Source organism: Companilactobacillus miaonis (assembly GCF_036913615.1).
In the GTDB taxonomy this organism is placed as follows: Bacteria; Bacillota; Bacilli; order Lactobacillales; family Lactobacillaceae; genus Companilactobacillus.
This window is the reverse complement of sequence record NZ_JAYKTX010000009.1, coordinates 57,672-115,342: the sequence shown is the minus strand read 5'-3', so window position 1 is coordinate 115,342 and position 57,671 is coordinate 57,672. Positions and strand designations below refer to the sequence as shown.

The following is a 57,671-nucleotide window of genomic DNA, read 5'->3' as shown; positions in this document are numbered from 1 at the left end:
AAGCATCTTCTTAATATTATATAGCCATAGTCAAGGAGGAATATAGTATGTTTTTAACCCTTAAAGAATTGCGTCATGAAAAAATAAAATTCAGTGCTTTAAGTTTAATCATCTTTTTAATTGTTTTCTTAGTACTTTTTATCACCGGTCTCGCTAATGGATTGGCCAACGATAGCGGTTCAGCCATCAAAGAAACCTCTGCCAAAACGTTTATTTTACAAAAAGGTTCACAATCTCGACTCAACCGTTCAAATTTAACTAACTCCGATTGGGACAAATTTAAATCCAGTAACGCTGCTAAGTTAAGTATCACGCAGGCAACGATTCAAAAAGCTGCTAATAAGGATAAGAAGACTGATATTGCCTACTTCATTACTGACAAAAATAGCTTTCTGGCTCCCAAAAATCAAAGTGGAAAAAAAGTTTACGCTAGTTCCAAATTACAAGCTAGCGGATACAAAATCGGTGATAAGTTCAAAGATTCTAACACCAACAAAACTTTCATCATCGCTGGTTTTACTGATAAAGAATCATACTCACATTCACCAGTTATCTACTTAACCTTCAAACAAGCCCAGAATATTACGATGCCAAACTCATTTAACGCGATTGCTTTGAAGAAAAATCTTACTAAAAAGTCAGGTTATCAAGTGATAACTAAGCAAAGCCTAATCGACAACATCCCCGGCTACTCTGCCGAACAGAGCTCTTTGTATTTAATGATCGGCTTCTTGTACGTCATTTCTCTGTTCGTACTCGCTGTTTTCTTCTATATTATTAATCTGCAAAAGATGAGAGACTTCGGAACTCTCAAAGCCCTAGGAACTAAAACTTCATATCTCGTCAAACATGTTTTAAGTGAAATGGGAATCTTATCTGGTGTTGCCATCATCCTTGCTTCAATAATCACGTATTTCATTCAACTAAAGATGCCCACCTCAATGCCGTTTAGTCTAAATTTTTCAACCTTTCTAGCAACAGGAGTATTGTTCTTGGTCATCGCTTTATTGAGTGCACTCTTATCGTTGATCAAAGTTATCAAGGTTGACCCTATCAATGCAATTGGAGGTAATAACTAATGCCAGTTTTAGAATTGAAAAATATTATCAAAAATTATCCCGACGGACAAAATATCAACGAAGTTTTAAAAGAAATCAATTTTCACGTCAACCAAGGTGAATTTGCGGCCATTGTCGGCCCAAGTGGAGCTGGTAAAAGTACCCTTTTAACCATTATGGATGCACTCCTCAGTCCAACTTCTGGTTCAGTCTTATTAAACAATCAAGACATCGGTCAACTTTCTAAAAAGCAGCAGACCGACATCCGGTTAAATAAAATCGGTTTTATCTTTCAAAATTCCGATTTGATTCCCTATTTAAAAATTTCTGACCAGTTGAAATTCATTCAAAAAATCTCTAACAAGAAACCAATCGACTCCGACAAGATTCTCAAAGAATTAGGCTTAGAACACCGATTGAACAGTTATCCTAATGCCCTATCTGGTGGTGAAAAGCAACGAGTCGCCATTGCTCGAGCTTTTATCAACCAGCCAGATCTGATTCTCGCCGACGAACCAACCGCCAGTCTGGACTCCAAACGTGGCCACGAAGTCGTTAAAATCATTCAAGAGACTGTTCACCAACAAAATAAAGCGGCTGTAATGGTAACTCACGACGAGAGAGTGCTCGATCTAGTCGATTCTATTTGGCAAATTGAAGATGGTAGGCTAAAACGTATAAAAACATAGTTCCGCAAATAAAAAAGTTGTCCCAATAGATTCGCATATAGATTGCGAAATCTAATTGGGACAACTTTTTTTGTTATATTGTTCGAAAAACGACACTATCACGAAAATAGTTCATATACTTTTCATCTAAAGGTTTATCAGTTATTAAAACATCAACTTGCTGACAATTAGTGACCACGTACGGCGAAGTCTTATTAGTCGTAAATTTATAATTTTGAGTAACGAGAATAATCTTTTTGCCACGTTGAACAGCCTTTTTAAGAATCGCCGCATCAGCTTTCCCCATAACGGTAATATCACCTTCATCTGTAATTCTGGAAGCGCCGATAAAGACTGCATCGAAGACAAAATCATTCAAGTGGATCAACGTATCTAATGACGACGTATAACGGTTGATCCGGTCAACAAATCCACCTAATAATTCAACATTTGGTAACTGATTAGCCATCAAATGTTGAGCATTATCAACTCCATGAGTGACAACTGTCGCATCGACATCCCCTAATAAATCACACATCTGAACTAAAGTCGTAGAAGCAGCGATGAAATATAATTTTCCGGAATGGACGTAGCTTGCAGCAATCTTTGCCATTGACGATTTCACCGGCGACAAAATTCGCTTACGATTCAAAAATTCTGGGACTTCATCACCTTGAGTAATCATCATCCCACCATGGACCCTGATTGCTTGACCAGTCGCAGTCAAATGTAAAACATCACGCCTAGCTGTATCAAAGGCAATACTAAATTTTTGGGCGATTTCTTTAGTTGAGATCCAACCCGTTTTTTTGAGATATTCCATAATTTGGGCTTCTCGTTTTTCTTTTGGAATCATTAGTTACCACCTACAAATTTTCTTTAAGTTGCTGATTTTCATTTCTTAATAATTCATTTTCACGTTGCAAATCAGTCAATTTCTCTTTATAAACAGCTAAATCTCTACCATACAATCCTAATAATCCTAAATCTTGCAATTGACGTTGCCAGTTAGCAATAGTTCCAGGATTACTAATGTCAAAGAAAGCAGCTGTCCGGGTATATGTGGCATGGTTTTCACTCTTCCAGTTTAGAACGTACATTTTGAAATCGCCACTATATTTGCGAGTGCTATAACGACTCTTCAAGCCAGCATTTCCAAAGCGACGATACTTATCGACCCAATTAAAAACACTAAAATGACTAATGCCGTACTTATGACTCAACGTAATTGAACCCGTTCCTTGTAAATATTCAGTCACAACTTTCAATTTTAAGTCATAATCTAATTTCGTCATTTAAACTTTCCTTACTTTTCAGATACTTGAGCAATTTTAGTAGTGTGATTGACTTGTTCATCAAACTTACTTGTTAAATGAAAATTTTTGACCACATCAGTTGAATTAGTAATCAAAACCATTGTGATTGGATCTTTTTTAGCAGCTTTGATTCGTTCAAAGTCAGCTGTCATCAAAACGGTCTCATTATCAATTTTTTCACCAACTTTAACCAACGTTTCAAAGGGTGCACCCTTTAAATCAACCGTATCAATACCAACATGAATCAAAATTTCCATTTTTCCACAATTGATACCAATTGCATGCTTAGTTGGAAATAACTGACTAACTTTGCCATTGACAGGACTATAAATCTTGTTATCACTAGGTTCGACAGCAAAACCCATTCCCATAGCGCCACTAGCAAAAACTTCGTCATTGACAGCTTTTAAATCAACTAATTTTCCAGCTACCGGTGCATAAAAATCTTTCTTCTTATTAAAGCTAAATAAACTCATAATTATTCCTCAATTCCTAAATAATCTTCAACTTCTGGTCCAATTGTTGAAACCTTTGTTCCATAAATAACTTGGACACCATTTCCATGAATAACAGTTCCGACAGCACCAGTAGATTTCAAGATATTCTTTTTAACAATTTCGGGATTTTTAACACTGACACGTAATCTAGTTGCACAAGCTTCAAGAGTACTAATATTTTTTTTGCCACCTAAACCATCTACGATCATAGCTGGGATTTCATCATTACTTTCAATGTGTTTCTTTTCATCAACATAATCTTGTTTAGTATGCAAGACAGCTTCTTCCTCGTCATCTTCTCGACCTGGTGTCTTCAAATCGAACTTTTGAATAGCAAATCTGAAAACAAAGTAGTACAAAGCAAAGTAGAACAAAATTAATGGCACTAAGGCTAACCAATTAGTCCGACCTTGTCCTGGCAAAACACCGTACAAAATCATATCCAATAATCCACCTGAGAAGGTAAAACCAACACCAACCTTCAATAAGGATACAAAAACGGCTGAAAAAGCAAAGAGTACACAGTGAATTCCCCAGAATAGTAATGGTGAAGCAAATAGAACTGTGAATTCAAGCGGTTCAGTAATACCTGTTAAAATTGAAGTCAATGAAGAAGACAACAATAGTCCCTTAACATCCTTACGCTTATTCTTTTTAGCACAATGATACATAGCTAAGGCTGCAGCTGGAAATCCACCAATCATAACTGGAAATTCAAATGCAAAATAGCGAGCTGCTTCCCAAGAAATCTTTGAACCAGCAGCTAGTTGGGCGAAGACAATGTTTTGAGCACCAACAACCGACTTCCCGGCAATTGTAGCCGTTCCACCAACAGCTGTTTGCCAAAATGGTAAGTAGAAAACATGATGTAATCCAAAAGGAATTAAAGCACGATATACATAAGCATAGAAGAAAGTTCCTACATAGCCTGCCCTACCAATCAAGTTTCCTAAACCGGCAATTCCCATAGCAATATACGGCCACAAGAAAGCCATGATAAATCCACCAACAATACCAGCTAAAGCACCGGCAATTGGACTAAAATGTGTTCCACCGAAAAATGAAATAGCATCCGGAAATTTAATTTTGTAATACTTATTATGTAACCAGACACAAATCAAACCGATAAAAATACCACCAAAAACTCCAGTATCCATCGTATTAGTGAAACCAAGCATATTAGTTAGTAGGCCACCAATTTTTCTTAATTTTGACAATTCACCAAAATTCTTAATAGCACTAGTCATCGTAGCATACATCATGAAATAACCTACTAACGCTGACAAAGCTGCAACACCCTTTTCACTCTTTGCAAGTCCTAAGGCAACTGAAACAGCAAACAATAGACCTAGATTATTAAAAATAACGCTTCCACAATCATTAAAGATTGTTAATAAACGATTCAAAAAAGTTCCTGGTCCTAAAATTGCTTCAAGATGATACATTTTTATAAATGATGCGCCTGTAAATGAAGCACCGACTCCTAAAAAGAGCCCAGCAACAGGCAACAAAGCAATTGGTAACATGAATGTTTTACCAACATTTTGTAAAGCAGCGAACGTTTTACTGCCACTTTTCTTTGACATAAGAAACCCCTCTTTCAGGGTTACCGGTAACCTAATGTTAATTAACGCTGTTTATACTAGCATGGAAACATTCCAAGTAGACTGATTTTTTAACCTTTATGAAAACTTCTTCAGTGTTTTTCAGCATTTAAGAATTAATACACTGAGAAATCCGATTAATCGTCCGATCATCAAAGTAATCGTATTGACCAAATCCCGAGTAAGAGAAGACAAACTTCAACTTCTGATAAGTGAATTCTATTTTTGTCCAACCACGATAAAATTTTTTTGAAAAATCACTAATTTTTGAAAGCTCAATCTGATATTCATCAATAACTTCACGAGTTCGTAAATCCAATAATTTTACTGAAAGTAGATTGTCTTTAATTGCATAATCGACATAGCCTACTTTGGTTTTGTTTCCACTAATTATTTGCAAGTATTCAAACATATTTCCACGTCCTTTCTTTGACAAAAGACACTATATTCTATGGAACGCGTTTGATAGCAAGTAAAAAGTCAAAAAAACAGACATACTTTTTTGCATGTCTGTTAGTTTAATTATCTATTGATCAATATCTTCAACACCTAAGGTAACATTTTCTTTTGCATTATCAACGGCATCGATTGCTGCTAAGACAACCATGCTAGCTGGTAAACTTCTGTGAGGTTCATCGCTATCAACCGCATCGTCGTCAGAAACCATGGTTGCTGGTCTCATAATAACGCTTCTGAAATTACGTTTCTTCAAATTCTCTTCGGCGTCACGCTTAGTTTGTATATAACGCTTGTTAGCATTTGGCATATCGTCAGCTGAGATGTAAACAAAGACAGGAACTTTATTTTCCTCAGCAGCATCAGCAATATTTAAAGCACTCTCATAATTAACTTTTTCAAAAGTTAAATTTTCATTTTGATCTTCACGATATTCACCGATCGTATCGACAACCACATCAGCGCCTTTTAAATATTGGGTCCAGAATCCTTTAGATAAAGCATTGCCGACCTTCCAGTCAACCTTGTTGAACCAACTCTTATTGCCCAGTGGTTCACCAGTTCTAGAGACACTCGTTACTTCATAATCGTCTTCCAAAAATTGTTGAGCGAACTCGCCGCCCACGAATCCATTTGCACCAAAAATTACTACTCTTTTTGTCATAAGTTTACCCTTCCTTTAAATTAATCAATGTCAGAAAACGCTTCATCAATAATATGATAATCCCGATCACGCAACGCAATTCCCAGTGAACGCACATTTTGATCAACTTGTGCAGCAATTCTCGCTCCAGGAATCACGATTGAAATATCCGGATTTCTCATATACCAAGCCAAAACAATTTGTGCAACTGTTGCCTCATAACGGTTAGCAATCTTGCGAACTATTTCAATCGAACTCATAATATCGCAGAACTGTCCGTGGCTGTATTGACTAAATTTCTTGGCATCAGCCATTTCGTACTTTCCCGTTAACAAACCTGATGCCAGCGGGAAGTAAGGTACGAAGGAAATTTGATTTTTCCGTAAATAAGGGAACAATTCTTTTTCCGCATCCCGATGCAACAAACTATAATTGTCCTCAACAATATCCACTAAACCGTCTTTATTCGCTTCTTTGATCTGATCAAGTGAAAAATTAGATACACCAATAGCCCGAATCTTACCAGCTTGCTTCAATTCATCTAAAGCCTTAACTGCCTCATTCTTAGGCGTCTTTTCATCCGGAAAATGAATATAAAAGATATCGATATAATCTGTCTTCAAGCGTTTCAAAGCATCATCAACTGCCTTTTTCAAAAACTCTGGACTATTGTCGATCACCTTTTCATTTCCAGGCACTTGAGCCGCTTTAGTTGCGATAACTAAGTTTTTGCGATCATAATTTTGAATTACATCACCGATGATTTCTTCTGAACGACCTAAACCATACATGTAAGCTGTATCTAGAGTCGTCATTCCGTTATCAATGGCCTCTTTAACCACAGCGTAGCCATCTTCATCTTTCAAGTTAGGAAAAATATTGTGTCCACCAACCTTATTAGTTCCTAGACCAATCTTCTGGCTGGTCACATTAGTTTTACCAATTTTAATTAAATCAGTCATATGATCACCTCACTATTATTCTGAAAACGTTACCTTTATAATAGCTCAATTAGACAAAAATTACCCCATTATAGTTCAAAATAGTGGGGTAAGATGCCGTTTTCACAGAGCTGTTACTCCAGATTAGATAACAGGTTATTTTGTGTATCCTGTTTAACTCCAAAGCAAAAAAACAGCATCTATTCTTAACATACGCAGACTGCCTAAGAGTCTATCACGTACTATTAAGAAATAGATGCTGCTATTTATTAATTTTTAAATCATCATAAGAAAACTTCGAATAGAATGATTATTCCTAAAACATTAGAAAGAACTAAAACATAGAACCACTATTTAGTCCGGAGCAACAAACTTGATTTGGCTCAGTACTGAAATTTCTCTTAACGCTTTAACGTTTAGTGAAAGGCCTAGTTTTGAGATTTTGCGCACTCTGCAAAAGCTCAAAATAGTGCCCAGTACGTTCCAGCCAAAATCGAGTTTGTTGCGGAGGACGGCATACTACTAATCCTCTGATGGTAGTTCTCTTTGACGTTTTTCTGCCAATTTTTGACGAACAACTTCTTCAGTTGCTCGTTCTCCATTTTCTAATTCTTCTTTAACTTTAGCTAATTCATCGACATCTTGGTGTGCTTCAGGATTGTTCTTTCTGAAGATTGCCATAACGCTGTAAGCAATTTTTTCGCCCATGAGTGTAACTAATGAACCTAGAAGAATAACGACAATTCCAATAATAGTATTAACTTGCATTGCTTCACCTAAAATCAAAAGTGATAAAACTGGAGCCAATGCTGGTTTAACTAAGAAAATCAATGAAGCTTGTAAGATTCCGACTTTTTCCATTGAAACGAAGTACAAACCAAATGCCACACCAGTAACTAAGACTGAAATATAAAGAATCAATGGTAAGGTTTGAAGGCTGATTCCTTGGAAATATGGAATATTAACAAATTGTGAAAAGTTACTTGGAATATTTTGGGCAATTGGCAAATGACTCAAGGCCATCAATACTCCTAATTCAGCTGAACCGAATAAGAAGGCTAAACAAGTCATTGACAGACCGTTCAAGCCAATTTTATTTCCATTTACTCGTGACATGACGCCGTAAATTCCAAAAATAATTGATGATAACAAACCTAGGATAATTCCCATTGCACCGGTTAGATGGAATGGATTAATAATAATTAACAAGCCTAGAAGCGTCAAAACCAATGCTAAAACGTTAGTTCTGGATAATTTTTCCCTTAAAAATACGAAACCAATGATCAAACCAAAAATTGGATTGGCACTCAACATGATAGCGATAACTGAAGCTTTAGCCATACCAATTGAGATTTGATACAATGTCATACTCAAGACGACGATGACGAATCCTGTTAGTGCGATTCGGCCGATGTCAGACTTGCTTAATTTGATTTCGTGCTTTCTCAAATACATTATTGTGAATGGCAACAAGGCCAAACCACCAATCAAGAATCTGATAAAGTTCAATTCAATCGGATTGAATTGATTACCAGCAATCTTCAAGGCAATCTCCATCGAACTGAATAAGAACGTTGGTATCAATATATAAAAGAAATTTTTTAAATTCAAAACTTATTTACATCCCCATTTTTTGTTAGTGAATATCCTAAGTGTACTCCTGATTTTGGGGTATCTCTGAATGAAAGTGTTTCCAAGACGAAAGTTTTTATTTTTCTTTGGTGGGGGGAAGTATGCCGTCCTCCATAGCAAAGCCGATTTTGGCTGGAACGTGGTGGGCCGACTTGAAGCCTTTTTCAAGACCGGAAAAAGTCTCCAAGCTCGACCTTTGGCTAGGCGCTAAAGCGCCAAGTCAAATTTCACCACTGAGCCAAATCGGCTTTGCTATTCCGGACTGAATAACGGATCTATGGTTTATTTGCTTTCCATTCATTTAGGGACTCTAATTCTATTCATATGTAATGCTTGATATTTTATAGTTGTATTGTTTTCCCCTATTTAGAATTGAGATGTGAATAACGCAAAAAAGAAGACATCACTAGTTTGCTGTAACTTTCTATACCTCTAGTAATGTCTTCTATTATTTTATGAAATTTCACTAATTAAAAAATAATTTTAGCGTATCCAGACTATAAATCAATTTTATGTTTATACCGAATAGAATCTTATCCACTTCAAAGTACACATAAACGACTGCAAAAACGTGAAATTCAGCTGTGAATTTTCCAGAGCTGTTGTGGAAGATGGCATCCGACAACCATCCCCCAAAAGAACTACCTCTATAATTTATCTTCTAGAATTAATCTTACTCTTAGAATAATTCTTTCCGGCTGTTAAATCGTACTGGATCAACTGATAATCGTGTAATAGCTGCTTTTGTTTGTCGGTTAGATCTTTTGATTTTACTTGTACTCCATGATCATCAACATACAAATTCTCGCTAGTTCCAACGCTATTTTTCGCCATTGCTGGTAAATCTTCTTGAACTTTCGTCAGTAAAGCATAGTAAGGAGTTACTTTTTGTTTCATTTGTTTCAGTGCCAAAGGGATAAAGCCGTTGGGATCGACTACTTGGGTCGAATCGGTCAATTTCTTTGTTCCGTAATTGTGTTGGCGAGCGTACTTATTGCTATAGATGAAGTAATCAGTCTCATGTTGAGCAACGTTGTACTTGGTCATGCTATTGCCGTCATAGATACCTGGCAAATGGTCACCGTACCAAACAACTGTGATCGGTTTCTTCATCTTATCAATTTTGTCTAAGAAGGCTTTCGTTGCAGTATCGGTGATATTAAGACCTTTGGAAAAATTAGCTACTTGTTGGAGGTTTTTTCCTGCTCCTTTGCCAGTGGCCTTAAATTGGTTGTCAGAATATTGCGTCGTATACGGCATGTGGTTTTGCATCGTGACTAGATTGATAAATTGTCCACCCTTTGTTTGGTCGATTTGCCACAGAGCATCGTTATATGAAGATTCATCACTAACATACTGACCACCGTCGGCAGTGGCTGTATACTTCAAGCCCTCTTTGCCGGTTGAATTGATATTGCGGAAACTTTGAATGCCAAACTTCTTATAAACTGAGTCGCGATCATAGAAATTTCCATAATACGGATGAATTGCACTAGTGGTTTTAAAGCTATTAGCAATATTGATTGGGTGATCTTGTTTAATTACTAATTGGGTATATGGTGAATTGAGCGACTTAGCAAATTGATTGTAGGCTAAACCGGTAAAAGTCATATATTCCATATTAGCAGTTCCCCCACCGTAACCTGAACTCAACATCAATCCTGAAGTATTAGTCTTCTTTATTTGTTTGATATTTGGAGCTACTTCTTGATTCAGCTTAATATTTGGAACTCGACTGGGATCGGAGAAACTTTCACTTAAAACAAAAACTAAGGTCTGCTTGGATAAATTATTGTTGGGACGATTTTGATTAATTCTTTGGGCAACTTTTTGGTATTTCTTAACTAGGCGATCCATGGTTTGTCGATTATAATCAACTGGTTTTTCCATTACATCAATGTGCATATTCGCTAAAAAAGTTACTAGTGGACCATTACTGTTGGCTGACCAATTGATATTAGCATCAAAATGTGAGTAGCCCGCTTTAGTTAACACTTGATTAGTCAATGAACCTTGACGATTGGCAGTGTAAAAACTTCCCAATGACAAAGCCGCTAGGCAGACCAAAATAATTCGGGTGATGGGATTGAAACGCAACAAATGTTTGCCCAATAGTTTTTCTAAAACTATACATAACGATACCACAACGATTATCGTTATAACGGAGATGATCAATAACTTCTTTTGAACCATCGTCAAAAGTTCTTTGGCATTGCTAAGAAACATTAAATCACTGGGTAAAATTGGTTCGGATCGATACATTACTTTAAGTCGATCAGCAATTCCATAAATAGCAAAGAAAATGTAAAAGATGGCTGTAGAATAAAAGAATCGATTAAGCAGTCCGTACAAGCCTAGGTAGAGGACCAATAGTATTAAGCTTGTTATAAAGTAGATAGGAAAATTAGTTTCAAACACTGTTTTAGCACTGTAAGCAAACGACCCATTTTGGGCATAATTTAATAAGTAACCGACAAGAAACGCCGATATAACGATGAAAATTAATTGAAATAAATAACTGAATTTAAATTTTTTCCGCATAATCATTACCCTTTGTAAAGAAAGTTACAATAATTATTTTTATTATAGCAAAAAAGCCGACCAATAAATTTGATCGACTTTTTTTACTTATTAATAGTAGCTTTACTATAACCCTTACCAGCAGTCAAGTCATATTGAACTAATTTGTAGTCGTCAACAATTTTCTGTTGCTGCTTAGTTAATTTATCAACTGATTTACTATTTTCATTAACGTATAAATTGTTAGTACCTTCATCAATATTTTTAGCCATAGCCGGAACTTTTTCTTGAACCTTAGTCAATAAGGCATAGTAAGGAGTGACTTTTTGATCCATCTGCTTCAATGCCAAGGGGATAAAGCCATTGGGATCTGTAACCTTAGTATTAGCATTTAACTTAGTCGTACCATCACCATGTTCACGGGCGTACTTATTACTATAAATAAAGTAATCTGTCTGATGTTCTTGGACGTTGTATTTATAAATATCATTACCGTCATAAATACCTGGTAAATGGTCACCATACCAAACGACCGTGACAGGCTTATTAAGTTTATCCAACTCTTCCAAAAATTCCTTAGTGGAACTGTCTGTATAATTCAAACTTTGCGAGAAGTTTTCCACTTGTGAACGAGAACTATCGCTGACACCACTGCCACTAACTTTATATGGATTATTCGTATAATTGTTAGTGTATGGCATGTGGTTTTGCATCGTGACTAGATTGATAAATTGGCCACCATTAACGGAATTAATTTGTTCCAAAGTATCTTTATACGCTGACTGGTCACTAACATACTCCATCTGTGGCAAGACATCTGTATATTTCAATTTTAAAGAACCTGTCGTATCAATGTTTTTAAACGTTTTAATTCCAAATTTTTCATAAACAGAATTACGATTATAGAAATTACCATGGAACGGATGAATAGCGGAACTTGTCTTGAAGCTGTTAGCAATATTAATTGGATCTTCCTGCTTATTCACAACTTGTGTGTAAGGCGACTGCAATGAGTCGGAAAATTGATTTAACGCTAGACCGGTTAAAGTCATATATTCCATATTGGCTGTCCCGCCACCGTATCCAGAACTCATCATCAAACCGGAAGTGGTGTTCTGCTTGATGTTACGGATATTAGGAATTGGATCTTGATTCAATTTAATATTAGGTACTCGACTAGGATCAGAAAAACTTTCACTTAAAACAAAAATTAAGGTCTGTTTACTTAAATCATTATTGGAACGCTTACGGTTAATTTGTTTGGCCGTTTTTTTATATTTCTTAACGATACTGGCCATCTTTTCTTTACTGTAGCCATCTGGCTTGTCCATCACGTCAACGTACATATTACCCAAAAAGGTCAACATTGGACCGTTGCTATTGGCTGATTGATTGATATTTGAAGCATAATTCGTATAGCCTGCTTTGGCGAGCACTTTATAGGTCATTGAGTTGTCATCACTTGCAGTGTAGAAACTACCAATGCTTAGAGCTGCTAAAGCAATGAAAATCAATCGAGTTATGTGATTGAAGTGCAGCATTTTTTTCCCAACAAATTTTTCCAAAAGACCAAAAATAACTATCAAAATTATCAAAAATATTACAACAATTGTGATGATTTTTGGTGTCACCATTGACAGTAAGCCTTTGATATTCTTTAACATGCTCAAATCACTGGGTAAAATTGGTTCGGAGCGGTACTTGACTTTTAAATAATCCGCTATTGCATAGATGGCAAAGAAAACGAAGTAGATTGCTGAAGAAACAAAGAAGCGATTAAACAATCCATACAAACCTAAATAAATTAAGAATAAAATTATAACAGTTAATATGTAAGTGTTTACATTTGTTTGAAAAACAATTTGCTTAGTAAAAATCAAGTCATTAGTTTGAGCAAAATTCAAAATAAACCCGACTACAAAAGCCGCGGCTATCATAAAAATAAATTGTAACAATCCTAAAAAATTAAATTTCTTTTGCATTTATAAATCGTCCTCATTTATATCCCTCAATATAATTACATTATATCTTAAACTTATTTCAATGAATATCTACATATTTTTTTATTTAGACTTAACTTTTGGCTAAAAAAAGCAAATCCCAATTAGGAATTTGCTTTTTTATATAATTTCACAACATTATCTAAAAATTCATTACGTTTTTCATCAGTCGTCGTATTAACCTGTCCAAAATGAATCCAATTACTATGTTTAGCATCTAAACCCATATCAGCTAAAGTACGGTTGATAAAGACTCCCTGAATTGGATCGCCACATTCTTTTACTAAGTAGTCCTTGGTAATAGTTGATGTCGTTATAACGGTCACTTTCTTGATATTGGTCAATAGTCCTTGCCAACCTGAACTCTCATCATAGGCAAAGCCACTCAACATTACTTTGTCGAGAAATCCTTTCAACATAGCAGGTAAATTATGCCACCAAATTGGGAAAATAAAGATTAATTCGTTAGAATTCTTGATTCTTCGTTGGTACATTTTAACCATAGAATCGGTAGATTTTCCTTGTGAATAAATCTCTAAATCATCTTCTGACAATACCGGATTAAACTTTTCAGCGTACAGATCAATTACTTGGAATTCTTCATCATTACGTGAAAAGTAATTCGATAAGCGATTTAAGATTTCATGGTTAAAACTTCCCGCATTCGGATGAGTATAAATAATCGTCTTCATTGTTTAATCTCCTCATTAATCACTAGTTTTATTATAGTATTTTTAGGAGAATTAAACCGTTCAACAAATGGTTAATATTTTTTTCGTTTTTGATTCTAATTGTCGTTAAATTTACCGGCAATCGACATTGTTGGTTGAATGTTAATAAAGGCTAATGGGTCAACCTTTAAAATAATCTTCTTAGCGAAGAATAACTGATACTTCGTCAAGACCATCGTTATGGAGCCGATTTCTTCTCCAGAATAGGCACCTTTCAAATGATAATCCAGCGTCAAACCACGATTGAGTGATTTCAATAATTCTTGTGAGATCTCATCAATTTTGTGCGTATAAACGGTAACTGTAATCTTCTGTTGTTGAATATACATTTTATCAATTACCATATTTGTAATATAAATAGAAATAATTGTATAAAGTGCTAATTCCCAACCGAAAACAAAGCCGGCAATGGTGATAATCACAGCATTAACTGCAAAACTGACTTGTCCAACTGTCCGACCGGTGCTCCGTTGTACGATCAAAGCTATAATATCGGTTCCTCCAGTAGAAAATCCATAACGGAAACAAAGTCCAATTCCCGCTCCTGAAAGGATTCCACCGAATACGGATGATAATAGTGGATCATTAGTGATTGGATGTAACGGTATGATTGAAATGAACAGTGATGCTGAAACAATTGAAATTAGTGAAAGAATTGTAAACTTTTTACCTAGTTTGAACCAAGCCAAAATAACTAGTGGCAAATTTAAAAGTGCGTACCAAAAATAAACTGGCGTACTTGTATGTGCAAATTCATTTAGCAAGTTAACAATCAACTGGGCGGCACCTGTCACCCCTGCTGTATAAAGTTTTGCTGGTTGTAATAGCAACTGGATTCCTAGAGCTGAAGTAATTCCATAAAACAATGCGGCAAAAATGCTTTTGTAGTAGTTTTTAATAAAGTTCAAAATCTCCCCTCCCTCTTCTTAAATAAATTCATATCAAATGAATTATAGCAAACAAAGCTTGTTAATAAATAGATTAAGCATATCATTACTGACAAGATTTTTCGTATAATATAATTAATTTGTGATTGGAGGACTTATTATGCAAAAAATTGGTTTCATTGGTACAGGCGTTATGGGTAGCGGAATCATCAACAATCTTCTACCCGATTACTCAGTAAATATCTATACAAGAACTAAATCCAAAGCCGAACCATTAATTGCTAAAGGTGCAAAATGGTATAGTGACCCGAAGACAGTTACAGAAAATTCAGATATTATTTTCACGATGGTCGGTTTTCCAAAAGATGTCGAGGACGTCTACTTCAAAGATAACGGAATCTTTGCTGGATTAACTAAAAATAAAATTATCGTCGATATGACAACTAGTACACCAACTTTAGCGAAAAAAATTGGTACAGCTGCTGAAAAAATTGGCGTTCAAACACTCGATGCTCCAGTTTCCGGCGGAGATGTAGGTGCTAGAAATGGTCAATTAACAATTATGGTCGGTGGATCAAAAGAAGCTTTTGAGACCCTACAACCAATTTTCAAAATAATTGGCAAAACAAATCATTACTTTGGACCTTATGGCAGCGGCCAACACGCCAAAATGGCCAATCAAATTATGATAGCCGGAACGATGACCGGAATGTCAGAAATGTTCGTTTATGCCAAAGCAGCTGGACTAGATCTACCAGCAGTTTTGCACACTCTTGAAGGCGGTGGCGCCGACAACTGGAGTTTAGAGAACTACGGTCCAAGAATCCTCAAAAACGACTTTCAACCCGGATTTTATTCCAAACATTTTCTAAAAGATCTCAGAATTGCCTTAGATGAAAGTGAGAAGATGGGATTAGATTTACCAGCTACTAAAGAAGCAAAGAAGTTATATGAAACATTAGTTGATGACAACGGATTAGGAAATGATGGGACACAAGCATTAGTTAAGTTGTGGTGGTAGAGCGTGGAAGCGAACGGTTAGGAGTCAGCAGATAGCCTAGCTTCACGAATTATCCGCGCATTTTGCGGATGATTTGGGAAGCGTAGCTATATGTTGACTCCTGTTGGCTGGAACGCGTTTTGACTATATCGCCTAGAACCATGGTTATTAAAAATAAAAACAGCATCTATTCAAGTAAGCGCCTCTCAAAAGTTCCGCATACAAAAATAGATGCTTTTTTGTTTTCTGAATAAAACTATATTTCTTCAGAGCTTTGCAAACTTACTCCAACAGCCGCCCCATCAATTCCAAATGATGCATAATCGACAATTTCTTAACAACACCCAATCCAGGAAACTTATCCCCTGAACCAAACTCCAACAATCTTTCCAATCCCCAAGTCATATTCAAACCAGAAATATTCTCCTTAACCCAAGGAATCAACTTATCCAAAGCTTCAAAAAACTTATTTTTTTGCCCACGCATACTTTCGTTACTGTCTGAAACGAAATGATGAATCCGCAAACTACCATCTTGAGTCGCATAAATCAAATGCAGAGCAATCGCCCGACTTGGCATCCCTTTATCAAAATAAACGTGCCCAACCATTGAATAATCACTAAAGCCATCAAAGTCAATCATCTGATACCAATTAGCTGGTTCAAAAAATTCATCAGTTAACATTGAATAATCTTCCACGTGTTTGACAAAAGTCAACGGATCAGCCAACAATGCGGCCTTTTCCCCGGCCAACTTGTGAATTCTAGCAACATCAGGAATAAGAATCTTATCCACAGATTTTAAAATTTGCGAGTGCTGATAAGCTTTCAACAGTTGATAATTTTGGGCGATCAACAAAGATTTCTGTCGACCACTCGTCTGCAAAAAATCACTACTAAAATCCGCACTCAAAATTGCACTACGAGTGTAAAATTCAACATTTTCCACCTCAGGCAGCGGATAAAGCTTCGTATCATTCAAGCCATATACACTAACTTGCGGATTAGCAATCACGCTAAATGGTTGTTGGTAGTCGATGAATGTTTGTACCGTCGTCTGTAACTCTTTTGAATCACGAACCGGTTCAATCAGTGGGACAATATTAGGCCCTAAAAGGTTATTTTCTACTAATTCTTTCAAAGCCAGTAAATCATACATTCGACCGCGAAAATATGGATAATAAATCATAATTTATCCTCCAAATTCGGTTGCTGTTCTTGTTGGAGTTGTAATTTCAACAATTGATACTCTTCGTTTCTAGCATCTAATTCTTCTTGTAACGCCGTTATAGCATCGTCTTTTAATTCATCGACAAATCTATCATACAAGTTGTGATCAGGCGTATAGACGTCATAACCAGCCTTTTGACGCTTCTGCAATTCTTTAAACAATTGATCATCCGAATACAGTTGTAACCCTTTTTCTACCCGTTTGGCTTTATCAACTTCTCGAAATAGTGACGCTACAAAATGAGCTGTCAACTGATCTTCATCGACTTGTAATTCCTGATATTGAGCTTTTTTAGCGACTGTCAGAAAACCAGGTGCACGTAATGTTTGAGGACTGACCTCAACAGCTTGTTTATCAAATGCACGGTAAATTAGGACGCCAATGTGACTAGGAATTTCATCTTGAACTTCCTCATAAAGTTTTTTAGTTAAAACAAAGTAATTATAATTGCCGATAAACGACAATTTGGCCTTCGAATGAAAATCTGCTTTGGTAACCTTTAATTCGTAACAGCGCCATTCAATCGTTTTATCTGCTAATTGTTGATAGCTCAAAGTATCGACGATTCCCTTTTTATCAGGCATTGAAACTTCTTCCACTACGTATGATCCTTGTTCTAAGCAATATTGATAGAGGGTACTTTCCAAATCTTTAGTTAATTTAGTTTTCATTGCGTTCCTTCCAAAAATTATCCACTGAAGTTGTTAATTGTTTAATCGAATTGATTCGTTGATAATTTTGCCAATGTTGAGGAAAAAGTTTGGTATAACGAAGACTGGCAAAACGCTGGTCTAATAACAAAATAATTCCAGCATCATGACTACCACGAATCAATCTTCCTGCCGCCTGTAGAACGTTATTCATCCCCGGCATTTGATAAGCATATTCAAAACCACGATGATTCTTTTCATCATAATAGTCGCGGATCAAGTTATTCTCGGCACTCAAACCTGGTAGACCGACGCTGACGATAGCTACACCGATCAAGCGGTTGCCACGTAAATCAATTCCTTCTGAGAAAATTCCACCCAACACGCCAAAGCCAACTAAAGTTTGCGTGGGATCTTCTTTAAATTCAGCCAAGAAATCTTGTCGGGCATTCGCATCCATAGCTACTTCTTGAGTAATTGTTTCCACTTGTGGATAAGTTTCTTCGAAAGCTGTTTTGATCTGCTTTAAATATCCATAAGACGGGAAAAAGAATAAGTAATTACCCTTTTTACCATCAATCAGAGATTTTAAACTGGTAACAATTTTATCTTGATTAAACTCTCGTTGTCGATAAGTAGTTTGAATGTATTGCGTGATAAAAATTGCTTGATTGTTTACTGGAAAGGGTGATGGCAATTGATATGCTAGGCTATTATCAATTCCACCCAAAACATTTTGATAATAATCCATCGGTGACATTGTGGCAGAAAATAAAACTGCTCCTAAGCCTAGATTCATCGACTCGTTGAGAAAATGGCTCGGATCTAGGCACAGCTCTTTGACGACTAAATTTTTATCATCGATTACGATTCTCGTCTTATAAGTGTCGTCGTAAAGCATCCCAATTTTAACAAAGGTCAAACAATCAAAAAAGAAATCTTTCGCTTGCTCCAAAAAGTCCGATGGTTGTTGATCTTGCATCCAATCAGTCATGAAATCGTCGAATTTCCCGAGAACATTTATCAACTCATTCGGCGAATCAGAGGTAATACTCTCTACCTTATCGTCTTCTTTTAGGACCTTTTTCATTTGATTGAAAACCCGGCGAACTTTTTTAATCTGTTTCTGAAAATCTGCGCTCAACTGGGTGGGAATATCTTTGGCCACTTTCAACAACTGCTTAATTTTAAAATCACTGATTTGCGCTGAATACATGGCTCGCGAACGGCTAACTAAGTTGTGAGCTTCATCGATTAAAAAAAAGTTATCGGTGTCCTTTTCAACAAAAAAGCGTTGTAGGTAAACTAGTGGATCGAATAAATAATTGTAATCACAAATAATCACATCGCAAAACAATGATAGATCGAGCGAAAACTCAAATGGATCAACCATGTGCTTTTTAGCATATTTTTCGACCACTGCCCGAGTAATCGCATCCTCATTTTCCAAAACATCCGCTAAAGCCGGCTTCAAGCGGTCATAGTAGCCGATCATATAAGGATCTTTTTCTGGAGGAACATCTTGTTCGGGAAAGCGAATCTTATCTTTAGCCGTCAGAGTTATGCTCTTTAATTTCAAACCTTTAGTCGACATCAAAGCAATCGCCTCTTCAGCCACGTGACGAGTGCTTTGCTTAGCAGTTAAATAAAACAGGCGCTGAATTTTTTCCTCTCCCATCGACTTAATAGCTGGAAAAAGAGTTGAAATCGTCTTCCCCGTCCCAGTCGGTGCTTCGACAAAGAGTCGTTTTTGATAATAAATCGTTTTATAAACGGCTGCAGCTAGTTCCCTTTGACCTTTGCGGAAATTAGGAAACGGAAATTGCAGCGCAACAATTGACTCATTGCGAGTTTTGCGTAACTTAGCTCTGAGTGATAGCCAATATTCATATTCCTCTATTAATTTTTCAAAAAAATCATTTAATTGTTCGCGGCTGTATTCGTGTTTATCAGTCGTAACTTCTTCATTGCTGACTTGAAAATACGTTAATTGTAACGTTACGGTATCAAAATTTGGATAGTCTTTTAATAACAAATAACCGTAAACTTTGACTTGTCCCCAGTACAATTCCAAGGTGTTATCGCTCAATTCTTCAAACGGTTGGTCAGAGGTTTTGATTTCCTCAATTAGAGCAATTTTGTCAGTTATTCTAATCCCATCGGCTCGACCAGAAATGAGATAACTCGTATCGTTCATCTTCACTTCAGTTTTTAGATAAACTTCACTCTCATAATCCTTGTTCTTAGTACGCTGTTTTTGGAGACGACGATGGATTCGCGCACCATTAGCAGCAGTGTTTTGACTATTCTTAGTTTCATTCAAGTCGCCACTACGCAGAACAAACTCTACTAATTGACGAATCCCAATCTTTGTCGGCATTTTTTTCTCCTTTTTAGAATACTATTAACATTTTAAAACATACGTTCGCTTTTGTCTGTATTTCTTTTTTAGTTAATTTCTAGTTTACTTTTGGATAAGTTTTTTTATTATTTTTGAATCTATATTTTATTTATTTGGGTTTATTATTATATAAATAATTGATATATATTGAGGGATACTATCATGAAACATAAACCTAGAGAAATTACTTTAATCGTATTCATTCTATCTATAACTCTCATAATTCTAAATTTAAAAATCAATCGTGTTTCTGCCGCAATGACTAAAAGTGATGCCATCGCTTCTGTTCCTAACGGCCTTGACATTACACAATATTTCGAGCATGGAACTAGTACCAATGCAAAATTCAAAACTAACTCTGCCACGACTGTCAGTGGCAACAATCAAATCATGGACCTTGCCAGTGGCGCTAATTCAGTTGGTGCATATTGGTCAAAGGAATCCGCCAAGAACTATTTAAAAGTTGATGAGGATCAGACCATCTCTGCTTGGTTATATTTTGGTGATGGTTCTGGCAGTGACCAGTTGACCAATGGCGAAGGTATGGCCTTTGTTCTTCAAAATGATTCCAATGGAATCAATGCCATGGGTGCTGGTTTTGAAGGCTTAGGTGTCTATGGTACTGATTACGGAACCTTGCAACGTGACACGATTGACTTTGCGGAACTCATTAAAACTTACACGTATCCCAAAACCTATACGGCCCAAAGTATTGCCAGCACAGCAATTCAAAATAGTTTAGCGTTAGAGTTCGATACTGAACTAGATAATACAAGTAAGGAAGGTATTCTTTCAAAGCAAATTGGTTCTAAGTATACTTCCAATCTTGGTGTAACTACAAACAAGGATTATTCACTAAATAATTTTGATACAACTAATACTAATCTAGTCATCCCTATCGATTATCCTGACAAAGACGATGCCCGTTTTGGTATGGGTGGTGGCTATGGACATATTGCAGTAACTTACCCCGGTATGTCCGACAGTTATCAAAAACTCTCAACTGGACTCAGCACTTTCGGTTCTGCCTTTTCAATGATCCACACAAAAGCTTCCCAGTCGGCTAACTTGGTTGATGACGTTGACTCAAGTAACCGCGCTATTTATTGGCATCATCTAACAATTCACTGGGAACCAAATGATGACGGTACTGCTACTTTAAGTTATTCATTCAATGATATCAATCCTAATGACAATACAACTAATTACAATTACGGCTCCAGCAATGACTTTGTTAGAGTTGATAATTCTGTCAAAGTTGATTACAAGAAAATCTTTGGTGATACGGATAAAATTCTCTGGGGCTTCACCGGTGCCAACAGTACTAGTGATGATGTAGCCGATAAAATGGTTGCTTTTGAATCGATTCCAGCCATGCTTTATATCGAAACAGCTTCTAATATTGTCGATCACACTTTAAATGACCGCACGATCGACAAAGATTCTTCAACTGCCTTAAAGACTATTGGAGCCGACGACGACCTGAGTATCAATTACGATTTAGATTATGATTCTGGCCGTGATACTTGGAAAAAAGTTAATCCGATTTTGAATCTTCCTAACAATTTTGCAGTTAAGACCGACAGTGACAACAATATCGGTACTATCACTTATAAAGATAGTAATGGTAAAACTGTTAAAACTGAAAATATTTCTGCCAGTGACCTAAGTGGCACCACCATTACGATTCCAACGCTCGACAGTGCTGGGACAGGCTTGTTAGGTGATGCGGATAGTGGTTTGCCGACCCATGTCACTTTCACAATCAATGGCAACTCAGTCAACGATACCGCCAAAGATGTCACAGTCAAACCGGTTGCTTCAACTTTTACAGGTCAAAACGAAATTTCTGAAGCAAGTACTCCTGAATTTATAATTCGTTACAAGAAAACTCATAAATTGCAATTGACCCCTGAGTCGAAAACAATCGATTTACCGTACCAAGGCGATGGAGGCCTCACACTTTCGACCATCCTGAAGTATGACAATGGTGACGACTTCCTAGCTAGTCCAGACGGTTCCATCTTTTATACCATTACCGTCAATGGTAAGGAGTATACGGCCGCCAAAACCTCTGATGGTAGTGCTAGTTTGAGTAATGATTTTGACATCAAAAACGATTTGATCAATAACGATACAGAATTCTGGAACATTTTCACACTCAATTCGACTCAAAAAATTACCATAACCGCAACTGATCAAGACGGCATTACTTCAAATACAGCTACCTTTACGGTCAATGTTATTCCTAATAAATCAATTGAAATTAGTGCTGACTCACTGAGTTTTGGAACTATCCAAGCGCTGGGCAGTTCTGATACATTAAAGCGACAAAACAATTTAAATCTACACGTTAAAAGTAATAATACCGTTTGGCACTTGTTTGCCAAAGCTTCAATTTTAGAAAATAGTGACGATGACTCCTTCAATGGTTTCATATACTATAACAGCACTAAAAACGATTTAAATAGTGGTTACGTCAGCATCGCTGATCACAACGATACGTCCGACTATAACGATACCATCTCGGACGATTGGTCCAATAACGAGGGCATCTTACTCTATAACGACGGTGTCAATCAAACCGGTACTTATAGCGGTGAAATCACTTGGTTAGCTCAAGACACCATTTAAAAAAGCAATCTCAAAGAGATTGCTTTTTTATTTATGTTGACCAACTAGGATCGTTGATCCAACCGTAATTTCATTGACCTTCGTCCAATCAATTTTACTCTTATCAACATTGAACAATAACGGTGTCATATTGACAAAAGCGTCACGCTCTATTTTTGACACTTGATAAGTTTTAGTAGCGTCAATTTGATCGACTAATTGATAATGTTCTTCAAAATAATCGAGAACTTTTTTATTTGAATACTCGGCTTGTTTCAATTGATCTTTAGCAACTTCGCGCAATTCCTTAACGTGATACTGATTTGGAATTACCTTCAAAACATAACCATTTGGTTGCAAGATTCGATTGAATTCTTCGTAATTAGCTGGTGAAAAAACATCAATAATTCCCGAAATAACTTGTTTTTGAATTGGTAAATGGGCTAAGTCTCCAACGAACCACTCGACTGGCGTATTTGGCCCCTTAGCCGCTAATTGAATCGAGTCTTTTGAAATATCAAAGGCTAAAACATTTTCCGCTACTTCGCTTAATTTCTTTGCGTAATAACCTTCACCGCAACCGACATCTAACAAATTTTTCAACTGATAATGGTTCACTAAATCCACCAGTTTATTTGCAATGTGATCATACATGCCGTGTTCCAAAATCAAATGGCGATTTTCAAACGAGGCCAAATCATAATTCTTTTGAATTTTAGCATTCAAAATAAAATCGACAAATCCCTTTTTGGAAATGTCGAAACAATGATTTTCTGCACACTTTAAACTGTTATCAACTAATTTCAAATTTTTTCCACAAATTGGACACTGGAAAAATTTCTGGCTGTTACTAAATTTTTGGATTTTATTATTCATTATTACCTCTGTTCTTCGGAAACTAATTGTGGCATCTCAGCGTTGATGAAATTACTGGCGAATTGATTATCATAAATCCAAGCGTTAATTTGATTTTTTTGTAAAATCAGTGGCATGCGGTCATGGATCTGAATCATCGACTCATTTGGTTGAGTCGTAAACAAAACACTTTGCGGAACACTGTCAAAATAGTTGTAACAACCGGCAATAAACAAAGTTTGCGGATCATTACTGAAATTGAACTTATATTTTTGCTTAGACGTATTCCATTCAAAGAAACCAGTCGTCGGGTAAACACAACGGCGTTTCAAAAAAGAATCTGCGAACATCTTTTTCTCTTGAACCGTCTCACTACGAGCATTGATGATTGATTGACCCTTCTTAAATCCTGGAAAGCCCCACTTCATGCCAACCACTTTGACTTGTTTTGGACCAGCTACTATCAAAGCTGTTTCATCAGTTGGGAAAACTTCACCTACTTTGACGTCATATCCGGCATCATAGGCTAATTTAAAAATTCGACCGATCTCTTCATTTTGATCTGGCTGAAATAAAAATCGACCACACATTTTTCCACCTCTTAAAGAGTTTTATTCCACTGATTACCAAAATCTCTCTGTGGTAAACACAACAAGACAATCAAAGCAATCTCACCCACGAACGGAATGATTGGCAAAAGTACCCACCAACCGCGCATTTTTCGATCATGCAGTCTTCGGATGGCGGCGGTAAAAATGGAAATCAAATAAAAACCCCAAGTAATAGCAAAAGCGACACCAACGATTGAGCTCCAGTAAAAGTCATCAACGGGCATTTTAGTTATGATAAAGCCTAACAAACCCATAATTACAAAGGCGACAACCGACATTCCTACAAAGCCCCACCAAAAGTCCTTACGACTCATGCGTTTTGCGCCGACAAATAAATCTTGAAAATATAATTTTGTTGAAGCAAAGATTCCTGGACGAAAACTTTCATTCCAAACTGATTCTTTCATTTTAAATTTCTCCTAAATTCGAATACCAATAATGAAACCAAGGATACCAAATAAATAAGTCAAAACAAAGTAAAGAAAACACGCCATAAAACGACGTTGAAAAAAAAGCTGACTTAATTCCATATTGAAAGTTCCAAAGGTAGTAAAACCTCCACAAAATCCGGTACCTAATAGTAATAATAATACACCGCTATGAATTTGTGCAGTTAATACTCCCAATAGTAACGCTCCTAAAACGTTAATCAGTAACGTTATAATGGGAAAATCTAATTTAATTTTGGCTTGCAGTAAAGTGAATTCATTACGGACAAAAGCTCCGACAGCCGCACCAAATCCTACAACTAAAAAATTTATTTGCGCCTACTCCAATCGTTAAATGCTTGACTTGCAGCCCAATAATTTCCTAGTAACGCTACAAGAAACCCTCCAACCATTGTAACGGTCAAATACCCAAAAAGTAGCCACCATTGACCTTTTTGAAACAGTCTAAAGGAATCAGCAGTGGAAGTTGAAAAAGTCGTATACGAGCCTAATAATCCCGTACTCAAGGTCAAAATAGTATTAGCGGAAAGGTGATATCGATCTTGCAAGTAATGAATCAAAAATGGCAAAATTAGTGCTCCACTTAAATTAGCAACTAGAGTTCCTAATGGGAAACCATCTTGTGGTTTAAAAATTAAACTTTCTAAATATCGAAGATTACTTCCAACAAAAGCCCCCATCAGCAACAACCCAAAAACTTTAATCCTTTTCATTAATGAACCTCTCGTGAAATTAATAGAGTTTTATTATAGTGCAAAGATTGTGGCAAGCAAAGTAAGTGCCATTTTTTTGAAGGATAGTGGTTACAATCTAAAAATAGGATCTCACTAGAGCTGCATTTCACACTGCAACAATCTAATAAGATCCTATTTCTTTTACTATTATCATTTCTATTTTGAATAGAATAACTAAATAACTTATCAAAGTTGTGCCAACATTCTCCAACCAAAATCGGCTTTGCTATGAAGGATGGCATAATTCTACCATTAAACAAACAGGTTATTTTTTGTCAACATCATGACCGCCGAACTCATTTCTTAGTGCAGCAACGACTTTTCCAGTAAAGGTATCATCCTCTAGTGAACGATAACGCATCATTAGTGAAGCAGCAATAACTGGAGTTGGAACTTGTAACTTCAAGGCTTCATCTAGTGTCCACTTACCTTCACCAGATGAATGCATTACGCCTTTGATTTCGTCTAAATTAGGATCTTTTGAAAATGCTGATTGTGTTAATTCCATCAACCAACCACGAATAACTGAACCGTGTTCCCAAACTTTGGCAACAGCTTCGTTATTGTAGTCGAATTGACTGTGTGTCAAAACATCGAATCCTTCAGCGATGGCTTGCATCATCCCATATTCGATTCCGTTGTGAACCATCTTCAAGTAGTGACCACTACCTGCTTTTCCAGTGTAAAGATAACCGTCTTTTTGAGCGATTCCTTTAAAAATTGGTTCGATATAAGCGAAAGTTTCTGAATCGTCGCCACCAATCATGAAGTTACCGTCACGATTAGCACCACTCATTCCACCAGAAGTTCCGACATCAAAGAATTTAATTTGCTTATCAGTCAAAATTTTGTTGTGTCTTAATGAATCTTCGAAGAATGAATTTCCCCCATCGATCACAATATCATCCTGATCAAGAATCTCACTAAGTTTATCAATTGTTTCATTTGTTGGATTACCTGCAGGTAACATTACCCACACAATACGAGGAGCACTTAATTCTTTAACCGCGTCTTCCAAAGTTTTTTCAACGTGTGCACCTAGTGTTGAAGCATCGTTTCTGGCAGCGTCGTTCAAATCGAATGCCACTACTTCATTTCCATTGCGAATCAAATTTTCTGTTAAATTGATTCCCATCTTGCCTAACCCAATCATTGCTAATTTCAAAATTAATCCTCCTAAGTTGTTATCACAAGGATTAATTATACATAAAAAAGCCGCACCAAAAACAACATTTTGGTACGACCCGATTGCGACAAAGGTTGATATCATAGACTTAATTGGCTGATTAGTTCATAAACTTGTTCCACCAGTGACCCTTTTTGTCGTCACTTACCTTTTCATTTACACGTTCTTTAATAGTTTCATCTTCATGTGAATCAGCACTTTGAACTTTTTCTTGAGCTTGTTGTTTCAAAGTATCAAGTTCAACTTGTAATTGTTCTTTAGCTTTTTGAGCATCGTTGAGTTCTTCTTGTAACTCTTTGATCGTCAATTCACGCTTTTTATTTTCAGATTCTAATTTAGCAACAGTCACTTGTAATTCTTCAACTTTTTTGTTGTCCCCGTTAGATTCTTTAATCTTAGCATCGGAAGCTGGGAAGATCTGGACTGCAGAAGTTTCCAAAGTCATTTTAGGACCATGACTTAATTTCACCATTTCCTTAAAATCTTCGATGTTTTTTTGCGTATACAAACGATTATTTTGACTGTTACGTTCAAAATATTGACTGTTGGCTGTAGTTTTTTCTACGATCAACGAATACTTACGCAATGTGGCTACACTGATTCCTAAATTTTTAGCAGCTTGTGCAGGAGTTAATAAGTTATTGCTTTTTACTTTAGTCAAAAGGATTCCCCCAAGGTTGTTTCATTCTCTTCATTATAAAAATAATATTTTCTACTTTCAACCACAAAATAACTGTAGTTCAAATTAAAAATCATCCTTGCTATATTTTAACCACAAAAATGGATATACTAAAGGTGTATTAATAAAATATTTACTCTTAGCCGACACTGTCGGTTTTTCTTTGGTGTATAATTCACTTTACAAGAACAGAAGGGGAAATCATATATTGTCAAGTTCTACAATCACAACTAACTTTATTATCATCCTAGTAACCTTTATTTTTGCCTTCTTCTTCGTTGCCGCTGAGTTTGCCTTAGTTCAAACTAGGTCAAGTCAACTGGAAGATGCAATCGCTAAGGGCGATGGTAATATAAAAAAACTCAAACGTGCTCTAATGATGGTCAACAACCTCAACGAGTATTTATCAACCACTCAAGTTGGTACTAGTATCGCTGGTATCATCTTAGGTTGGATTGGTGAAAGCACAATTGAATATCTTCTAGTAGAAGTGTTCGGCGTAGCTCATATCTCTGCTGGTGGCAGTAGCGGTTTACATGCACTCAGCTCGATTGTTGGTGTGCTCTTACTTACTTATTTGGAAGTTGTTTTGACAGAAATCGTGCCAAAAAACATTTCAATCGATATGCCAATGACGATGCTCATGTTAGTCGTTACACCCTTAAGATTTTTCCACTTAGCAGTTTATCCATTCGTTTGGTTACTAAACGTTTCAGCTTCAGGAATCGTTCGCTTAATGGGTATGAAACCAGCTGATTCGGAAAATGAAGTCTTTTCTCAATCTGAAATTTTAAGACTATCTAAGTCATCCATTAAAGGTGGAGATATGGAACCAGATGATGTTATCTTTATGCAACGTGCCTTTGAATTGAACGATAAAGTCGCTAAAGATATCATGGTCGATCGGACTAGTCTTTACGTTGTCGATATTACTGATAAGGTTAAAGACGTTATCAAAGATTACCTTCAACAAGGATTTTCAAGATTCCCAGTTGTTGCTGATAATGATAAGGATAAGGTCCTCGGTTATGTCTATGCTTACGATATCGTCCGTCAAAATCAAGTTGACGGTGATGTTGGTATCAGTCGTATTTTAAGATCAGTTAACACAGTACCTGAAACTATGCCAATTCAAGATATCCTATCAAAAATGATCAAGAAACAGACTCCTATCGTTATTGTCGTCGACGAATACGGTGGGACTAGTGGTATCGTTACTGATAAAGATATTTACGAAGAATTGTTCGGAACAGTTAAAGATGAAATTGATGATGTTTCTGATGAATACATCGTTAAAAATGATGACGGTTCTTATAATGTTTCTGGTAAAACAACACTTTACGATTTTGAACGTTATTTCAGAACCGATATTTCAGAATTCCAAGATTCCGATATCATCACTGTCGGTGGCTATATTATTGAAAAATATCCTAATATTCAAAAGAATTTTGAATTTACACTTGGTAATTTCAAATTCAAAGTCGCTGAATTTGATCACGGTTTCGTCAACTGGTTCAAAGTTCGCATCGATAAAGATGCTGTTACTAAACAAGATAATCTTGCTTCATTAACTGATGTTGATGACTTGAAAGAATAAAAAAATAGGTCATAGTAATTACTATGACCTATTTTTTACCCAAATGAGCACTTATTAACTTTCTTTATTACTCTTGAGCCCTTCTATTTTACTGAAATCTATCAGGTTCAATTTATTGATGAATAGTACAGCTAGAATAATTACTAATGACATGAATGAGGTACGACGTGATAACTTTTGAGTCGTTGTTTCAAAATAGTCAACTACTACTTTACCTTTTCCATTTACCGTCACTTGAGCTAAATTATTATTCTCTTTATCCATCTTCAACGCTGAAACTTTTCCTTTTGACTGGGTACTCTGGAAACCGTAATAGCCAATGATGGGCAAATCTATTTTGGCGTTTTTAGCATGCTTGAAATTAAAGCTAAGTCGCGTACCGTACTGCTTGAAATTAGAAATTCTTGCTTTCCCATCTACAACTTTGGCTTTATGCGAACTTCGTTGCAATTCACTAACGTTGGTTCCAACGGGTAAGTACTCTTGCCCTGCACCAATACTATAAGGCAACTGCGTATCGTAAGCTGCATAAGTATTTCTTTGTAGTGGTGAGGCAGATACTAAACGATAGGCCGACGAAATAGACATTAAAGTCACAAAAACCATCAGAAGAATTTTCATTGTCCGTTTTTGAAAAATATTCAACGGATCATCAGCAACAAAGACCGCCAATAAAATTGAAGCAATCATGTAAAAGCGCCAAGGAAATTGAATCATTCTCAAAGGCGTTTTACTAAACAATTCCCATGGGAACAGTTTTGTACTGCAAAGTAACATTACTGCTCCAATCAAAGAAAAATGTAAAACTGCGCGATTCTTGATCTTTGATACTGAAATAAAAATAACAATTGCTGCAAATAACAAAATTAACCCTGGATTAGCTTGATCAAAGATATTATTCAAACTTGCATGAATCATATCAGAAAAGTCATTAGCTGCCGCAACTAAATTAGGCTTGGACTGTGACAGGACAAATTTAGTATGCCGCAACTGCTCCAACATTGGTAAAAAATATGCCGCTGTCAGTAACATTGAACAAAGAACAGACCAACCCAATGAGACTAATCTCTTAGGTGTCTTCTTCAATTCATTGAATTGGCATAACGCTACTATAACGATTAAGATAGCGACCAATAAGGGTGAAATAGCATGTGAATAAATGATTCCCGTCATACCAAAAGTTAAATAGAGCCAATTTTTATGTTTTCCATAGAAAATTTCATAAATCCCTAAAAGTGCAATCGGTAAAAAGACAAACGCACCAACTTCACCTAAATCATGTCGATACAGAATATCGTGCATTCGATAAGTTGATAACGTATAGACAAAACTAAAAACTAAACTACTCCAATATTCTTTTTTGATCTTATAAAAGCAAAGAAATGAAGTTCCCATTGTCAAAAAGGTTAAGAAAATATTCAAACCTACCATGGCTTGGGCACTTGAATATCCCAATAAACGCAAGAATACTGCTGGATACAAAATAAAATCAGAATAGAAAATATCTACTATGTATCCAAAACCGTTCATAAATGACATATTGACGAAAGGAAAAAATTGATGTCGCAAAACAGATCGATACAATCCTTCCACCCGCATGTTGTGAAAACGGTCATCACTCGTTCCTAAAAATGACCAGATCTTACCTTGAAAGATTTGTGCTTGATACAAAACCAAGACGCTAACTGCTAAAAAGAGTGCAATTGTCAAAATAGTTACAACAATTTTTTTAACGTTCTTTTTCTTTAAAAATGTTAGTTCCATAAATGTGACCTTTCCAAAAAATTAACACACATCATTATAATAACTTTTTTCCTGAAAAAGATACCCGCTTTTTCATTATTTTTTTATAAATGAAATCAAAGCATAATCCAAATAAACTAAAAATAGAAATCACTCGACTAGCTTGTTGAATGACTGTTGGGTAGTAATCAACGATTATCTTACCTTTGCCACTAGCAATAATTTGTCCCAGTCCATTTTTTTTCATCGTTAAGTTTGACACATTGCCAAGTGACTCTTTAGCTGAATAACCATAATAACCAATAATTGGTAAAACAATTTTTGTATTTCTCATCCCTTGGAAATCAAATTCTAATTTCGTGCCCCGCTTGTAGAAGTGACTAATTTTACCAGAACCACTATAAACTGGTTTTGAACTAGTCTGACGTAACCTCTGCAGACTAGCATCCTTAGGTAGATATTCTTCCCCACTCCCAATACTATAAGAGTCCAAATGATCAAAAGAAGCGTAACTGTCATATTGGTTGGGAAAATGTCTAATTAAAGCAAATTGGCTGTTAAACATCAACAAAATAACTACAATGATCAACATTGCTTTTTGCCAATTTTGTTTGAGAAAATTCAACGGTGCACTGACTAAATAAATTGCAAAAAGTATTGTGATCAACATGTCTAAGCGCCATGGAAATTGAATAATTTTAAGTGGTGTTCTCTCAAAAAAGCTCCAAGGAAACAACTTAGTCGTCATTAATAAGAGAATTTCACCAATAATTGCAAAGTCTCTCACAGCAGCGTTTTTCACTTTAATTAGCGTGATGGGAATTAAAATCGCTACCAGGATCAAAATTAACCCGATGTTTTGTTGATGCAAATAATTATGCCAACTGAATTTGAAAACTTGTAAAATTGGTAAACTACGATTAGCTATATCGACTGTCGGTTGGGTCAATTTGAATTGTGTGTGGTGCAGTTGTTCGAACATTGGTAGAAAATAGGCTGCGCTCAACAATAAGGCCATTAAGCCTGCATAAAATAATTTGATAATTCTGTTTGGTTGTTGAATTAACGTTTTTAAGCGAAATAATATTACTAAAATGATAAAGATACCAATCAAAATTGGTGACAGCGAATGTGAATAGATTACCATTACCATTCCAAATGTAAGTAGTAACCACTTACTCTCGTCAGCGTAGAAAACTTCGTAAACGCCTAGAACGACGATTGGTAAAAAAGTCAAAGTCAAAACTTCGCCTAAATCAAAACGTCTGACCATATCAAAAATCCGGTAAGTACTCAAAGTATAGACAAAGGAAAACAATAAACTTTTAGCATAATCTTTACTGGCGTACTTATAAGAGAAAAACGAACTGACGAAGGTACAAAAATTCAATATGATGTAATATATTACGAATGCTGGGGCTGTTTTGAAAAAGAAACGTAAAATTGCTGCTGGATATAGCCACAAATCGGAATAAAAAAGATTGGCAATATACCCTAGTCCATTCATAAATGACATATTGACGGCTGGAAATAAGGTTCCATGTTTGAGCGCTTCATAAAGACCTTGGATTCTTAAAATATGGAATCGACCATCGGTTTCAATATCTAAATAAGACCAAATATGACCATTATTAATATCGGTTATATAAAGTGAGACAACACTCATCACTAGAAATAACAATAAAGTAAAAATTAAACGATGTCTTTTTAACGTTTCAGCCATTTTTTTCTCCCTAAAAATCTAGGTTCAAAAAAAGGGAACTCACAGACAAAATTGTCCCCAAGTTCCCTCATTTATTATTACTTTATTAATACGACTTTATTGATAATCAGTCAAACAACTAGTTTAGTATTTATACTTCAACGTACTACCCCAATCGATCAAACTCAAAATAAAGACCATGAAAATAATTGAAATATAGCTTAAAAAGATACCATTTAAGACGTTATACAATACGTCTCTAACGTTGTAGTCAATATTAGTGATGATCAAATCTTGCAATGGGTAATAGCCACATCCCAAAACTATCGCTAATAAAATTGATGTACAAATACCCACTGTTCCCAAATGATGGAAAAATAGCATGTTTGAGCTGACTTTGGAACGTAAGCGAATCGCTAACAAAAGAAAAAGAATTGCTGCTGAAACGATGATTACTTTTATGAGTCGCTTAATCATTTGCATTTTAACTAGACCACGTTCAATCGGTCCTAAATCATTGTCGACAATCTGATTCATCAACGGCTCACTATTTTGAATCACCGTGTCGATCTCTGTCCCGATATCGAGATTATAATTTCTCGCTTCGGCTTTTAATTTACTGCCAATAGTCGATAAAATCGTTGTTCCAATCGTTAATTGCGAGTCATCATCATACACTTCATCAATTGAAGTATTAATAATTTTTTTGACGTCAGAGTTAGTCAAATTAACTGATGACAAATTGGTCGAAATTGAATAACTGTTGACCAATCTACCTAAGCGTTGATTCGTATAATTTTTGATCAAAGTCACATTAGTATCGCTACTGACCACTTTTTTTATATAATTACTATTCAACACAGTAGACATAGTAATCCCCAAAAAAACTATGACCATTAAACAAATGGACAATAGAATTAGGGTAAAACCGTGTCGATTGTATGACAATGACTTGCTCATAATTACTTCTCCATAGCTAGATTAACAATTCCTTGTGGTGAATTGACGATCCATTCAGAATTAGCCTTCTTCAACTCGTCAAAATCCCCGAATCCATAAGTAACGCCAATAGCTTTCAAATTGTTTTTATGTGCCCCCACGATATCACTGTTACGGTCCCCTACCATAACAAGATTTTTAGGATCTAGTTCCACAGAAGTCTTTTCGATTCCGTAAGCAATAACATCTTCCTTTAATGAACGAACTGATTCATCTTCAGCTGCTCCAAAAACATGTCTGATGTATTGCTTCATATCTAACTTATCGATGATTCTTTTGGCAAAAATTTCTGGCTTTGAAGTAGCAATAAACAACTGCTTGTCAGCTTTCTTTAAGGATTCTAACATATCATAGACTCCATCATAAACCGTAAATTCTTGCCAACCTTCATCTTGATAATATTCACGAAAAGCCATTAAACTTTGATTGATGATTGGATCATCAGGCTTTACATGATCATATTTTTGAAGCGAAGACCCAATTGTTGGTCCGATGAACGTATGCAATGTCGCATCATCATGTGGAATATAGCCTAAAGTATGTTCATACATGTAATGTAAACTCTTCATGATACCAATTTCAGAATTAATTATGGTGCCATCAAGATCAAAAAACAAATTGTTCAAATTTTATTCATCCTTTTATGTTAAATTTAAGTTATGTAAAGATTATATAGCAATCAATTAAAAATAACTAACAGTCGTAGGTAGAGTATGGTAAAAATTAAGCAACCACAAACGTATACCAGTCTCGAAAATGGGCTCACTTCTCAACAAGTTGACACGCAAGTTCAAAAGGGACTGATCAATGTCCAAATCAAAAAATTATCACGTCCGATTCCCAAAATTTTAGCTGACAATATTTTCACGCTTTTTAATTTATTAAACGTTGTTATCGCTGGATTGATTATTTGGACGGGATCATATCGTAATTTATTCTTCTTAGGTCCGGTCATTGCTAACGTAATTATCGGAAGTTACCAAGAAATCAGAGCAAAATTAACGGTCGATAAAATCAGCTTAGTCAATACTTCGAAATTTAAAGTTTTGCGTGATGGTCAAGAAGAAGAGATTGAAATTGATAATTTGGTCGAAGATGATATTGTTTTGATTAAACGTGGCGATACTCTGCCCGCTGACGGAATCGTTCGTTCTTCTAATGGTTTGCAAACAAATGAATCTGGTCTTACTGGCGAATCAGACACAATCAGCAAAAGTAACGGTGATGCTGTCTACTCAGGTAGTTTTGCGATTGCCGGACTCGCTAAGATTCAACTAACTCAAGTTGGTCACGAAAGCTTTGTTTCTAAACTATCATCTGCCGTTGGTACGGATAAACGTTCTGTTAGCGTTTTAATGAAAATAATTAATAACATTATTAAAATTTTAACATATACTATCATACCAATTGGACTTCTTTTATTTTTTCGCTCATTCTTAAAGAATGGAAATGTTGCTCAATCAATTTTAGGAACTTCCGCTTCAGTTATTGGGATGATTCCTGAAGGTTTAGTTCTACTAACTTCTGTTGCTTTAGCCACTGGAGCTTACAATCTCTCTAAGAAAAATATCCTAGTCCGTTCCTTAAGTGCGATTGAAACTTTGGCTCGGGTCGACACGCTCTGTTTGGACAAAACCGGAACGATCACCACTGGAAAGTTGACTGTCAAAAAAACACTCACTTTTGGAATTTCAGAAGAAAAATTACAAGCTATTGCTAGTCAAATTGTCGCTGCCACACAAGAATCCAATGCGACTGCTCAAGCTATTGCTAATTTAAACGTCAAACCAATCGATTTAGTTGTCGATGAAGTAATTCCGTTCTCCTCAGAAACTAAGTATTCTGGTTTCGTCTCTAAGGGCGTTCGTTATTTAATGGGTGCACCAGAATTTATCATTAAAAATCCTACCAAAGAAGTTACTAAAACTGTTCAGCAAGCAGCTCAAAACGGCTATCGCGTGATTGCTATTCTTAAAGAATCCAACCAACAAAATTTGCTCGGACTGATGTTGATTGCGGATGAAGTTCGACCTCAAGCTCCTGATACGTTCAGCTATTTGCGCAATCAAGGTATCGACTTGAAAATCATCTCAGGGGACAATCCGGTCACGGTCGCAAATGTGGCTGCTCAAGCGGGAATTAGTAGTGGCAAGGACTATATCGACATGAGCACGGTCAAAGATAACGACTATCACGATTTAGTTAAGCAATACAAAATTTTTGGTCGGGTGCTACCAACTCAAAAAGCTGACCTAATTTCGGCTATGCAAGATAATGGCTTAACGGTGGGAATGACTGGAGATGGTGTCAACGATGTTTTGGCCATGCGTCAATCTGACTGTAGCGTGGCAATTGCCGGTGAGAGTGATGCTGCCGAAGCAAGTGCCGATTTCGTCTTATTGAACCGGAACTTTGATTCAATGATTTATATGCTTAACGAAGGCCGCCGAGTGATCAACAATGTTGAACGTGTCGCTTCACTGTTTTTGATCAAGACGATTTATTCAGTCGTTTTATCAATCATCTTCATCATTTTAGGAACCGGCTATCCGTTCCAGCCTTCACAATTAACGCCTATTAATGCTTTAACAGTGGGGATTCCAACTTTCCTACTAGCTTTGGAACCAAACTATACACCACCAGCCGGCCGCTTCATGCGTAACGTAATGGAGATTGCTCTACCGTCAGCTTTGTGTAATATTATTTTCATTATTACCATTTCTGTTTTAGGTAAACATTTCAACTTTAATTACGATACGACCTCGACTTTATCTGTCTTCACGATTGGTATCATCGGTTACTGTGCTTTGATTTCCATCAGTAATCCATTATTCGTCAGAAAGCAGATTATGATTGGAATCTCCTTTGCTCTTTTCATCATTACTTTCATTTTCGGGCATACCGCATTTGGTATCGAAAGTATCTTGAATCTGCAATACACTTACTTATTTATCGCCATCTTCCTAACCGCTTGGCCACTGTTTATGTTCATGCGTGAAGTTCTGGGAAGACGGGTATTTTCAAAAATTAATTGGAAGTAAAAAAATGTGCTGGGCTTTTGCTCAACACATTTTTTATTTAGTTTAATGTTACATCACTGGCCTTGACCCATTCGTCAGTCGCCACGCGATACATCTCTTCGCCTTTGATTTCACTAGTACGATCAGTATACCAAGGTGTGTTCTTATCAAGTGCGCGATCAATTACTAACTGTCCTTTAGAATTATAAACAGCTGTTTCTTTTGAGGTTGTCACAACACCACTGAATGGTTGATATTTATAAACTGAACTTGCTTTGACGTATTGGTTTGTTGCCACACGATAATATGTTACTCCATCAATTGTCTTAGTTTGATCCGTTATCCAATCAGAATTTTGTGACAAAACTACATCGTTATTCAATTTACCATTTTCATCATAAATAGCTACGTAACCACTATCAGGATAAGTCGTAATTAGACCTGAATTGGTTGCGTCAGATTTTTTCACATAGATTTTAACGACTCCCGAATCCTTATCAACTTTCAAAGTAACATCAGAGGCAGTTGTGAAAATATAGCCTTTTGGTGCGGTCAAAGTAACGGTTGCTCCTTGAGCAGCTTTACCGGTTTCAGTGCCAACTTCTTGATTATTAGCTTGATCAATATACGTTACTTGATAATTAGTGTCGGCTTTTTTGACATAACTGACATAACTATCTTTGTCTTTAGTCAAAACGAATCCTTGATACTTCAAATCAGTAATCGAATAACCTTTAGGTGCTGTTGCTTTGATATAGTCACCAAAATTGCCTTTACCCGTGGTTTCGCCAACTACTTTTCCAGTATCAGCATCCTTATATTGAATTGTGTAATTGAGATTCTGCAAGTCTAACTTTTTACTTTTTACATAAATAGTCTTCTTAGGCATATCATTACTCAATTTAAACATCATATCAGCACTATTAACAAATTCATAATTCTCAGGGGCGTTTAAGAGAATGTCACTGCCTTCTTCACCGGTTCCAGTTTGAACATCCCCAACTTTGGTGTTGGTATTTTTATCGATAAAAGTGATCGCGTAAGGAACCGTCTTAGCAACTGTGATAACCTTAGTAGGATTTTCAGCATCAACTGTGAAGCTCTTTTGGGCCTCGGTCAAATTATATCCAGTTGGGACTTTTGTAGTATCAACCGTTTGAGTTGAACCATTCGCAGCTTGACCGGCTTGTGAACCAACAATTTTACCAGTATTTTTATCAACAATTAATACATTGTAATTAACTTGTTCGGTGTTATCCGAGACGGTTAATGTTTGATTCGACAACGTATATTTAACTGGTGTATTAGGATTCTTAGCTCTCGTTTGAATGGCATCTGTCCCATCATCCTTGATTCCATGCGCTACAAAATCTACCTTTTGTTGACCGACTTTTGTTAGATCAACTGTCTTGGGGTCAATTGAGATTCGATATTTATTTCCATTATTGTCTGCCAGAACTTGATAATTATTTAAATCCAATTTATTATTCTTATCTAATTGAATGGTCTTATTTAATTTACTCCAATCAGGACCATCATAGACCTTAACCTGACGAACAAAAGGTTCCCCTTTAATTTTGTAAGTAATATCTTCGGGAGTAAAAGTAACCGTTCCACCCTTTTTTTCAATATCATCAGATTTTTGAGTGATGGTCGTTTGAATATTACCAACATGTCCATTCATATCGGTCTTATTTTTATTAGCACTTTTAATTACATTGGAGTGTTCATTATTCAGATTTTCTCCACTAGTAACTAGATTATCAAAATTATCAGGCATATTATCGGCTTGGAAAATTAGTGGATTCTCAAAGCCAACTTCTGTATGTATAGAAGGTTGGTAATAATTATATTTCAAGTTAAAAGTCTTAGTTTCGCCATTTGAGGTGTAACTCACTACTGAAGCAAAGCCAGTGGTTTTATCATGATCTTTAATCGTTATGGGAATTTCTTTACCATCCTTATCGATAACTCCCAATCTTTCTTGTAATAAATCTTGATACTTTGTGGTTGTTGGTGCTTCTTCTTTAAAGATTGGTACTACATTTAAAGTTTCCCCATCTTTCAATTTATCAAAAAGTCTTTGACTATCAGTGTTATCAGTATCCGTGTTATCAACATCTGTATCGCCAAGCTCTGAGACCGCTGTTAATGCCTTCGCTTGTTTTCCAGTCTCATCTGTTACTGGAATTGGATCTGCGTTTTTTGCCGCAATAACTGGTGTTGCTGCTCCCAAAATAGTTGTTGAAATCATCAAACCAGCTAACGCCATTGTTGTAATTTTTCTCATAAATAAATATCTCCCTGACTATAATATTTATCTTCTTAACACATAAAGCATAGCAGTCTTGCATCAAAAAAGGAGCCATTTTTGAAGTTTTTTTCAAAAGTGGCTCCCCTTTTTATTGTTCGGTTACATCGCTGGCTTTGACCCATTCATCAGTTGCAACGCGATACATCTTTTCACCTTTTATTTTAGAAATTCTATCTGAATACCATGGAGCATCTTTGTCCAAAGCTCGATCGAGTACTAATTGACCTTTGGAATTATAAACCGGAGTCACTTTTGAGGTCGTAACGACTCCTGTGAGTGGTGAATAAACATACACTGAATCAGCTTTGACATATTGATTCGTCGCCACTCGATAATAGTCTACGCCATCAATTGTTTTCTTCTGATCAGTGGCCCAATCAGTATTTTGCGAAAGAACAACATCCTTATTCAATTTGCCGTTTTCATCATAAATTTCAACATATCCTTGATATGGATGCGTCGTAATCAAGTTATCTTCTGTTAAAGTCGATTGCTTTACAAAAACCTTGGTGTTGGGACTGTCTTTATCAACTTGATAAGTCGCATCGTTAGCATTCACAAAGGTGTAGCCAGCTGGTGTTTTCAAAGTAATTTTTTCACCAACAATTCCTAATCCTTTTTGTGCACCTACTTCTTCATCGGTATCTTGATCAACATAAGTGACGTTATATGGCGTATCAGCTTTTTTGACATAACAAGTGAATGAATCATCATCTTTAGCCAAAGTGAATCCAGCAGAAGTCAAATCGGTAATCACATAACCATCGGGTGCGACAGCCGTAATTTGATCACCAAGTTTACCAGTTCCTTTTTTCTCGGAAATAACTTTGTCAGTATCAACATCGGTGTATTTAATTGTATAATTCAAATCTTGAGTCAAAATACTGCTTTTAGAAACTAAAATAGTCTTTTCTGGTTCAGTGCTATCGAGTGTATAAATCATGTCGGTACTATCATCTAAGGTATAGCCGTCAGGAGCTGTGACTAATCTTGACTCACCTTCTTTACCTGTATCGTTTATTTGATCAACCTTTTCTTGGCTATCTTTATCAACAAACGTAATTGTGTAATCGACGTCTTTTGCAACTGTTGCTACTTTAGTTGGATTCTTAGCATCGACTGTAAATGTCTTTTGTGCATCAGTTAATGTGTATCCTGCCGGTAAATTAGCTTTATCAAGTGTGATACTTGTCCCATCAGCCGCTGAGCCTGACTGTGAGGCTATTGTATTACCGGTCTTTTTATCGACTACCAAATAATTATAATTAACTTCTGATTTATCATCGGAAACAGTAATCGGAATTGTTTTAGTGTACGAGATACTCTCTTTTGTACCATAATCTTTAGCCTCATTGTTTGCATTTACCATTCCCGTTGCTCGGAAGTTAACATTATAATTGCCGGTTTTATTCACATCAACACTCTCTGGATTTATAACTTTAACGTTATAATTATTTCCATTCTCATCCTGTAAACTTAGTGCTGAATTTAAAATATCTTTATCACCTAAATGGATTGCGTCATTAACTTTTGACCAATCTGGTTCTTTGAAAATTCTAATTTTTCTTGTAATAATCGTATCTGGAACATCGTATAAATCATTCTTTGCGATAAACTCTACTTGTGAATTAGATTCTCCAAAATTTTCATCTAATCCTTTAAGTAGGGAAACTTTCACAGATTCTTCATTACCCATCATGTCACCGGTATTCCCAGGTAAAACTTCAATCGAGCTGTTATATAAATTCAAATTACTACCATTATTTCCTTCTTCAATAATCAATCGATATTTTTCCATTAAACTTCCATATTTAAAATTTAATAAATCTTTCAACCTATCATATAATTTGGGGCTTTCAGCATCATAGCTAATATTAAATATTTTTGTAGTATCTGTAGAAGGATCTGTATAACTAACCTTATCAATAAATCCATGCAATTCATCGGTTGAAATAACTTTCATATCCAGTGGTTTCAAATCATCGTCAACGACTCCTAATTCATTTAACAAATAACTTTTATAAGTATCTTTACTTGTATAAGGTATGCCAACGTGAAATGTAAATTCATTTTCTAGAGATGACAATCTATATCTTGGAACAAATTTCAAATTACTTATATTGCTATCTAAGGTGTTGTTCACCTTTAAAATTTCTTCCTTTTTCGTCAACTCATTCGTAACCTTAATCGGCGTACTCTTCTTAGACGCCGCATCAATTAGTGAAACATTACTTCCCAAAACTGTTGCTGATAACAAAATACTCGTTAAAATTACCGTCCGCATTTTCTTCATCGTAGTATCTCCCTGACATATATAATATGACCCTATGTATATAGAATATCAGGATTCAAGGAAAAAAGAAGGCGCTTTCATAAAAAAGCACCTTCTTTTTTTACTATTATGTATGTATTTTTTTGAAATTTGAACGTTATTCACGCTTATGATGATCCATAAAATCTTTATGATTCTTTTCCATACCACCTAAATAAACTATCGACAACACAATCACGGCAAACAATGCCAATAGAGCGTGGGGCTGATTATAGAAAAATGATCCAACAGCTAGAATCATAAAAACCAGTATCGAAATTCCTAAAGTAACTTTCGGGACCTTATCTTTCATAAAAAACACTACCTCTTTTATACTTCTATCTTAATTATGGAAGGAAAATCCCAATTTCGCAATCAAGACGTCCTAGAATTTCATACAAAAAAGCCCCCACTATGTGAGAGCTTTTTATTATTCATTACTCAAATCTTCACCATTTGATTCGATAACTTTCTTATACCAGTAGTAACTCTTCTTTGGAGTTCTGCTGAAGTCACCTTTTTCATCATCATCACGGTTAACATAAACGAAACCATAACGTTTAGCCATTTGACCAGTACCGGCAGATACCAAATCAATGCAACCCCAAGGAGTGTAACCAATCAAATCAACGCCATCTTTGATAGCTTCTTTCATTTGTTCGATATGACCCTTGAGATATTCAATACGATAATCATCATTGATTGAACCGTCTTTTTCAACAGTATCACGAGCACCAAGTCCATTTTCAACGACCATAATCGGAATACCGTAACGTCCGTAAACATCATTTAGATACCAACGAAGTCCTTTAGGATCCATTGCCCAGCCCCATTCGCTGTACTTCAAATATGGATTCTTAACACCAGTACTGAAGTTACCAGCGGCCTCAGCTTTACTTTCATCGGTTGTCAAAGCATTTGATGAATAGTAACTGAATGAGTAAAAGTCAACAGTACCTTCTTTAAGAACTTCACTATCTTCAGCTGTGATGTTCAATTTAACATCATGTTCAGCCCAAAAACGTTTTGCAAAGTGAGGATATGCACCACGAACTTGCACGTCACCACAATAGTAGTTATTAATTTCATTAGCATATTGAGCCTTCAAAATATCATCAGGATTTGAAGTCAATGGATAGTTAACATTACCAGCAATCATGCAACCAATCATATTGTCAGAATTGATCTTGTGACCAATCTTTACAGCCAAAGCACTAGCAACAAATTGGTGATGCAAAGCTTGAAGATTTTGTTGGATATCATCGTTACTCATCTTAGGATTGAATGGAGCAGAACCTTCTTTAACAGGAAGTCCTAGTGACATGTAGCCACCAAACATCATCCCAATATTGATTTCATTGAATGTTAACCAGTATTTTACAAGGTCTTTGTATTCAGTAAACAAAGTTTTTGCGTATTTAACGTAGAAGTCAATGACACGACGGTCACCCCAACCACCGTAAGCTTCAGTTAAATGATAAGGCATCTCATAATGAGAAATTGTTACAAGTGGTTCGATGCCATATTTGTGACACTCTTCGAAGACGTTGCGGTAGAAGTCTAATCCTTTTTGGTTAGGCTCTTTGTCGTCACCATTTGGAAAAATTCTTGTCCAAGCAACTGACAAACGGTAAGTCTTGTAACCCATGCCGGCTAGTAACTTAATATCTTCTTTGTAGTGGTGGTAGAAGTCACTACCTTGATGTGAAGGATAATAAGCACCATCTTTAAATTCTTTGGTAAACACACGTGGTGTCTCATAAGTTCCACCTAACAAGTGGTCAGCAGTACTATCGCCTTTGCCATCAACATCCCAGGCACCCTCATATTGGTTAGCGGCAGTAGCGCCACCCCACAAGAAATTCTTTGGAAAATCAGTCATAAATTAATATCTCCTTCATCTCAATATAGTTATATGTTAACGTTTTCTTTCTTCAGAAAACAAGTTCTATTTCAAATTAATTAAATTGTCACCGACGTTTACTTGTCCGTCATTCTCAGCTGTAACGCCGTTATAATCCTTGCTATTAGTTACTACAACCGGTGTTGTAACATCATAACCTTGGTTTGTGATACCATCGACGTCAAATTCCATCAATAGTTGACCTTTTTTAACTTCTTGATCTTGTTCAACATGACTCGTGAAACCTTTACCCTCTAGTTGAACCGTATCCATTCCGATGTGAATCAATAATTCAGCCCCATCGTTGGAGTTTAATCCAATCGCATGTTTCGTTGGGAAAACTACAGAAACTTTTCCATCAACTGGTGAGTAAACCTTACCTTCATCAGGTAAAATAGCAATTCCTTTACCCAATGCTTCCGAAGAAAATACTTCATCTTTAACTTCACTCAATGGAACGACGCTACCCTTAATCGGGCTAACAATTGTTTCTGGTGTAACATCAGTTTTTTCAACTACTTCTGGAGCTGGTGTAGCGGTAGCAGTAGCTGAACTTGCCATAGCTGTAGCTAATTCTGGTTCATTATTATTTGTTTCTGTAACGGCATTTTCTGCTTTCAAATCTTCTTTACTGAAGCCAAATACTAAAGCAAGACCTAGAGTAACCGCAAAGGCTACGATCCAAGAGATGATAGCTCCATAAAATTCCATATTGATGCCATTTGGTCCAATGTAACTAGGTAATAAGAAGACGCCAAGTCCTCCGACCATATAAGCTTTTGTTCCGAATAATCCTAAGATGGCACCACCGACTCCACCACCGATACAACTCATGGCGAAGACTTTCTTACGAGGTAACGTGATACCGTAAATAGCTGGTTCAGTAATTCCAAAAATACCGGATAAGAAGGCCGACCAACCAAGACCTTGAATCTTTTTACTCTTAACTTTCATAATAACAGCTAAAACAGCACCGATTTGAGCAAATGAAGCAGCACCAGTTAGAACAAGAATTGGATCATAATGCAAGTTTTGAATATTTAACATTGCAAGTGGAACCAATCCCCAATGCAAACCAAAGATAACAAGTACTTGCCACAAGCCACCGATTAAAATACCAGTGATAACTGGACTCAAGTTGTAAAGGCCAGAGGCACCAGCAGCTAAAGCATCACTGATCCATGATGTGATAGGTCCAACAACTAGTAGTGTTAATGGAACAACAATAATCAAAGTAAAGAATGGCACTAAGAAAGTTTTAACAAAAGTTGGAATAATCTTCTTCAAATATCCTTCAACTTTAGAAGCAATCCACATCGCTACAATAATCGGAATAACTGATGAAGTGTAGTTCATCATAATTACCGGTATCTTCAAGAAAGTAATGTGAATTGGTGAAGACAAGGCTGTACCGGCAAACAAAGTAAATAATGGTTTACCAGTTGCAGCTGTTGGGTTCAAGGCAACAATAGTTGGGTAAACTAAAGCCGCCCCGATCGATAACCCGATGAATTGATCAACGCCAAATTTCTTTGCAGCTGACAATCCTAAAATGATTGGTAGGAAGTAGAAAAATGCATCCCCAATTGCGTAAAGTACAACATAAGTACCAGATTTTTCAGTCACAGCACCCATCGTTAACAAAATAGTTGCTAAACCTTTGATCATACCAGTAGCAGCCAAGCAACCTAAAGCTGGAGCAAAGATTCCCGAAATCAAATCAATAAATTTATCTAAGACACTAGTCTTTTCGTCTGAATCATCATCAGCGTCAACCGTTCCTCCATCAGGAAAACCACCAACTTTGATAACGTGGTCATAAACGTCAGCGACTTCATTACCGATAACAACTTGGTATTGGCCCCCACTTTGAACGACCGTTACAACACCTTCAGTATCTTTTAATTCATCCGTACTAGCTTTTTTCTCATCTTTTAATCTAAAACGTAATCTTGTGGCACAGTGGACAACACTTTTAACATTGTCTTTGCCACCAACTAATTTAACGATAGTTTTAGCTAAACCGTCGTAGTCTTTAATCATAATTTCCTCCTTCTCCAACAAAAAAAGCTCAAGACAACACACCCCCTAAAAAGGAATCTGTAAATCTTGAGCTAATGCCTGCCGAACAGTAACACGCTATTTTATTTAATTATTACGGTGAGTCACTCGCCAAACGTGCAAAATCAAGTAAACTTGATCGTTCTCAGAGAGTGCCCAACCTTTAGTATTACGTAAAAATGTCGAAATCTTTTGAACTGTATTGTTTTCAGCCGGATACTTAGCAATCATCAGTTTCAACAAACTCGGATCCAATTGTTCACTTGAAACTTGACTAGACTTTAATTTTCTAATTAGAAAATATCGCAAATGCGACACCAGACGACTGTAATTGAATGATTCATCATCCAAAGTCGTGTGATAGCTGATTTGAATAATATTAATAATATCAGCAATCATCTTAGAAACTTGAATCGTATCTTGCAAACTTTCCTTCTCATTTTCGAGATTAACGAAATGATAAGTCAGAAAAACTAGCTCACCTTTAGGAAACACAACGTCCAAATCTTTTTTAATGATTTCGATTGCACGAGCTGAAGCTTCATATTCTTTAGGAAATAACTTCTTTACTTCCCAACTAACAGCTCGATCTGTAAACTCGATACCATCTTGAGCGCGAACCGAAGCAAAATTGATATGGTCAGCCAAAATCAAATATTGATGGTCATTGAACTTAACATTCAAAAAGCTTTCAGCATCTTGAACAATGTCAGAAGTAACGTTGATAATTGACTCATCGTACTCTTTTAAAGTATCAACTTCATCATTATTAACAGACTTGAATTTCTGGGTGATCTTTGATGCGTCCACCAAGTCACCAGGCTTTTTGCCAAATCCAATTCCCTTTCCAACAATCATCCATTCAACGTTTTCGTCATCGACGACAAGGGCGGCATTATTATTATAATTTTTGACAAATTTCAAAAATCCATACCTCCTCAAAAAAAATACCTACTAACCCTAACACTAAAGTGCAACGGTTGAGTAGGTTTATGCCTGATCGAATCAGTAACACGCTCTTTTGTTTACGAGCACTATGTTAGCGTTTTCTAAAAATTAAGTCAAGTCATTTCTTGAAAATTTTTATGCCAAAAATAAATAATTCAGTATTCACACATTCTTTAAGGTACTTTTATGATAAGTTTGTTTCAATAGAGTTGGTCAAAATATTGATCAGATATTTTGAAAACGCTGTCAAATAATAACTATCGAAATAACGCTACAAAATGTCTATAAACTCGACTATACTTGAGTTAACAGGGATAGAAGCATAAATCATTCTACGAGTAATTCCTTTTTGAACCGATATAATTTTTATTATGATATTATGCTAATAAATAAACATAATAAGGAGTCTTGAATATGACAAAAAATATTGCTGTTGTAGCCATGAATACAAAGAAGATTCCCTATGTTGGTGGTAACGAACTCATTATCACACTTGATAATCAAAAAGTTTGGTACACTGCTAACACCAAACAAATCAGAATCCCACTTGTTATTAAATTTGGCGATTTAATAATCAATAAATTCATTCAACGTTTTATGAAACGTTCTAAGAAACGTGATTTGTTAAAATTCAATTACTTTTCAAAACAAGTTGCTCGTTTTTTAAGCAGAAGTGAATTCGATAAAGTTGTCTTTGAAAACGACCAACTTAGGAAAAATATTTCACATCGACTAGAGAAAAAACATGGTACTGTGCCTGAAACTTCTTTAGCATAACAAGATTGGTAACTTCCACAAAAAACTCGATTGGACTACGTCTAATCGAGTTTTTTGATTCCATTCGTTTGCAAAAGAAAAATGAAAACTATAGTATTTTTATTGAATAAATTTAAATAAAGAGATTTTTATATGAAGAAAAAATTATTTACCCCTAACGTTACCTTAGTCTTAATTGCCAGCTTCTTTTATATGATGAGTTCAATGCTGATTACACCTATTATTGCAGAATTCACTCAAAGTATTGGTGCCACTAGTGCTCTCGCTGGTTTGATTGCCGGAATTATGAATATTACTTCCTTGTTGTTACGTCCAATTGCAGGAAATTTGACTGATCGAATTTCTAAATACCGTCTGACTATGATTGGAGCTAGTTTTTTATTAATTGCTAATCTTGGCTACGGTTTAACAACTAATTTAATTATCATTACTGCTTTAAGAATTATCAACGGAATTGGTTACACAATGTGTTCTGTCTGTATGTCAACTTGGATTGCTGATCTCTTACCACCTACTCGTGTTGGTGCCAGCATGGGCATTTACGGTCTTGCCAATGCGCTCGGTATGGCCTGTGGACCTGCTATCAGTATTTTTCTTTACAAACATGTTGGTCACCAGTCATCATTCTGGGTTGCGGCAGCATCTAGTTTGTTGTTGATAATCATCATTCAATTTGTCACTAATCGTGGTTTGCCTACTATTTTAAAAACTACCAAAAAGAGACAACTTCGAATTGTCCATCCAAAAGTTGTCCCCATCGCAATTATTTTACTGTTATTCTCATTACCTTATTTTGCCACCCAAACTTATCTAGTCAGCTACATTGCTCGACTTCACCTCAATGTTTCAGCGGGAATCTTCTTCCCTATTTATGCCGTTATCTTGCTAGTTTTACGAATCTTGATGCGTGATTTGTTTGATCGCATTCCCTTTAAGAAATTCTTGTGGCTAAGTTTAGTCGGTAATTTAATTGGTCTAATCGGATTGAGTCATTTGACTAACCTATTTTATTTGCTAATCAGTACGACTGGTCTAGCCGTCGGATATGGTCTGATGTTTTCAATTTGTCAGGCGAAAGCTTTGATGGTCGTCGATCAAGATGAACACGGTATTGCCAACAGTACTTTCTTTGTCGGCGTTGATTTAGGCATGTCACTAGGACCAATTATTGGTGGACTAATCAGTAATTTCTTACCAATGGAGTGGTTCTATCCCATCATGATGATAACTTTGCCATTGATTGTTTTAGTTTATTGGTTCAATCGCAAGCTTTTGGGATAAAAATTGTCCTCTTATCATTTTGGGTCTACCATAAACTTATTGATAAAATATGGGGGAAAATATGAAAACAAATTTATCCAAATTTAACAGCAAAACTTTATACCAAACAAGGTTCACTTATTACTAATCGAGCTCTTGCTTCGAATACGCCTTGGCCTGTTGGGGATATTTAATTATCTAACAACTTCCTTAATTGGTTCATCACCAGAAACAAAATTGATGTCCTTCTTGATTGTTGAAGGTGTTTCAAGTGATTGAGCGATTACTTTGGCAACATCGGCTCTTGGAACTGAACCACCTTCGTAATTGCTTTGGAGATTGATCTTTTCATTAGCAGCTTCATCAGTCAAAGTTCCTGGATGAACGATCGTATAATCTAAGTTTGTACTACGCAAATACTTGTCAGCATAGTGTTTAGCTGTGTAATAAGGTCTAATACCTGAAGCGTCCCACTTGCTTGGATCATCACTAAAGACAGCACTGACCATTACATAACGCTTGATACCTAATTGTTCAGTCGCATCCATTGTCTTGATAGCTCCATCAAGATCAATTTCAATCGTCAATCCATCACTTGCTCCACCAGCACCGGCACTGAAGACTACTGCATCAGCTTTTGATTCGGCGATAGATTTCTTAATTTCAGCAAATGGTGCCGTCAAGTCGATGTATTGTGTAGCAATTCCATCAGCTTGATATGATTTGATTTGTTCTTCTTTTCTCAAACCAGCAACTACGTCGACTTTTCTATCTTGCAATTCTTTTACTAGCAAACGGCCAACTTTACCGTGTGCACCAATAATAAGTACTTTCATTAATAATTACCTCCTCATATGTTTTTACCTTAACAATAATTATCTTTATATTCTATTATTATGTCTCAAAGTAAATTTTATTTAGTGTCGTTCTTTTTGGTTGGTGGTGATTGAATGCCGTCTTCCGCAACAGCTTTGGGAAATGACTGGAACGCCGTGGCTGAGCATTTCCCAGAGCTGTTACTCCAGACTAGATTTCAGATTTTTGCGATTATTTCATTAAATTTAAAAAATTTAAAAGTGAATACAGCTTCTATCTAATTAAGTACAGAATTATTTTATAGTTTAGATGCATTATAACGCTTTGATATTTTTATTAATTTATTTCAAAAAAGAGGATATTACCGCTACTGCAAAGTTCTGCAATATTGTAATATCCTCTTTATTTATTTGTTCATTTTCACTTTTATATACAAAACACAATAACCTATTAATTACCAAATTCCATTTCAGAATAGAAAGTAAATAAATCATAGAAGTGAAATTCAGTCCGGAATACTTATCTAACCAAGCAAACCATCCTAGTACGTTACTGCCTGATTACTTTCTAGCTTAAACTCCTTGCCTTTAATATTGATCAAGCAATTATGTTCAGCTGAGACTGTAACGGTGTTATGTTCAAACGTAAAGTGATAATTATTGCCACGATACTTTTGACTGAAGGATAACTTGTTCCAATTTTTAGGTAATTTAGGATCTACGGATAATTCTGATCCAATTAGCTTTACACCCGCGAGATCACGCATCATAACGGTTAATGTAGCGCCCATAACGCCGGTATGGATTCCGTCAGCAGTCGTTCCGCCTTGGATATCACCATAATCGGAGCGGATTGCTACTCGGAGTTTCTCCCAAGCTGCTTCGCTGTCACCACAGGCAGCATCGATACTGGCATAAACAGGACGGGACATGGTTGAACCATGGACAGTTCTGGCTAGATAATAGTCTCGATTCTTGACTAACCAATCATTTGAAACTGAAATTCCTAGCTTTTTTAAAACGTTGGCCATGACTTGGGGGCCAAAATTGTAGATCATCATCAAGGTATCAGCTTGTTTGTCGACTTGATAATCATTGGCTGACTTATTTTCTGAAGTTAAAATCCGATCGATTCGATGAATATCTCCGTATTTCTTGGTATATTCTGCCAAATCTAAGTCTTTTAATTCGAAGTAATGGTTATACTGTTCAATTATCCCAGCTTGATTCGTGAATACTTTTAACCTATGTGTCACTTCGGCGGCTTTTTCTAATAAATCGGTACTGAAACCGACTTTTTGACAGACCTGCTGGAAGTAGACTGGTGAATCTTCTTGCAAATCTAACAGCCACATTAGTGACCAGACCAACATCAAATTCGTGTAGGCATTGTCGGATAGACCACCTTGTTTCGTGTCGGGATAGGCTTCGTGGTATTCATCTGGACCCATAACGCCTGATAGATGAAAGTTTTGACCATCATACTCTAACTTCTCTAGCCAGAATTTGCTAGTTAGTAGTAGAACTTCTAACCCACCATGAGTCATTAAACTGTAGTCACCAGTGATGTGAGTGTAGCTCCATAAATCGTAAACTACCGCTAATGAAACATGTCTTTGTAGACGGGAGTTATCTGGATACCACTGATTACTGATCGGATTTAAATGGATAAATTGTGCTTGCTCGTCCCCCACACTAGCTGACTGCCAAGGATACATTGCCCCATGCTCCATTTGTGATTGAGCATTCTTTTGAGCAGCTGGCAGACGCTTGATACGATATTTTAAAGTAGCTTTGGCAGCGACTGGATCTGTCTTAGCTAAATATGGAATTACGAAAAGTTCATCCCAGAAAATGTGTCCTCGATAGCCTTCACCAGTTAATCCCCGCGAACCGATTGAGGCATCAAGATCTCGATTGTTTTTTGAAACTGCTTGATGAAGTTGGAAAATGTTCAAACGAATAATTTTTTGAATATCTGGATCATCGCTGTCTAAGGCAACATCCCCGTCGACCCAGAATTTCTGCCAATGCTGGCGACTATTTTGATCAATTTCTTCAAACGTATGTGTTAAAGAATCTTGGACCGTCTTGAGAAAATTTTGATCCTCGTAACTGGTCGAAATAGCCATCACGCGACTGAATTTCAGAGTTTGATTAGCAGCTAAATCAATCGTCAATCTTTCATCAATAGTATCTAAAGTAGCACTTGTTGTGAAGTCTCCAGCATCACTAACTGTTTTAGCACCAATTGCAAAGTTGATTTTCGATTGTAAAGTTTGAGCTTGTAAGACATTATCAGCAACGTGTTTCACAGCGAATTCTTGACTATTGAAGTCACGATAACGAACCACGTTTTGATTTTGTACATCGCCATCGATCACCGTGTCGACTTGGATTCTACCAGCAAAGTCCAACCTCAATTCAACTTTTAAAGCGAAACGATGGTAGTTTTCTGGGTCAACTACTTTAGTCGTCTTCACAAATAAGTGTCCAGAAGCAACCGGATAAACCAGTTCCTCAACTAATTCACCAGTCTTCATATCTAAAGTAGCCAAACGTTGGTGATATGGAACTGAAATATTAACGTTATCTACTTTCACCTTGAGCAGTTGTGGATTAGGAAAATTAACCATATCTTCATTGACAACATCATGTCCATTGACATTAGTTGTCGTCTGATTGAAAATCCCAGCCACATAGAGTCCGGGATAGTGGTCATCGTTATAACGGCTCATCAAAGGTGCACCGCGCCAACCAAGATAACCATTACCTAAGGTCAATAGTGCCTCTTGTCCATAAGACTTAGCACCGGTTGGTGTATCTTTATAAGTGATTTGCCAGTTATTTGTCATTGTAACCTCCTAATTTACAGCGTCTTTGAAGACATTCTTTTGTTTAGCTTCTTTGGTCTTTGTTAAATCAGCATCTGTAAAGCCCCAGAGATATACACAGACAAAGGAAACAACGATAGTAACAGCACTAGCAATCACGAATGCCCAAATATTGTTAGGATTTGTCTTGGAGAAGAATGATGGGAAACCAATCAATGAACCAGTAAATCCAAACATATCGATCTTCATTAATCCAGCGATAAAGCCACCAATGGCACCACCGATATTAGACATCCAGAAAACCCGGCCGTATTTCAAGTTAATACCATACATAGCAGGTTCTGTAACGCCGGCATAACCTGATAAAGCACCGGCTAATGACAAACCTTTAACAGAAGCGTTCTTTGTTTTAGCCCAAACAGCTAAAGCACCAGTACCTTGAGCAATCATAGTAAAGTTGATCAAACCATTTAGAACTGAGTGTCCAGTCATAGCGATATCGTTTGAAACGATCGGAACGACCATCCAGTGCAAACCAAAGATAACAAGTACTTGATACAAACCACCGATAACAAGGCCGGCGATAGCTTCGTTAGCTGTTACCAAGAGGTTAATAATTGCAGCTAATCCACTAGAAATCAAGGAGATAACTGGTCCCATGATAACTAGGACAGCAGCAGAAACAATAAATAACGTAAATAATGGTTGGAAAATAGAACGTAAACTTAATGGCAAAACTTTCTTGAGCCAATTACCAACTGGTCTAGCTAACCAAGCAGCGAAGATAATTGGGAAGATTGAATAAGTGTACTGTGGGATGTGAATTGGAATACCGAAGAATTCAGCATTCAAAGGAATTCCTAACAAAGTAGACATCCCTTTAGTAGGTGCTGCCCACAAAGCAGCAATCGTAGGGTGAACTAATACACCGGCAATTGCAGCCACAACAATTGGATCAGATTTCAATTGTTTAGCAGCCGTGTAACCTACTAAAATTGGTAAGAAGTAAAAAGCGGAATCGCCCATTGCGTTAATAATGATATAAGTTGTCGATTTCGTATCGATCAAATGTAAGTTAAAAGTAAATAAAGTCAAAAATCCTTTTAGAATACCAGATGCAGCCAACAATCCGATTATTGGAATCATTGAACCAGTAATTGTTCCGATTAGAAGCTGGAAGCCTTTAGAAATCCAGCCCCAAAGGTTAGTTGGTTTTTGTGGTGCTTTTGCCTTAGTTTCATCAACCGCTGATTCGGTCGCGTCTTCGTCGGCAAATTCTGAACCAAGTTGAGCAATAACTTGATCATAAACATCAGTTACTGCCGGTCCAATAACGACTTGGTATTGATCCAAACCGGCATTGTACAAAGCTCCAGCTACCCCATCGAGGGCAGTGATCTTTTCAGTTTGAGCTTTCTTTTCATCTTTCAAATAAAATCTTAAACGTGAGATACAATGAATAACTTTATGAATATTCTCTGGCCCACCGACATACTTAATAATTTCTGATGCGAGGGCTGAATAATCTTTAGTTTTTGACATAGTTTTCAATCCCTTTCGTTTTCACTAATAATAGTGACCCCATTTATTGTTGGTTAATGATGACGTCTAGCAAACTCAATACTACTGAATTTGTCTGCCCGATGCCTTGACTCGGTGTACGATAAAATTCGACTATCAGTCAAATGAGTCTCACTTCTGACCACCACAATCGGCGTCGTCTGTTCGATTTCCAACTGGTTACAATCCTCATACTCAGCGTGTTCAACCGTCAAATGTTTAACTGCATAATCAATCGTCAAGCCCAAGTTTTTTTCGAAATAATTGAAGAGTGAATTCTGTGCTTCATCCAGCGGAATATCCTTTGCTATCTCTTCATTAACGTAATCATAATCAAGGATGGTTGGTATTCCATTGACGATCCGTTCACGCACAATTAATTCGGCGTAAATTTTCGGTGATCCAAAAAGTAAGTTCTCTGGTACTAAAACGTGTTTCTCAACTTTGACAATCTTATTTTTTGAATCAAGTCCGTTTTCTTTGACGATTTCTTTGTAGCTCTTAATTGATGATACTGGGAACGAATAACGCTTAGTACTCAAAACGAGACTTCCCTTGCCCCGAATCGTTTGAATGTAACCTTCATCTGCTAATAACTGCATGGCCTTTCGCACTGTTTCCCGGGATACTTGATAGCGCATGACCAATTGTTGATTACTAGGAAGAAGTTTTCCTGACTGATATTTTTTTGTTTGAATACCACTTAACAAATCGTGGTAAATCACCAAGTACTTTTTCATCTTGACCTCCAACAACTTTAGGTTAGCACAAATAAAAACCGCTTACATTACCGTTCTGTCAACTTTTGTTGAAAAAACTAGACAAGTTGAAGCAAAACCCGAACTAACCAATGAACTAAAACTAGACAAGTTTTTTACGATTATTTTTTTGCCTTTATAAATATATAATATTTAATTTACAATTTTTAAATTATTTGAATTTTATACAAATAAAAACCGTATCAACAGATAATTGTTGATACGGTTTTTGACTAATACTTTGTAAAGAAGTAAGTTATTTAATTTCTGTATAGCTTTCTCTGACTGTGAATAATGAATCAATTGATTCATTTAATTCTGTCATTCTGATTGCATCGCCTACTAAATCTGTTACTGAAAGGATCTTTAACTTAGCAAACTTGCAATCATCTGGTACGACGATTGAATCGGAAACTAAAACTTCCATTAGGTCGGAATCTTCTAATTTCTTGGCAGCATCTTTAGAGAAAATTGGATGTGTGGCTACGGCTGAAATTGTCTTTGCGCCGGCCACTTTTACGGCTTCGGCAGAATTGATCATTCTTGTTCCGGTATCAATCAAATCATCGACGATAACACATTGTTTACCATCAACGTCACCGATGATATCAGGAATAACGTCATCATCTTCAGTTGATCTTTGGTCAACGATAGCGATTTGTGAACCGAATACTTCAGCTAAGGCACGAGCACGTTTAGTTGAATTGTGGTCTGGTGCTACGAAGACGAAATCATCAGGATTTTTGATCTTCTTTTCAAAATAACTTGCGAAAATTGGCATTGCACGTAAGTGATCAACTGGGATATCGAAGAATCCTTGGATTTGGTCAGCATGCATATCGAGTGCAATCACACGATCGACTTTACCTAATTCCAACATATTAGCAAATAACTTGGCTGAGATAGGTTCTCTTGAACGAGACTTTCTATCTGAACGAGTATATGCAAAGTATGGCAATACACAAGTGATATTTTGTGCACTGGCACGTCTAAGAGCATCTACAGCAATCATCAATTCCATGAAATTGTCATTAACAGGATCTGAAACTGAGTGAATGATATAAACGTCTTTCCCACGAATACTTTCATTGATTTGAATGTTAATTTCACCATCACTAAAGTGTGAAACTGATGCATCCAATAATGGAATACCCATGTAGTCAGAAATTCTCTTAGCCAATGGTTTATTACCATTTAAAGAAAGCAAAGCAACGTTATCTAATGTACTATTAGACATATTTGTCCTCCAAAAATTATATAAGTACTGGTCTACCAACAGGTTTACTCTCGTCTGCAATAACTAAGCCCATGTCATTTTCTGACAATGTATTGTTCTTATTGCGCATGCCCGATTGTGAAACTATTGTAAACTTATACTTTAATTTTACACTCAATTGGAGATAATTATCCAGTAAATATGAATCTATTTTGCCATTTAAATACAAATGATAATCTGGATATTTCTTCATAACTCCCTCAACCGTTTTCACATTGTCAGGATTTTTTATCTGGGCAACAGTTAAAGCGATTGCAACCCTCTCAGCAAAGTTTCCTAGAAACTTCTTTTTCTCATCAGGCTTTAATTGTGGCTTACCAAAAATATTCTTTTTAATGTAGTCTTCAACGTTTGTCATGTCTACCCTCCATATGTTCTTACTAAAACTTGATTAGTGATGCCGTCTTCCACAACAGCTCTGGGAAACGCTGGAACGCTGTGGACGCAACTTGAAGCCAATTCCAAAAACGGGAATTGTCTCCAAGATTGGTCTTTTGGTAAGTGCTAAAGCACTAACCAAAATTTCACAGCTGAGCATTTCCCAGAGCTGTTGCTCCAGACTAGATAAGTTATTTCATTTTTTATCCCATTAAATTCAAAAATAATGAAAGAATTTTATCAATATAACTTCCCCGTTTTAACCCTAATAACCAAACCACAGTAAGAATCTCCATATGTCATAGTATAGCCGAGACAGTGGATTTATAAAAGTTGTTAATATGGATATTTGTTTCTTAATTACACTTCACAATTGTATAATGGGCGTAAAGAAAGGATGTGCTAATTATGGATGAAATGGTATTTTTTAATCCTGGCGATGCGATAGCCAATTCAAAGGATTTTGGCGAAGCAGTCCGTGGGGCACAAATTTACAAAGCGAAAGATCCTTATGAATCATCTTTGATCATCGCTGAGGATGTAAGCGATGATAAGTCTTTTGTAGTTTATTTTGCTAAAGATGAGAAGTCTGACGTTAAGGATAGTGATAAGAGCGTTATACCTTATCATTTGAAGAAAAAAATATAGAGCGTGGAACAGGGGCGGTCAGCTCCCGGAGGATAACGTAATTTCACGAATTGCACACTGGTTTTTGCGGGTGATTTGTGAAATTTTGTTATCTCGGAGGGAGTTGCCCCTGTGGAACGCATTTTGGAGAGCGTGGAGCAGGCCGGTTAGGACTCGGCAGATAGCCTAACTTCACGAATTACTCGCGCACCTTGCGAGTGATTTGGGAAGTGTAGCTATATGTCGAGTCCTGGCCTGCGCAACGCGTTTAAACTGCATAGAATCTCCCCAAAAAATCCTTGACTCTATTTCTCACAACCAATGTAAATTCAACATAACAAAAAATTTACACAACTTTACAATTATAACCTTCTCAAAATGACACTATGTGACGCCTACCCCATTAAAATAGACTTATAAAACAAATGGAGGAATCGTCTAATGCAAAAACTTTATGTCGGTACAAAATCAAATCGTGAATTACAACTTATCCAAGCCCTCGATTTTGCCAAACCTGGTGACACTATCGTCTTGATGCCTGGTAATTATTTCACACCTAGCGAACCTAATATTTTTGAAATTGAAAAAGACGTTACTATCGTGGGTAAAACTTATGATTGTGACGATGTAAAAATATTTGGCTCGTTTTTCATCAAAAAAGGTGCTTCTTTGACGATTGAAAATCTGACTGTCGACTATACTCGCGATAAATTCAATACCGTAATGATGTACGACAACGATCACTTCACCGCTAAAAATGTTCACATCAAACATTCCGTCGATGATAGTTGGAATCCGATTTATGCACAAAATTCCACATTATCACTGACTAATTCAACGATTTCTTCTTGTAACAATGAAACACAATCTTTAAACGTCGAAAATTGTCAATTGTATCTTGAAAATAATTGGATGGATGCCATTTATTTGAAATCTTCCCAATGTTTAATCAAAGACACTACTGTCAATGTGTCTGTAACACTCGATTACGTTTCAACTCTTGATTTCGTCAATTTGCACGTCAATGCATCTAATTCATTGGATCGTGATGAATTTTATGTATTTGATGATTCACGTGTCGTAGGTAAAAATCTATATTTTTCGTCTAAAAAACCACATATCTGTGTCTGTCAAAGTTCCTTCACCAATGACGTTTTCATTGATGGCTTGGAAAAAGTCACTTGGCATTTTGATGAACAATCGAATGTCAAAGCCGATGATGTCACACCTTTCACAAATGGCTTAGATATGTAAAAAAAGAACTTCAATAATCAATGATTATTGAAGCTCTTTTTTTGCCCATTTATCTAGAAAAGCCACTTGTTCTCTAGTATGGAACCAGTGTTCACCCTTTGCCATAACTGTTAACTTGGAAGAATGTTCACTGACAAATTTATTAACTGTTTCAATCGAAGTGTGGTCGTCTT

The 57,671-nt window shown here is 36.4% G+C and carries 49 protein-coding genes (1 of these 49 only partly in view); 10 read left to right on the top strand and 39 right to left on the bottom strand.

Features of this window, described 5'->3' with window-relative positions; genetic code table 11:
- Positions 1 to 47 precede the first annotated feature (47 nt).
- A complete protein-coding gene (locus U8521_RS09195; protein ID WP_334352511.1) occupies positions 48 to 1,079 on the top strand; it encodes an ABC transporter permease in 1,032 nt (343 codons plus the stop codon).
- Entirely contained in the window at positions 1,079 to 1,747 is a 669-nt protein-coding gene (locus tag U8521_RS09190) for an ABC transporter ATP-binding protein (protein ID WP_334352510.1), read from the top strand. The genes U8521_RS09195 and U8521_RS09190 overlap by 1 nt, the downstream gene beginning before the upstream one ends.
- A 73-nt stretch (positions 1,748 to 1,820) precedes the next feature.
- Here U8521_RS09190 and U8521_RS09185 read toward each other — a convergent pair whose 3' ends face one another.
- From U8521_RS09185 to U8521_RS09130, 12 genes are all read right to left on the bottom strand, one after another.
- A complete protein-coding gene (locus U8521_RS09185; protein WP_334331845.1) occupies positions 1,821 to 2,582 on the bottom strand; it encodes a DeoR/GlpR family DNA-binding transcription regulator in 762 nt (253 codons plus the stop codon).
- A 10-nt stretch (positions 2,583 to 2,592) separates the two neighbouring features.
- Positions 2,593 to 3,021, bottom strand: coding sequence for a helix-turn-helix domain-containing protein (locus tag U8521_RS09180; protein WP_334352509.1), 429 nt, complete (start codon positions 3,019 to 3,021; stop codon positions 2,593 to 2,595).
- Between the two features lie 11 nt (positions 3,022 to 3,032).
- Entirely contained in the window at positions 3,033 to 3,518 is a 486-nt protein-coding gene (locus U8521_RS09175) for a PTS sugar transporter subunit IIA (protein ID WP_334331847.1), read from the bottom strand.
- Positions 3,519 to 3,520: 2 nt separating this feature from the next.
- A complete protein-coding gene (locus U8521_RS09170; protein ID WP_334331848.1) occupies positions 3,521 to 5,125 on the bottom strand; it encodes a PTS transporter subunit EIIC in 1,605 nt (534 codons plus the stop codon).
- 127 nt (positions 5,126 to 5,252) lie between these two features.
- Positions 5,253 to 5,555: a hypothetical protein gene (locus tag U8521_RS09165; RefSeq protein ID WP_334331849.1), complete on the bottom strand. Its 303-nt coding sequence runs from the start codon at positions 5,553 to 5,555 to the stop codon at positions 5,253 to 5,255.
- A 114-nt stretch (positions 5,556 to 5,669) separates the two neighbouring features.
- Positions 5,670 to 6,263, bottom strand: a complete 594-nt coding sequence (locus U8521_RS09160; RefSeq protein WP_334331850.1) for an NAD-dependent epimerase/dehydratase family protein — start codon at positions 6,261 to 6,263, stop codon at positions 5,670 to 5,672.
- A 20-nt stretch (positions 6,264 to 6,283) separates the two neighbouring features.
- Positions 6,284 to 7,204, bottom strand: a complete 921-nt coding sequence (locus U8521_RS09155; protein ID WP_334352508.1) for an aldo/keto reductase — start codon at positions 7,202 to 7,204, stop codon at positions 6,284 to 6,286.
- Positions 7,205 to 7,705: 501 nt separating this feature from the next.
- Entirely contained in the window at positions 7,706 to 8,794 is a 1,089-nt protein-coding gene (locus U8521_RS09150; RefSeq protein WP_334331852.1) for a DMT family transporter, read from the bottom strand.
- A gap of 675 nt (positions 8,795 to 9,469) precedes the next feature.
- Positions 9,470 to 11,356 carry an LTA synthase family protein gene (locus U8521_RS09145; RefSeq protein ID WP_334352507.1) on the bottom strand — a complete coding sequence of 629 codons (1,887 nt, stop codon included), beginning with the start codon at positions 11,354 to 11,356 and terminating at the stop codon, positions 9,470 to 9,472.
- Between the two features lie 83 nt (positions 11,357 to 11,439).
- Positions 11,440 to 13,317: an LTA synthase family protein gene (locus U8521_RS09140; protein WP_334352506.1), complete on the bottom strand. Its 1,878-nt coding sequence runs from the start codon at positions 13,315 to 13,317 to the stop codon at positions 11,440 to 11,442.
- Positions 13,318 to 13,439: 122 nt separating this feature from the next.
- Complete coding sequence (locus U8521_RS09135) at positions 13,440 to 14,027, bottom strand: NAD(P)H-dependent oxidoreductase (RefSeq protein ID WP_334352505.1); 588 nt, start codon at positions 14,025 to 14,027, stop codon at positions 13,440 to 13,442.
- Positions 14,028 to 14,122: 95 nt separating this feature from the next.
- Entirely contained in the window at positions 14,123 to 14,974 is an 852-nt protein-coding gene (locus U8521_RS09130; RefSeq protein WP_334352504.1) for a YitT family protein, read from the bottom strand.
- Positions 14,975 to 15,113: 139 nt separating this feature from the next.
- On the opposite strand from U8521_RS09130, the gene U8521_RS09125 reads away from it, so the two are divergent.
- Entirely contained in the window at positions 15,114 to 15,974 is an 861-nt protein-coding gene (locus tag U8521_RS09125) for an NAD(P)-dependent oxidoreductase (protein WP_334352503.1), read from the top strand.
- Between the two features lie 261 nt (positions 15,975 to 16,235).
- Here the strand turns inward: U8521_RS09125 and U8521_RS09120 are convergent, their stop codons facing one another.
- From U8521_RS09120 to U8521_RS09110, 3 genes are read right to left on the bottom strand one after another with little or no spacing between them, the layout of a single operon-like run.
- Positions 16,236 to 17,141, bottom strand: coding sequence for a sce7725 family protein (locus tag U8521_RS09120; protein WP_334352502.1), 906 nt, complete (start codon positions 17,139 to 17,141; stop codon positions 16,236 to 16,238).
- Positions 17,138 to 17,854: a hypothetical protein gene (locus U8521_RS09115; protein ID WP_334352501.1), complete on the bottom strand. Its 717-nt coding sequence runs from the start codon at positions 17,852 to 17,854 to the stop codon at positions 17,138 to 17,140. Before U8521_RS09115 ends, U8521_RS09120 begins: the two co-directional genes overlap by 4 nt.
- Positions 17,844 to 20,213 carry an ATP-dependent DNA helicase gene (locus U8521_RS09110; protein WP_334352500.1) on the bottom strand — a complete coding sequence of 790 codons (2,370 nt, stop codon included), beginning with the start codon at positions 20,211 to 20,213 and terminating at the stop codon, positions 17,844 to 17,846. The genes U8521_RS09115 and U8521_RS09110 overlap by 11 nt, the downstream gene beginning before the upstream one ends.
- 183 nt (positions 20,214 to 20,396) lie before the next feature.
- Between U8521_RS09110 and U8521_RS09105 the strand changes: the two genes are divergently transcribed.
- Positions 20,397 to 22,868 (top strand): hypothetical protein, encoded by a 2,472-nt coding sequence (locus U8521_RS09105; RefSeq protein WP_334352499.1) that lies wholly within the window; start codon positions 20,397 to 20,399, stop codon positions 22,866 to 22,868.
- A gap of 27 nt (positions 22,869 to 22,895) precedes the next feature.
- On the opposite strand, the gene U8521_RS09100 is transcribed toward U8521_RS09105, so the two are convergent.
- The 7 genes from U8521_RS09100 to U8521_RS09070 form a co-directional block, all read right to left on the bottom strand.
- A complete protein-coding gene (locus U8521_RS09100) occupies positions 22,896 to 23,723 on the bottom strand; it encodes a putative RNA methyltransferase (RefSeq protein WP_334352498.1) in 828 nt (275 codons plus the stop codon).
- 2 nt (positions 23,724 to 23,725) lie between these two features.
- On the bottom strand, positions 23,726 to 24,292 hold the full coding sequence (locus U8521_RS09095) for an SOS response-associated peptidase family protein (RefSeq protein ID WP_334352497.1): 567 nt from the start codon (positions 24,290 to 24,292) through the stop codon (positions 23,726 to 23,728).
- 11 nt (positions 24,293 to 24,303) lie between these two features.
- On the bottom strand, positions 24,304 to 24,720 hold the full coding sequence (locus U8521_RS09090) for a DUF805 domain-containing protein (protein WP_334352496.1): 417 nt from the start codon (positions 24,718 to 24,720) through the stop codon (positions 24,304 to 24,306).
- A gap of 12 nt (positions 24,721 to 24,732) precedes the next feature.
- Positions 24,733 to 25,074: a CrcB family protein gene (locus U8521_RS09085; RefSeq protein ID WP_334331865.1), complete on the bottom strand. Its 342-nt coding sequence runs from the start codon at positions 25,072 to 25,074 to the stop codon at positions 24,733 to 24,735.
- Positions 25,071 to 25,475, bottom strand: a complete 405-nt coding sequence (locus U8521_RS09080; RefSeq protein ID WP_334352495.1) for a fluoride efflux transporter FluC — start codon at positions 25,473 to 25,475, stop codon at positions 25,071 to 25,073. The genes U8521_RS09085 and U8521_RS09080 overlap by 4 nt, the downstream gene beginning before the upstream one ends.
- A gap of 286 nt (positions 25,476 to 25,761) precedes the next feature.
- Positions 25,762 to 26,661: a phosphogluconate dehydrogenase (NAD(+)-dependent, decarboxylating) gene (gene gnd / locus U8521_RS09075; RefSeq protein ID WP_334352494.1), complete on the bottom strand. Its 900-nt coding sequence runs from the start codon at positions 26,659 to 26,661 to the stop codon at positions 25,762 to 25,764.
- 121 nt (positions 26,662 to 26,782) lie between these two features.
- Entirely contained in the window at positions 26,783 to 27,343 is a 561-nt protein-coding gene (locus tag U8521_RS09070; protein ID WP_334331868.1) for a MerR family transcriptional regulator, read from the bottom strand.
- 226 nt (positions 27,344 to 27,569) lie between these two features.
- On the opposite strand from U8521_RS09070, the gene U8521_RS09065 reads away from it, so the two are divergent.
- Positions 27,570 to 28,958: a hemolysin family protein gene (locus U8521_RS09065; protein ID WP_334331869.1), complete on the top strand. Its 1,389-nt coding sequence runs from the start codon at positions 27,570 to 27,572 to the stop codon at positions 28,956 to 28,958.
- Positions 28,959 to 29,012: 54 nt separating this feature from the next.
- On the opposite strand, the gene U8521_RS09060 is transcribed toward U8521_RS09065, so the two are convergent.
- The 4 genes from U8521_RS09060 to U8521_RS09045 all read right to left on the bottom strand — a co-directional run bounded on the left by U8521_RS09060 (position 29,013) and on the right by U8521_RS09045 (position 34,028).
- Positions 29,013 to 30,722, bottom strand: a complete 1,710-nt coding sequence (locus tag U8521_RS09060; protein ID WP_334352493.1) for a 6-pyruvoyl-tetrahydropterin synthase-related protein — start codon at positions 30,720 to 30,722, stop codon at positions 29,013 to 29,015.
- A 34-nt stretch (positions 30,723 to 30,756) separates the two neighbouring features.
- Positions 30,757 to 32,424: a hypothetical protein gene (locus U8521_RS09055; protein ID WP_334352492.1), complete on the bottom strand. Its 1,668-nt coding sequence runs from the start codon at positions 32,422 to 32,424 to the stop codon at positions 30,757 to 30,759.
- A 123-nt stretch (positions 32,425 to 32,547) separates the two neighbouring features.
- The gene (locus tag U8521_RS09050; protein ID WP_334352491.1) at positions 32,548 to 33,273 is read right to left on the bottom strand and encodes a hypothetical protein; all 726 of its coding nucleotides are present in this window, start codon (positions 33,271 to 33,273) and stop codon (positions 32,548 to 32,550) included.
- A gap of 92 nt (positions 33,274 to 33,365) precedes the next feature.
- A complete protein-coding gene (locus tag U8521_RS09045; RefSeq protein WP_334331874.1) occupies positions 33,366 to 34,028 on the bottom strand; it encodes an HAD hydrolase-like protein in 663 nt (220 codons plus the stop codon).
- Positions 34,029 to 34,115: 87 nt separating this feature from the next.
- Between U8521_RS09045 and U8521_RS09040 the strand changes: the two genes are divergently transcribed.
- Complete coding sequence (locus U8521_RS09040; RefSeq protein WP_334352490.1) at positions 34,116 to 36,443, top strand: HAD-IC family P-type ATPase; 2,328 nt, start codon at positions 34,116 to 34,118, stop codon at positions 36,441 to 36,443.
- Between the two features lie 37 nt (positions 36,444 to 36,480).
- Here the strand turns inward: U8521_RS09040 and U8521_RS09035 are convergent, their stop codons facing one another.
- From U8521_RS09035 to U8521_RS09010, 6 genes are all read right to left on the bottom strand, one after another.
- The gene (locus U8521_RS09035) at positions 36,481 to 38,712 is read right to left on the bottom strand and encodes an SLAP domain-containing protein (RefSeq protein WP_334352489.1); all 2,232 of its coding nucleotides are present in this window, start codon (positions 38,710 to 38,712) and stop codon (positions 36,481 to 36,483) included.
- 112 nt (positions 38,713 to 38,824) lie between these two features.
- The gene (locus U8521_RS09030; RefSeq protein WP_334352488.1) at positions 38,825 to 41,029 is read right to left on the bottom strand and encodes an SLAP domain-containing protein; all 2,205 of its coding nucleotides are present in this window, start codon (positions 41,027 to 41,029) and stop codon (positions 38,825 to 38,827) included.
- A 136-nt stretch (positions 41,030 to 41,165) separates the two neighbouring features.
- Positions 41,166 to 41,360: a hypothetical protein gene (locus U8521_RS09025; RefSeq protein WP_334331877.1), complete on the bottom strand. Its 195-nt coding sequence runs from the start codon at positions 41,358 to 41,360 to the stop codon at positions 41,166 to 41,168.
- Positions 41,361 to 41,477: 117 nt separating this feature from the next.
- Positions 41,478 to 42,929 carry a glycoside hydrolase family 1 protein gene (locus tag U8521_RS09020; protein WP_334331878.1) on the bottom strand — a complete coding sequence of 484 codons (1,452 nt, stop codon included), beginning with the start codon at positions 42,927 to 42,929 and terminating at the stop codon, positions 41,478 to 41,480.
- A gap of 66 nt (positions 42,930 to 42,995) precedes the next feature.
- The gene (locus U8521_RS09015; protein ID WP_334352487.1) at positions 42,996 to 44,993 is read right to left on the bottom strand and encodes a beta-glucoside-specific PTS transporter subunit IIABC; all 1,998 of its coding nucleotides are present in this window, start codon (positions 44,991 to 44,993) and stop codon (positions 42,996 to 42,998) included.
- A gap of 105 nt (positions 44,994 to 45,098) precedes the next feature.
- On the bottom strand, positions 45,099 to 45,935 hold the full coding sequence (locus U8521_RS09010; protein ID WP_334352486.1) for a PRD domain-containing protein: 837 nt from the start codon (positions 45,933 to 45,935) through the stop codon (positions 45,099 to 45,101).
- Positions 45,936 to 46,373: 438 nt separating this feature from the next.
- Between U8521_RS09010 and U8521_RS09005 the strand changes: the two genes are divergently transcribed.
- Together U8521_RS09005 and U8521_RS09000 are read left to right on the top strand one after the other, a co-directional pair.
- A complete protein-coding gene (locus tag U8521_RS09005) occupies positions 46,374 to 46,736 on the top strand; it encodes a hypothetical protein (protein WP_334331881.1) in 363 nt (120 codons plus the stop codon).
- A 132-nt stretch (positions 46,737 to 46,868) separates the two neighbouring features.
- Positions 46,869 to 48,017, top strand: a complete 1,149-nt coding sequence (locus U8521_RS09000) for an MFS transporter (protein ID WP_334352485.1) — start codon at positions 46,869 to 46,871, stop codon at positions 48,015 to 48,017.
- Between the two features lie 173 nt (positions 48,018 to 48,190).
- Here U8521_RS09000 and U8521_RS08995 read toward each other — a convergent pair whose 3' ends face one another.
- The 6 genes from U8521_RS08995 to U8521_RS08970 form a co-directional block, all read right to left on the bottom strand.
- On the bottom strand, positions 48,191 to 48,832 hold the full coding sequence (locus U8521_RS08995) for an SDR family oxidoreductase (RefSeq protein ID WP_334331884.1): 642 nt from the start codon (positions 48,830 to 48,832) through the stop codon (positions 48,191 to 48,193).
- A 521-nt stretch (positions 48,833 to 49,353) separates the two neighbouring features.
- A complete protein-coding gene (locus U8521_RS08990; RefSeq protein ID WP_334352484.1) occupies positions 49,354 to 51,666 on the bottom strand; it encodes a glycosyl hydrolase family 65 domain-containing protein in 2,313 nt (770 codons plus the stop codon).
- 9 nt (positions 51,667 to 51,675) lie between these two features.
- Positions 51,676 to 53,187: a PTS transporter subunit EIIC gene (locus U8521_RS08985; protein WP_334331886.1), complete on the bottom strand. Its 1,512-nt coding sequence runs from the start codon at positions 53,185 to 53,187 to the stop codon at positions 51,676 to 51,678.
- A gap of 53 nt (positions 53,188 to 53,240) precedes the next feature.
- Complete coding sequence (treR, locus tag U8521_RS08980; protein ID WP_334331887.1) at positions 53,241 to 53,945, bottom strand: trehalose operon repressor; 705 nt, start codon at positions 53,943 to 53,945, stop codon at positions 53,241 to 53,243.
- Positions 53,946 to 54,219: 274 nt separating this feature from the next.
- Entirely contained in the window at positions 54,220 to 55,200 is a 981-nt protein-coding gene (locus U8521_RS08975; RefSeq protein WP_334331888.1) for a ribose-phosphate diphosphokinase, read from the bottom strand.
- Positions 55,201 to 55,216: 16 nt separating this feature from the next.
- On the bottom strand, positions 55,217 to 55,597 hold the full coding sequence (locus tag U8521_RS08970; protein WP_334331889.1) for a YueI family protein: 381 nt from the start codon (positions 55,595 to 55,597) through the stop codon (positions 55,217 to 55,219).
- A 428-nt stretch (positions 55,598 to 56,025) separates the two neighbouring features.
- On the opposite strand from U8521_RS08970, the gene U8521_RS08965 reads away from it, so the two are divergent.
- Both U8521_RS08965 and U8521_RS08960 read left to right on the top strand, forming a co-directional pair.
- Complete coding sequence (locus U8521_RS08965) at positions 56,026 to 56,265, top strand: hypothetical protein (protein ID WP_334352483.1); 240 nt, start codon at positions 56,026 to 56,028, stop codon at positions 56,263 to 56,265.
- A gap of 420 nt (positions 56,266 to 56,685) precedes the next feature.
- Complete coding sequence (locus U8521_RS08960; protein ID WP_334352482.1) at positions 56,686 to 57,498, top strand: right-handed parallel beta-helix repeat-containing protein; 813 nt, start codon at positions 56,686 to 56,688, stop codon at positions 57,496 to 57,498.
- Between the two features lie 24 nt (positions 57,499 to 57,522).
- On the opposite strand, the gene U8521_RS08955 is transcribed toward U8521_RS08960, so the two are convergent.
- Positions 57,523 to 57,671, bottom strand: partial view of an alpha/beta hydrolase gene (locus U8521_RS08955; RefSeq protein ID WP_334352481.1) — the 3' portion only. It continues 454 nt past the right edge of the window; only the last 149 of its 603 coding nucleotides appear in the window; its start codon lies off the right edge, out of view; its stop codon occupies positions 57,523 to 57,525.

Excerpts from the sequence above, each read along its gene's own strand:
- U8521_RS09195 (WP_334352511.1), top strand. The coding sequence starts at position 48 with ATGTTTTTAACCCTTAAAGAATTGCGTCATGAAAAAATAAAATTCAGT.
- U8521_RS09190 (WP_334352510.1), top strand. The coding sequence starts at position 1,079 with ATGCCAGTTTTAGAATTGAAAAATATTATCAAAAATTATCCCGACGGA.
- U8521_RS09185 (WP_334331845.1), bottom strand. The coding sequence starts at position 2,582 with ATGATTCCAAAAGAAAAACGAGAAGCCCAAATTATGGAATATCTCAAA.
- U8521_RS09180 (WP_334352509.1), bottom strand. The coding sequence starts at position 3,021 with ATGACGAAATTAGATTATGACTTAAAATTGAAAGTTGTGACTGAATAT.
- U8521_RS09175 (WP_334331847.1), bottom strand. The coding sequence starts at position 3,518 with ATGAGTTTATTTAGCTTTAATAAGAAGAAAGATTTTTATGCACCGGTA.
- U8521_RS09170 (WP_334331848.1), bottom strand. The coding sequence starts at position 5,125 with ATGTCAAAGAAAAGTGGCAGTAAAACGTTCGCTGCTTTACAAAATGTT.
- U8521_RS09165 (WP_334331849.1), bottom strand. The coding sequence starts at position 5,555 with ATGTTTGAATACTTGCAAATAATTAGTGGAAACAAAACCAAAGTAGGC.
- U8521_RS09160 (WP_334331850.1), bottom strand. The coding sequence starts at position 6,263 with ATGACAAAAAGAGTAGTAATTTTTGGTGCAAATGGATTCGTGGGCGGC.
- U8521_RS09155 (WP_334352508.1), bottom strand. The coding sequence starts at position 7,204 with ATGACTGATTTAATTAAAATTGGTAAAACTAATGTGACCAGCCAGAAG.
- U8521_RS09145 (WP_334352507.1), bottom strand. The coding sequence starts at position 11,356 with ATGCGGAAAAAATTTAAATTCAGTTATTTATTTCAATTAATTTTCATC.
- U8521_RS09140 (WP_334352506.1), bottom strand. The coding sequence starts at position 13,317 with ATGCAAAAGAAATTTAATTTTTTAGGATTGTTACAATTTATTTTTATG.
- U8521_RS09135 (WP_334352505.1), bottom strand. The coding sequence starts at position 14,027 with ATGAAGACGATTATTTATACTCATCCGAATGCGGGAAGTTTTAACCAT.
- U8521_RS09125 (WP_334352503.1), top strand. The coding sequence starts at position 15,114 with ATGCAAAAAATTGGTTTCATTGGTACAGGCGTTATGGGTAGCGGAATC.
- U8521_RS09120 (WP_334352502.1), bottom strand. The coding sequence starts at position 17,141 with ATGATTTATTATCCATATTTTCGCGGTCGAATGTATGATTTACTGGCT.
- U8521_RS09115 (WP_334352501.1), bottom strand. The coding sequence starts at position 17,854 with ATGAAAACTAAATTAACTAAAGATTTGGAAAGTACCCTCTATCAATAT.
- U8521_RS09110 (WP_334352500.1), bottom strand. The coding sequence starts at position 20,213 with ATGCCGACAAAGATTGGGATTCGTCAATTAGTAGAGTTTGTTCTGCGT.
- U8521_RS09105 (WP_334352499.1), top strand. The coding sequence starts at position 20,397 with ATGAAACATAAACCTAGAGAAATTACTTTAATCGTATTCATTCTATCT.
- U8521_RS09100 (WP_334352498.1), bottom strand. The coding sequence starts at position 23,723 with ATGAATAATAAAATCCAAAAATTTAGTAACAGCCAGAAATTTTTCCAG.
- U8521_RS09095 (WP_334352497.1), bottom strand. The coding sequence starts at position 24,292 with ATGTGTGGTCGATTTTTATTTCAGCCAGATCAAAATGAAGAGATCGGT.
- U8521_RS09090 (WP_334352496.1), bottom strand. The coding sequence starts at position 24,720 with ATGAAAGAATCAGTTTGGAATGAAAGTTTTCGTCCAGGAATCTTTGCT.
- U8521_RS09080 (WP_334352495.1), bottom strand. The coding sequence starts at position 25,475 with ATGAAAAGGATTAAAGTTTTTGGGTTGTTGCTGATGGGGGCTTTTGTT.
- U8521_RS09060 (WP_334352493.1), bottom strand. The coding sequence starts at position 30,722 with ATGGAACTAACATTTTTAAAGAAAAAGAACGTTAAAAAAATTGTTGTA.
- U8521_RS09055 (WP_334352492.1), bottom strand. The coding sequence starts at position 32,424 with ATGGCTGAAACGTTAAAAAGACATCGTTTAATTTTTACTTTATTGTTA.
- U8521_RS09050 (WP_334352491.1), bottom strand. The coding sequence starts at position 33,273 with ATGTCTACTGTGTTGAATAGTAATTATATAAAAAAAGTGGTCAGTAGC.
- U8521_RS09040 (WP_334352490.1), top strand. The coding sequence starts at position 34,116 with ATGGTAAAAATTAAGCAACCACAAACGTATACCAGTCTCGAAAATGGG.
- U8521_RS09035 (WP_334352489.1), bottom strand. The coding sequence starts at position 38,712 with ATGAGAAAAATTACAACAATGGCGTTAGCTGGTTTGATGATTTCAACA.
- U8521_RS09030 (WP_334352488.1), bottom strand. The coding sequence starts at position 41,029 with ATGAAGAAAATGCGGACGGTAATTTTAACGAGTATTTTGTTATCAGCA.
- U8521_RS09025 (WP_334331877.1), bottom strand. The coding sequence starts at position 41,360 with ATGAAAGATAAGGTCCCGAAAGTTACTTTAGGAATTTCGATACTGGTT.
- U8521_RS09020 (WP_334331878.1), bottom strand. The coding sequence starts at position 42,929 with ATGACTGATTTTCCAAAGAATTTCTTGTGGGGTGGCGCTACTGCCGCT.
- U8521_RS09015 (WP_334352487.1), bottom strand. The coding sequence starts at position 44,993 with ATGATTAAAGACTACGACGGTTTAGCTAAAACTATCGTTAAATTAGTT.
- U8521_RS09005 (WP_334331881.1), top strand. The coding sequence starts at position 46,374 with ATGACAAAAAATATTGCTGTTGTAGCCATGAATACAAAGAAGATTCCC.
- U8521_RS09000 (WP_334352485.1), top strand. The coding sequence starts at position 46,869 with ATGAAGAAAAAATTATTTACCCCTAACGTTACCTTAGTCTTAATTGCC.
- U8521_RS08995 (WP_334331884.1), bottom strand. The coding sequence starts at position 48,832 with ATGAAAGTACTTATTATTGGTGCACACGGTAAAGTTGGCCGTTTGCTA.
- U8521_RS08990 (WP_334352484.1), bottom strand. The coding sequence starts at position 51,666 with ATGACAAATAACTGGCAAATCACTTATAAAGATACACCAACCGGTGCT.
- U8521_RS08985 (WP_334331886.1), bottom strand. The coding sequence starts at position 53,187 with ATGTCAAAAACTAAAGATTATTCAGCCCTCGCATCAGAAATTATTAAG.
- treR (WP_334331887.1), bottom strand. The coding sequence starts at position 53,945 with ATGAAAAAGTACTTGGTGATTTACCACGATTTGTTAAGTGGTATTCAA.
- U8521_RS08975 (WP_334331888.1), bottom strand. The coding sequence starts at position 55,200 with ATGTCTAATAGTACATTAGATAACGTTGCTTTGCTTTCTTTAAATGGT.
- U8521_RS08970 (WP_334331889.1), bottom strand. The coding sequence starts at position 55,597 with ATGACAAACGTTGAAGACTACATTAAAAAGAATATTTTTGGTAAGCCA.
- U8521_RS08965 (WP_334352483.1), top strand. The coding sequence starts at position 56,026 with ATGGATGAAATGGTATTTTTTAATCCTGGCGATGCGATAGCCAATTCA.
- U8521_RS08960 (WP_334352482.1), top strand. The coding sequence starts at position 56,686 with ATGCAAAAACTTTATGTCGGTACAAAATCAAATCGTGAATTACAACTT.